This window comes from Frankia sp. AgB1.9 (assembly GCF_016786355.1).
Taxonomy (GTDB): Bacteria; Actinomycetota; Actinomycetes; order Frankiales; family Frankiaceae; genus Pseudofrankia.
The window spans coordinates 1-48,622 of the sequence record NZ_JADWYX010000027.1 but is presented as its reverse complement, the minus strand read 5'-3'; the positions used below and the strand labels follow the sequence as shown (position 1 = coordinate 48,622).

Below are 48,622 nucleotides of genomic sequence, written 5' to 3'. Positions count from 1 at the left end.
GCCCCCCCCCCCCGCCGCCCCCGGCCCGGCCCGCCCGCCGGGCGCCCCCCCCCCCCCCCCCCCCCCCCCCCCCCCCGGGGCCCGGGGCTCGCCGTGTTTGTGCCGCGCGGTCAGCCGGTCGGGACCGGGTCGTCCTCGATCAGGGCCGGCAGCAGCGCGGGCAGCTCGGTGAGCGAGGCCAGGATGGTCTCGGCGCCGGCGGCGCGCAGGTCGGCGGCGGAGTACCGGCCGGTGGTGACGGCGACGAGCTGCGCGCCCGAGACCTGGGCCGCGGTGACGTCGTTGACGGTGTCGCCGATGAGCAGGACGTCCTGGGGGGCGATGATCTCGCCGAGGTGGTGGCGGGCCCGCTCCAGGGCGACGTCGACCAGGGCCGACCGGTCGGCGTGGTCGTCCCCGAAGGCGCCGAGGGAGAGGTCCAGGTAGGGGTCCAGACCGAACGCCTCAGTCTTGATCGCCGCGACGGCCCGGGTGTTGCCGGTCAGCACGCTCTGCCACAGCCTGGGCCGGTCCGCGAGGGCGACCAGCGCCGCCACGGCGCCGGGCAGGACCACGCCCCTGGCGGTGAGCTCCGCGCGGGCCGCCGCGAACCCCTCGGCCAGCGCCGCCAGCAGGCCGTCGACCAGCTCGTCCGTCGCCGGCAGGCCGTGCAGCTCCAGGGTGTCCCGGACGGTCTCCAGCTCCGTGCGCCCACCGAACAGCATCGCCACGTCGCGCATCGGCAGGCCGGTGACGCCCGGGAACACGCGCTCGTAGACCACCCGCCCCATGCCCCGGGTGTCGATCAGCGTCAGGTCGAGGTCCCACAGCACCAGCCGCACAGCCACAGCCGAAATCCTGTCATACCCGGTGGCCGCGAGATTCGCCGAGAATACGACCGCCGGGTATGACGGATCTCTCGCCGCTATACCTCGGCCGGCGGAAGGGTCAGCGTCCGCCCGGTGACGGCCTTGTAGTCGGCCTCCAGCTGCGCGAGGTTCACGCCCTCCAGGAACGTCCTCGAGCCCAGGTGCTCCGGCCAGATCACCACCCAGGCCTCCTCGACGAGTGGGGTGCCCTGGACCTTCCCGTTCCAGAACGACGGCGCGAACTCGGTCTCGGTGCCCCAGGTGATGAACCGGACGTCGGGCGTGTAGCCGCCGGCCAGGATCGCGTGCCCGCCGTCGATCTTCGACCCGCGGACGTCGGTCCAGGGCTTGTGCGCGGCGAACTCGTCCTGGTTGGCGTCGAGCACGGTGATGCCCAGCCAGATCCCGCCGAAGATGGCGAGCGCGGCCTGCACCTCGGCGGCGTTGGTGTGGTCGACGGTCGCGAAGGCCACCGCCTTGACCCCGTCGGGGCCACCGGTGTCATGCAGGTACTCAAGGCCGGTCTGGATTTCCATGCCCTGGTCCTGGCCGCTGCCCGGGCCGTTGTCGTCGGCCGTGCCCGCGGGGTCGAAACCCGGGTTCTGGGTCTGGTAGAATTCCCAGACCTCGCGCTGGGACGGGTAGCTCTCCGTCGAGAGGTTCGCGGTGACCAGGCGGCGCAGGTTCGCCCAGGTGACGGCGTTGCAGTCACCGGCGACGTCGTTGCCGAGCACCTGCCAGCCGCTGAGCTTCGCCAGGTAGTCCTCGGTCTTCGGGTGCGTGGGGACCGGCTTGCGGCCCAGCGCCGACGGGGCGACGAAGGTGCTCAGTCGCAGCGCCGGAGCCTGCTTCGGCGCGCGTCGACCGTACTTGAATGGCATGGCGGTGCCCTTTCTGTGAACGGCGGTTCGGGCCAAGGGCCGCGGCGATTGCCGTCGCGGTCAAGAGCCGTCGGGGCAGTCTCTTACCCCATATACGCGGCAAGCTACAGAAAGAATCCTGTGAATACGATGTCAACACCCGCCGCCACGCAGTGCTTTCAGGCCCAGCCTGCATTTCTATTTATCTGTAGAAGTTCATGGTGCGCGAGTACCTCAGGCCCGGATGTTTACGGCCGCGCGGGGGAGGAGGCGTGGTCGGTCGGAAGCCTGACCCACACCACGGTGTCGCCGGGCCGTGAGTCGATGCCGATCGTTCCGCCGTGCCGTTCCTCGATGATGCGCCGGACGATGTCCAGGCCGAGCCCGGTGCCCTTGCCGACGTCCTTCGTGGTGAAGAACGCCTCGAACGCCCGGGCCCGCACCTCTGGCGGCATTCCGGGGCCGGTGTCGCCGACCTCGACCACGACGGCGGCACCGTCGAGCCTGGTGGTGAGGCGCAGCGTGCCGGCACCGTCCATGGCGTCGAGCGCGTTGTCGATGAGGTTCGTCCAGGCCTGGTTGAGCTCGCCGGCGTAGGCGCTGATCCGGGGGACGTCCTGGCCGAACCGGCGTTCCACCCGCAGGCCGCCGCGCATCTTGTGGCCCAGCATGACCAGGGTGCTCTCCAGGCCCTCGACCAGGTCGGTGTCCTGCATCGACGCGCGGTCCAGCTGGGAGTAGGACCGGACCGCGCCGACGAGCTCCGAGACCCGGCGCGTCGAGCTGCTCACCACACCCAGCAGATCGGTGGCGGCGAAGGTGCTCGCGACCCAGACGATGGCCGGGGCCAGGGCCGCGCCGGTCACCACGTCCGCCACCCGTTCGCACCAGGCGACGTCGATCCCGGCCTTGGCCAGCACCGGAGCTATCGACCAGCCCTGGCCCACCCCGTGGTCGGTGAGCCAGGACCCCAGGTCCTCCTGCAGGTCCGAGAGGTCCAGCGGGTCCAGCGGTGTCGCGGGGGCGGCCACCTCGACGCGCAGCTGGTCCAGGGCCCGGAACTGGTCGGCCGCCAGCTCCCCGTCGGCCAGCTGGCGCAGCGACGACAGGAGCGTGTCGCAGGTGTCCTTGAGCGCGGCCACGGCCCGGGCGGCCGCGGCGGCCGGGTTGTTGATCTCATGGGCGAGGCCGGCGGCGAGTGTGCCCAGGGTGACCAGGGCGTCGCGCTGGCGCACGGCGGACTCGATGCTGCGAGCGGTCCCGAACAGGCCCTCGATGATGTGCATGCCGAACGGGAACCACGACTCGGTCAGCTCGCGCAGATCCGTCGCCGCGACGCGGAAGAGCCGCCCCGCGGTGCGCGCCCGCCCGGTCGCCAGGTAGACGCCCCGGGCGTCCCACGCCCGGAAGCCGCCGGCCCACCGGCCCGGGCTCGCCATCTGGCCGACGACCGACTCGTCCTGCGCCGTCCGGCGCACCAGCTCGATCGCGCCGTCGAGCAGCACCCACCAGAAGTCGGCGGGATCGCCGTGGCGGAACAGCTCCTGGCCGGCCTCGAACCTCAGCTCGACGCCCACGGCGAGGAGCTGTTCGAGCTGCTGGTCGGTGAGCCCGTCGAAGAGGCCCACCTCGTGAAGGTCGGTCGCCCGCATCCCGGTCAGCCCAGGAACCGGTGGACCAGCGCGATCGACATCGCGCCGTCGCCCACGGCCGACGCGACCCGCTTCATGGACTCCAGCCGGACGTCACCGGCCGCGAACACGCCGGGAAGGCTGGTCTCCAGGGCCATCGGCTGACGTGGCAGCGCCCACCGGCCGGCGTAGGCCGGGGTCGTCAGGTCCTGCCCGGTCACGATGAACCCCGCGGGATCCCGGGCGACCGCCTCGCCCAGCCACTCGGTGCGCGGCGCCGCGCCGATGAAGATGAAGAGCCAGCTCGCCGGAACCTCCCGGCGGGCGCCCGAGTCGCGGTCGGCGACGGTCAGCGACTCCAGGTGGGAGTCGCCGCCGCAGCCGACGACCTCGCTGCGCAGCGCCACCTCGATGTTGGCCGTCGCGACGATCCGCTCGACCAGGTAGTTCGACATGGAGTCCTCCAGGGCACCGCCCCGGACCAGGAGCGTGACCCGCTTGGCGTAGCGGGCCAGGTTGAGCGCCGCCTGCCCGGCCGAGTTCGCGGCGCCCACGACGAAGACCTCGTCCCCCTCGCACTGCGTGGCGTCGGCGGCGTTGGCGCCGTAGTAGACGCCGCGGCCGATCAGCCCGTCGAGGCCCGGCGCCGCCAGCCGCCGGTAGGAGACGCCCGTCGCCACGACCACCGACCGCGCCTCGACCTCGCCGGAGCCGGCCAGCCGCACGCCCAGCACCGGCCCGCGCGGCTCGATGCCGACCACCTCGCGGGCGAGCACCATCTCCGCGCCGAACCGGGAGACCTGCGCGACCGCGCGGTGGGTGAGGTCGGAGCCGGTCAGCCCCTTGGGGAAACCGAGGTAGTTCTCGATCGCCGCGCTCTGGCTGGCCTGACCGCCGGGTGCCTCCCGCTCGACGATGACCGTGCTGAGCCCCTCGGAGGCGGCGTACACCGCGGCGGCCAGGCCGGCCGGGCCGCCGCCGACGATGCAGACGTCGTAAAGCGGCTGCTCGGCCTGGGTGCGGATCCGCAGGGCGTCGGCGAGGTCCAGTGGGGAGGGCGACCGCAGGTTCGGGCCGTCCGGGACCAGCACCAGGGGCAGGTCGTCCGTGGTCGCGCCGGCCAGCTCGACCAGGCGGCGCGCCTCGGCGTCCCGGTCGATCTCGAACCACAGGTACGGCACGTGGTTGCGGGCCAGGAACGTCTTGACCTCGTGGCTGCGGACCGACCAGCGGTGGCCGACGACGCGCAGGCCGCCGGCGCGGTCCGGGTTGGCGTGCCGCCAGTCCGTGAGCAGCCCGTCGATGGCCGGGAACAGTCGCTCCTGCGGCGGATCCCAGGGCTTGAGCAGGTAGTAGTCGAGCCCGATGTCGTTGATCGCCGCGATGGCGACGTTCGTGTCCGCGTAGGCGGTCAGCAGCAGCTTCTTGGCGCCGGGCGCGTGGGTCTCGGCCTGGCGCAGCAGCTCGATGCCGGTCATCGCGGGCATCCGCTGGTCGGCGACGATCAGGGCCACCGGCTGGTCGCGCAAGGTCAGCCGGGCCAGCGTCGCCAGAGCCTGCTCGCCGGACAGGGCCGCGACGACGCGGTACTCGGACCCGTACTGGCTGTGGAGATCGCGGCTGATCGCCGCCGAGACGTCCGGGTCGTCGTCGACCGTCACGATCGTTGGCCTGCGCATAGGGGCATGCTATTAGCTCCCGAGCGCACTATTTTCATGATCAATCGGCCTGGATCGGCGACTTTCGCGCTCTGTCGGGCGGGCGGCTCGCGCCGTCGAGCGCTGGCGTCGTGTGCCGGGACTCCGGGGGTGTTGTCCTTCCGTCCACAACCGGTTCGCCGATGGGCAAATGCCGGACAGGACATGGACAGTTTCGCGCGCAAATGTCCGAAAGTGGGCATCTGGCACGTTTGGGTGCGCCCGGGCGCGCGACATCGACTAGTTTCACCGGCACACCGGGCCTGTCGGCCGGTGACGGGGGGAGACGGCGATCCCGGGCTCGGGTCGTCGCGGCTTGGACCGGGCTGCCCCACCGTGTCCTCGCCGCCCATGAACCCGGGGCGGAAGGGCGCGGCGTGCGGCGTGCGCGACGACGAGCTGTTAGGCCTCGGCGAGCTGGGACTGCGGCTGTTCCGGGCGGTGGCACGCGAGCCCGGCAGCGACCTGACGACCCTGGCCGGCCTCACCGGCGCTCCGGTGGAACAGGTCGAGGCGGAGGCGCGGCGCCAGATCGCCGCCGGCCTGCTGACCGACGCCGGCGGCAGGTGGGAGGCCCGCGACCCCGCCGCGGTCCTGGCCAACCGCCAGGCCAGGGAGCTTCGGACCCAGCACCAGGCGCACCGGGCCGAAAGCGCCGCCCTCGCCCGCGCCGGTCTGCTCGCGGACTACCTGACCGGCCGGCACCACCGGCGTAGCCGGGCCTACGAGGTGCTCAGCCCGCGGCAGATGTGGGCCCGGCTGGCGGAGGTCACCGAGTCCGCCCAGACCGATCTGCGGTTCCTGCTCGACGGCGCGCCGGCCCCGGCGAACGACCGCGCCGAGGTCGCCGGGGCCCTGGTGCGGGCCGCGGGCCGCGGGGTGCGCGTCACCGGAGTCTGGACCCCGTCGCCCGAGGTGCCGCCGGACCTGGTCCAGCTGCCGCCGCCGAGCCATATCCAGGTCTACCCGCACGTCCCGCTGCGCGCGGTCGTGGTCGACCACGCGACGGCCCTCGTGCCGATCGACGCTCCCCGGCTCGACCGAGGGGGCTACGCGTTCACGTCGCCCGGCCTCGTCGCCCTGGTCACCAGCCTTGTCGACCTCGTCCACGCCAACGCCGCCCGCGACCCCGCCGGCAGCGTCGGCGCCGAGGGCGCCCCGGACGCCAGCCCCACCGCCGCCGAGCTGAACCCGTCGCCGGCGCTGCGCCGCCAGGCGATCTGCGACCTGCTCGCCACCGGCGCCCGCGATCCCGAGATCGCCGTCCGCCTCGGTGTCCCCGTCCGCACGATCCGCCGCGACATCTCCGTGCTGATGGCCCAGACCGGGACCCGCAGCCGGTTCGCCCTCGGCGTCGCGCTCGCCGACGACCATCTGATGACCCTCGCAGCCCGCGGCGGCGAAGCCACTCCGCCTCCGGCCGAGCCCCCGCCGACCACCGGGCTCTGACCGGTCGCGCCGCGGGCCACCCCCCTGACGGTGGCCCGCGGCGCGGCCCGCGCCGATGGCGGACGACAGGTGTTCGGAGCCGGCGGCCGGGCGGATGGGTGCGAACGCGGACCGGTTTGTCCGGGCTGCCAGGACGGCGCCAGGACCTGCGCCAGGACCCGGTCAGGCCGGCGAGGAGCGGCGCCGCCCCAGGCGGCGCAGGCGCTGCGCGGCATGACCAACTTTGAGGTCGACGTCGACCTCAACATTGCGATACATTGCCTCGCGTCAGGCACCGTGCGTTCCACCGATCTCGGGGCTGGCGCACCTGCGGGCGCCGGTCCCCAAGCCGTAGCGTCCCGCGCCGCAAGATTGGAGTCCTGACGCCCATTACTTAACACCGTGGGCCGGCGGCCCTCTCTCTCGGGCGGCCCACGGCGGCCGGCGGGCACCTCCACAGGACCCGGCCATGTTGCCAGGGCATTTCTCCCAGGATCTTGTCAAAGGCGATCGCCCGGGCATGCCAGGTTTGTCCCGCATTCGCCGTTGAAGTTCTCGGAACATCAATCAGGAGTGGCCAGGAAATGCGTTCGAGGTCAAGAAACGTTCTCGTCGCCGTGGCTGCCGCGAGCGCTCTCGCGGCAACCGCGGCCTGCGGTTCCAGCTCCGGCGGAACCGCCGGCGCGGCCACGGCCGGCCCCAGCAAGTCGATTGTCATCGGCCTGCTGACGGACCAGACCGGCCCGGCGGCGTCCGCGGCCCGGACAAGCGTGGACGGAATGAAGGCCGGCGTTCAGTACGCGGCCCGCAACGGCTACAAGATCCGCTATGTCGTCGCGGACACGGCCACGAACCCGACGACCGCGCTGGCCGCCGCGCAGAAGATGGTCACCCGCGACCACGTCTCGGCCGTCATCGCGCTGTCGGCGCTGACCTTCACGACGTCCGCCTATTTCACCCAGCACAACGTCCCGGTTCTGGGTAACGGCCAGGACGGCCCCGAGTGGATCACGGCCCCCAACATGTTCTCCGTGGTGGGCGCGTTGAACACCACGAAGGTCGCCACGACCGCGGGCACGTTCTTCAAGGCTCAGGGCGTGACCACCCTCGGCGCCCTCGGCTACGCAATCTCGCCGACGTCCGCTGAGACGGCGAAGGCGGCGGGGGAGTCGGCGAAGAAGGCCGGTATCAAGGTCGGCTACCTGAACGCCGCCGTTCCCTTCGGCACGACCGACATCGGTCCTGTCGCGCTGGCGATGAAGAGCGCCGGCGTCGACGGGCTGGCCCTCCAGATCGACCCCAACACGAGCTTCGCGCTCATCACGGCGCTTCGTGACCAGGGCGTGAACATCAAGGCCGCGCTGCTGCCGACCGGGTACGGCGGCGACCTGCTCGGGGCCGGCCCCGGCGCGATCAACGACGCGCAGGGCGCGTACTTCGGCATGCAGTTCGAACCGATCGAGATGCAGACCGCGGCGACCAAGCAGTTCTCGGCCGACCTCAAGGCCGGGGGCGTCAACGGTGCGCCGACGTACGCCATGTACAGCAGCTACATCTCCGTGGGCCTGCTGGTCGAGGCCCTGAAGGCGAGCGGCGGCCAGACCGCGTCGGCTCCCCTGATCAAGGCGCTGTCCGGCATCCACGCCTTCACCGCGCTCGGCCTGTTCGGCAGCCACAAGATCGACATCAACGACCGGACGAGCAGCGTCGGCGGTGCCGACAACTGCCTGTGGGTCACGAAGCTTGAGGGCAAGGTGTTCACGCCCGTCAAGAACGCCTCGCCGGTCTGTGGTTCGGTGATCGACGGCGTCACGGTCTCGGCCTCGTCCTGAGACGACGGCCTCGGCGGTGGCGCCGGCCGCAGGTCGGCCGCGCCACCGTTCGAGGTCCGCGCCGCCGTCCGAGATCAGAGACGACCGCTCAGCCTCCGGGCTGGGCGGTCGTTCTCGTCTAACGGGCGCTGGAGCCTGGGCCGTCGGTCGAGACCCGCTTCAGGGAGATCTGCGGGACGAGGTCGAGCTCCGGCAGGTCCGCGCCGGTGACCGCGACTGGGTCGAGATCGTCGGCCAGCGGCGGGAAGGCGGCCTTGCGCTTCTCCAGGAAGCTGGACAGGCCCTCGCGGAAGTCCTGACCGGTGACGGCGACCGCCATGGCCCGGTAGGAGCGGTCCAGCGCCGCCTCCAGGTCACCCTGCTGGTCGGTGTGCAGCTGGTGGCGCAGCAGCGCGAGCGAGGTCGGCGAGCAGTTCTCGGCGATGTCGGCGGCGTAGGCGCGGGTCGCCGCGGCCAGCTCGCCCGGCTCGACGACGCGGTTGACCAGGCCAAGGGTCAGCGCCTCGTCCGCGTCGAAGACCCGCGAGGACAGCAGCAGGTCGGCCGCTCGCCCGGCCCCGATCAGCCGGGGCAGCAGCCAGGTGACGCCGAACTCGCCCGCCAGCCCGCGTCGCGCGAAGGCCGTGGTGAAACGAACCCCGCGCGCGGCGATCCGCACGTCGCACAGCAGCGCCTGCACCAGGCCCATGCCGGCGCACGCGCCGTTCACCGCCGCGACCATCGGCTTGCGCAGCGCCCACGCCCGGACCGGCGAGCGGCGCCCGGTCAGGTCCAGGCCGTCGCTTGAGATCCCTTCGAGGCGGCCGCTGTCGACCCCCGGGCAGAAGGTGGTGCCCGCCCCGGTCACGATGACCACCCGGACCCGGGGGTCGCGGTCGACGAGCTCCAGCACCTCGAAGTAACGCTGCTCAAGCTCGGGGTTCCAGCCGTTGCGCCGCTGCGGGCGGTTCAGGATCACCACGCCGACGCCGTCGGTCCCGATGTGGAGCGCCACCGGACCGTCGGTCACCTCCGCGACGTCGCCGTCAGCTGGCGCGTAGCCGAGACTGCTCGCCGGGGCCTGGTCGTCTGCCGTCACTGCGTGTCCTTTTCGCGAATTCCCAGGGCGTTGAGCCAGATCCGGGTGAGCGCCTCGATAGCGGTGTCGGTGTCCGCGTTGACCGGGTCGGGCGAGTTGAACAGCAGTTCGGCGAAGTAGGCGACCATGCCGCCGAGGGCCTGGGCCGCGTAGTACGGCTCGATGGCCGGGTCGGCGACGCCGCTCGCCTGCAGGGCCCGGATCCGCCGTTCGATGGCGTGCGCGAAGGCGTCCTGGCGCTGGAAGCGGGTCCGCCAGACCTCGACGTCGATGGTGGCGACCTGGTGGATGACGCGCATGATCCCGGCGTTGGCGGCGTAGGTCCGCAGGTAGTGCTCGTTGGCCGCCCGGATGCGCCCGACCGGGTCGTGGTCGTCGTCGGTCGCGTGCTCGACGGTGAGCAGATCGAGCTCGATCGAGTCGACAAGCGTGCGGAAGATCTCTTCCTTCGAGACGAAGTACGTGTAGAAGGAGCCGTGCGAGACGCCGGCCTCGTCGCAGATGTCCGCGACGCGGGCCTGCAGGAAGCCGTCGCGTTCGAACACCACCCGGGCCGCGTCGACCAGCTGGTCCCGGGTCTGCCGGCCCCGGCTCGTGCGCCCGGTGCCCCGGCGCTTGTTGCGGGCCGCGCCCTGCCAGCCCCGGCTCGCGTTGGGGATCGAGGCCAGCGGCTCGGCGCGCTCGGCTCCCTCAGCCACGTCGATCCTCAGCCACTCCGAAACCCCCTGTCGGCGTCCTGCACCGCGACGACGCCGCGGTCGGCCACCTGCCGGCCAAAGGATCGCATCTTACGCATAGTAATGCCCTGCCCGCACAGAGCGTTCTTCCGCGCGACCCATCGTCCCTGAGCATTGGAGTCGACGTCAATGTCGGCTTTGACGCGGTCCGACGCCCGCCCGCGGCGACGGGTGGGGCTGTATGGAGGAGCGCCCGGTCGGGGGAGTCTACGAGCGCGTCGTCACAGGTGGGCGGGGTGGCCCGTCAGCCGCAGCGCGTGCAGGCACATCCGGGTGAGCTGCGTGACGGCCATGTCGAGGTCACCGGCGACGGTGCGGTCCACCAGCCAGCGCTCGGCGAACAGCTCCAGCATGCCGACGAGAGCGAAGACCATGATCTCCGGGCTGACCCTGCCGTCGACCAGCCCGCGCCGCTGCAGCCGACGGACCTGCTCCACATGCCGGGCCACCGCGGGACGGCGCGGATCGCGGGAGCGGGCCCGCAGCCGTTCGTTCTGGTGCCCGGTCTCGCCGAGCAGGGTCAGTATCCGTGCCTCGTCCTGAAAGACCTCCAGGTACCGGCGAATGCCGGCCGCGAGCAGGTCTGGCAGGTCGTCGAGCGAGTCGGAGTCGAACGTGACGCCGTCGAACGGAGTGCCCAGCCGTTCGGACGCGGCCTCGGCGAGCTCCAGCAAGACGGCCTCCTTGGAATCGAAGTAACGATAGAAACCGCCATGCGCGAGGCCGCCGAGATGCGAGATGTCGGTGATCCGCGATTTCCTGAATCCGTCACGCTCGAACACCACCCGGGCCGCCGCCAGGAGCCGGTCCCGGGTCGCCTGCCGTTCCGCGGACAGCGTGGGCACGCCGCGGCGGGCTAATTCCAGGTCGACGAGCATTGCCGTCCGCCTTTGCTGTCCTCGGTATTCCACTGCGTGCGTCCCGGCGGGCGGCTCCCAGGGTCGGCGGTCCGCCTCATGCTCGGCTCATGCTCGGCTCGGGGTGCTCGCGTCGCCGGCTGCCGCGAGGTGTTCCTGGCGCAGCGCGGTCTTGGCGAGCTTTCCGGTCGGCATGCGGGGCAGCTCGTGGCGGAAGGTCACCACCCGGGGAACCTTGAAGCGGGCGAGCTGCTCGCCCGCGAAGGCGAGAAGCCGTTCGGCCAGCTCGGGTGTCGGTTCGACGCCGGCCGCGGGCTGGACGACGGCGTGGACGTACTCGCCCATCTCGTCGTGCGGGAGGCCGAACACGGCGACGTCGGCGACCGCCGGGTGCAGGATGAGCACCGCCTCGATCTCGGCGGGATAGATGTTCACCCCGCCGGAGATGATGGTGAAGCTCTTGCGGTCGGTCAGATAGAGGTAGCCGTCCGCGTCGAGGTAGCCCATGTCCCCGGAGGTCGTCCACGTCGGATGGGCGGGATGCCGGCCCTCGCGGGTCTTCTGCGGGTCGTTGTGGTACTCGAACAGCGCCGTCTCGCGGTCGAAGTAGAGCAGTCCCGGCTCGCCCGTGGGCACCTCCGAGCCGTCCTCGGCACAGACATGCGGCGTGCCGACGGTGGGCCGGCCGACGGATCCCGGGTGCTCCAGCCAGTCGGCGGCACGGATGAAGGTCATCCCTGAGCCCTCGGTGCTGGAGTAGTACTCGTCGACGATCGGGCCGAGCCAGCTGATCATCTGCCGCTTCACCGCCGGCGGGCAGGGCGCGGCCGCGTGCACCAGCGAGCGCAGGCTGGACAGGTCGTAGCGGGCCCGAACGCCGGCGGGGAGCTTGAGCAGGCGGACCATCATGGTCGGCACGACCTGGACGTGGGTCACCCGCTCGCGTTCGATCACCGCCATCAGCTGTTCGGCGTCGAAGCGTTCCATGATGACCAGCGTCGCGCCGAGCTCGTGCGCGGCGGCCGACCACTGCAGGCCCGCCGCGTGGTAGAGCGGCGCCGGCGTGAGGTAGACCGAGTCCTCGCCGATCCCGAGCAGTGCCCTGCCCATCCGGGAGGCGCTGATCCGGCCGGGCTCGTCGACCTGCAGCCCGGACAGCGCCCGGCGGATGCCCTTCGGCCGTCCGGTCGTGCCGGAGGAGTAGAGCATCACCTCGCCGGCCGGCTGGTCCGCCAACGGCGCGTCCGACTGCCCCGCGACCGCGTCCTGGTAGGACTCGAAGCCGGCCGCGCTGCCGTCGAGCAGGAACGCCGCCGCGCAGGTCGGGCTGAGGCCGACGACCTCGCGGGCCAGGTCGGTGAACCGCGTGGTGGTCACCAGGACGCGGGCCGCCGAGTCGTTCAGCAGGTAGGCGGCCTCCGGGGCCGTCAGGTGCCAGTTGACGGCGGTCAGGTACAGCCCGGACCGGATGACCGCCCAGTAGACCTCGAGGTAGCGCACGTGGTTCTCGGCCAGGATCGCGACGGTGTCCCCGGGACGCAGCCCGCGGGCCCGCAGCACCCGCGCGAACTGGCGGGACCGCGCCTCCAGCGTTCGGTAGTCGATCCGCTCGCCGGCCGGGCTGAGGACCACCGCCGGCTTGTCGGGGCTCTTCTCGGCGTACAGACCCGGATACACGTGAGGCTCTCCGCGAGGTGGTCAGGATTTGCCGCTGGCCGCCGTGTCAGCGAGGGCGGGCGTGGGCGCAAGCCGAGCGTCGGTCGGCTCAGGGCCCGGCTCGCGGCCGAGGTGACCAGGGCGGGGGAGTGACGTCCCGGCGAGCACGTCACCGATCTCCGCCTGGATGTCCCTGGCCGCGAGCCGGAACCGCAGCGTGTCACGGCGCATTGCGCGAAGCAACAGCCGCACTATGCGAACGCTGGCGGTCGGCGGCGCCAGGTCCTCGGCGGGCGGCCCTGGGTCGCGGCCGTCAGGCCGCCGGCCGCCGCGGCGACCCGCTCGCCGAGCAGCAGGACCTCGGCGCCGGTCCGGGGCGGCGCGTGGTGCTGTTCGGAGGCGCAGATGGCCGCGAGCACCACCACCACGTCGCCGCCGCCGTCGAACACCGGGGCGCACACGGTGGAGACGCGGTAGCTGCCCGCTGGCTCGATCACGGCCGGAAGCGCGTCGGCGAGGCCGAAGAGCCGGTGCACGTCGCCCAGGATCCGGCGCAGCGCCGCGGCGTGCTCGACCCCGCGCTGGTCCTCGCCGAGCTCGCTGGCGAGCAGGTCGATCCGTTCGCGCAGCTGGCTGTCCACCTCGGCCGACCAGCCACGCGCGCGTACCCCGTCCAGGCTCGGGGTGATCTGCGCGAGCGCGTCGGCCGGGCGCTCGGGACCCAGCTGGTCGAGCCACCGCTCGACGTCGCCGGGATCGTCCGACCAGGCCACACAGGTCGAGCCGATCGGCGGCTTGCGCGGGAACCGGTCGCCCAGCCGCAGGTAGCGATGCGCGTCGCCGCCGCCGCCCACCGGCGGCTGCGGCGGCTGCCCGATCTCGCCGACCAGCAGCTCGTCGGGCTCGCCGGGCATCGCCCCGGCGACGAACGCGAGGCAGGTCAGCCCGGTGGCCGCGGCCAGGTCGCGCACCACCGGTCGGGCGGCGTCGACGACGGGGTGGCCGTGGGCGGCGACGCGCCCGGCGGCGACGAGCGCCGGGCCCAGGCGGTAGGTGTGGCGCTCGGGATGACGCAGCAGCCAGCCCCGCCGCGTCAACGTCACCATCATCGGATGGATGGTCGCCTTGCTCAGCCCGAGCGCGCGGGCGACCTCGGCCAGCGTGACCCCGTCGGTCGGCTGCCTGGACAGCAGGTCGACCAGGTCGAGGAGCCGGTCTGTCTGCGGTGACGGTCTACTCATGATGTGACGACGGTAGCGTCTACGGCTACCGACGTTCGCGCAGTGCGAATCAGGCGCCGCGCAAACATTGCCAGGCCCGGCGGCCGAGGCTAGTCTTCCAGACATCGAGGTTGATGTCGACATCGATGCAGGGGCTCGAGGGGGCTATGCCTCGAGAGGGCCGTGGCTCGGAAGGTCGGAGCCCGCGGGAGGTCGGAGCCCGCGGGCGAAGCCGGCTCGGAGAGGATGACGATGCGGTCAGCGGTGATCTGCGAGCCGGTGCGTACGGCGGTGGGTGGGTACGGCGGCGCGCTGAAGGCGCTGGCCGCCCATGAGCTGGGGGCCACCGTCGTGCGCGGCCTGCTGGAGCGGACCGGCCTGGCGAGCTCGGACGTCGACGACGTGCTGTTCGGCTCCTGTTACCCGACCATGGAGGCGCCGGCGCTGGGCCGGGTGGTCGCGCTCGACGCGGGGCTCGACATCGACGTTCCCGGTCTCCAGCTCGACCGCCGCTGCGGCTCCGGGGTCCAGACCGTCACGATGGCCGCGATGCTCGTCCAGACCGGGGTCGCCGACGTGGTGATCGCCGGCGGGGCCGAGAGCATGAGCAACGCCGCGTTCTACTCCACCGAGATGCGCTGGGGCATCCGCGGCGGGGCCGTCGAGCTGCGCGACGCGCTCGCCCGCGGGCGGCTGACGGCCGGCGGCCGCAGGTTCCCCGTACCGGGCGGGATGATCGAGACGGCGGAGAACCTGCGCCGCGAGTACGAGATCTCCCGGTCGGAGCAGGACGAGTTCGCGCTGCGCTCGCACCGGCGGGCCGTCGACGCCCAGCGCTCCGGCCGGTTCGCCGACGAGATCATCCCGGTCGCGGTCCCCGCCCGTGGCGGGGAGGTGGTCGTCGACGCCGACGAGCATCCGCGCGCGGACACGACCATCGAGAAGCTGGCCGGGCTGCGGCCCATCCTGGGCCGCTCCGACCCGGCCGCGACGGTGACGGCCGGGAACGCCAGCGGGCAGAACGACGGCGCCGCGGCCTGCGTCGTGACCCATCCGGACGAGGCGGAGCGGCTCGGCCTGCGGCCACTGGCCCGGCTGGTCAGCTGGGCGGTCGCCGGCGTCGAGCCGGCCCGGATGGGGATCGGGCCGGTCCCCGCGACGGCGAAGGCGCTCGAGCGCGCCGGGCTGACGATGGCCGACCTCGACCTGATCGAGCTGAACGAGGCGTTCGCCGCCCAGGTCCTCGCCTGCGGCCGGGCGTGGGGCTTCGGCGAGAAGGACTGGGACCGGGTGAACGTCAACGGGTCCGGCATCTCGTTGGGCCACCCGGTCGGGGGGGCCGGGGGGGGGGGGGGGCCGGCCCGGGGGGGGGGGGGGGGGGGGGGCGGCGCGCCCCGGGGGGGGGGGGTGGGGCTTTACGGCGGGGCCCGGGGGCAACGCAACGGGGGCGGCCAGCTGGTGGGCCCCCCGGGGCGCGCCCCCGGGGGGCCCCATACTCGCGACCATGGTGCGGGAAATGCACCGGCGCGACGCGCGATACGCCCTGGAGACGCTGTGCATCGGCGGCGGCCAGGGAATCGCCGCGATACTCGAACGCCTCGACTGAGCACCCAGTCCACCCGGGCTTGATCACTGTTACTATCGACGTCGACGTCGAGTTTGATTACCAAACCCGCGTCCGGCGGACGCGATCAGCGCGCAGATGCGGAGAACCCGGTCATGGACAGCGAGACAGCGGCCACCGTCTTCACCGATCCCCGGGCGTACGCGGACAACGAGCGTTTCTACGCGGCCGCCGCGGTGCTGCGCCGCGAGTCTCCGGTGTACCTGGTCGAGCATCCGAAATACAACCCGTTCTGGGCCATCACCAAGCACGACGACGTCATGACGATCTCGCGGGACGCCGCGCTCTGGATCAACGCCCCGCGCACGGCGCTCGGTCCGAAGCCGAAGGACGAGTCCCGCCAGGACATCCCGATCCGGTCCCTGGTCCAGATGGACGCGCCGGACCACCCGGTCTACCGGCACATCAGCGCTGACTGGTTCAAGCCGCTCGGTGTCCGCCGGCTGCGGGCGAGGATCGAGGAGCTCGCCAAGCGGTTCGTCGACCAGCTGGCCGACCTCGGCGGCGAGTGCGACTTCTTCGTCGACGTCGTCTCGCACTACCCGCTGTACGTGATCATGTCGCTGCTCGGGCTGCCCGAGGAGGACTTCCCCCGGATGCTCAAGCTCACCCAGGAGCTCTTCGGCGCCGACGACGAGGACCTGGCCCGCAAGGGCGACAAGCAGGCGCACATGGCCGCGCTGATCGACTTCTTCCAGTACTTCCAGACGGTCATCGCGGATCGCCGGGCCAACCCGACGGACGACCTGGGCTCCGTGATCGCCAACGCAAGGATCAACGGCGAGCTGATCGGCGAGATGGAAGCCGCCGGCTACTACGTGCTGATCGCGACGGCCGGCCACGACACCACGAGCTCGGCGCTGGCCGGCGGCATGCACGCCCTGCTGGAGTACCCGGACCAGTGGCGGCGGCTGTCCGGCGACCTCTCCCTCGTCCCGACCGCGTTCGACGAGATGATCCGGTGGGTGTCGCCGGTGAAGCAGTTCATGCGCACGGCCACCGAGGACACCGTCGTGCGGGGACAGCCGATCGCGGCGGGGGAGTCCGTGCTGCTGTCGTACCCGTCGGCGAACCGCGACGAGGACGTCTTCGAGAACGCGGACGCCTTCGACGTCGGCCGCAGCCCGAACAGGCACGTCGCGTTCGGGTTCGGCGCGCACTACTGCCTCGGCACCCACCTCGCCCGCCTGGAGGGCCAGGCGCTCTACGCGGAGCTGGTCCCTCGGCTGCGGTCGATCGAGCTGGCCGGGACCCCCGAGTACATGGAGACCCTGTTCGTCGGCGGCCCGAAGCGCCTGCCGATCCGCTACAAGATGGCCTGACCGGCAAAGCCTGGCTGGCAAGAAGGAGTGCTGATGCTCCCCGCTCCCGCGGACCATGTGGCCATCAGCGACCTGGTGGCCCGTTACTGCCTCATGCTCGACCTGGACGACGTCGAAGGCTGGGTCGGGCTGTTCACCCCGGACGCCAGCTATCTGGTCTACGGGCGGTCCTTCGACGGGCACGACGCGCTGCGCGCGATGATGCGGGCCGCGCCCGGCGGGATGCACCTCGGCGGCCCGCCCAGCATCGAGATGCTGGGCCCGGACCAGGCCCGGACCACCCGGAACCTGCTGTTCGTCGACCAGGCCGGCGGCGCCCCGCGCCACGCGATCTACCACGACGACCTGGTGCGGACGCCGGACGGCTGGCGCATCGGCCGCTGCCGGTGCCAGTTCGTCACGCCGGACGGTCTCGCCGACCGCCCGGCCCGCCCCAAGGACCAGGCGCCGCGCACTACCTAGGCTCCGTGGTCCAGGGGCGGCGTGGCCGGTCAGCTCGCCGTCGTCGGCGCCCGGCCCGGTCGCGACGCGGCGGCCGCCATCGCCCGTTCCATCCCGCCGATCATGTCGGGGTAGCGCATCGTGCGTCCCCCGCCGTCCACGCCGTACAGCGCGCCGGTGATGAAGGAAGCCTGGTCGGACGCCAGGAAGTAGATCACGTTGGCGATCTCCTCCGGCTCGGCGAACCGGCCGAGCGGGGCGTTCTCGACGAACTCCTCGACCACGCCGGGCATCTGCCACAGATAGGTGGTCATGGAGGTGCGGACCAGGCCCGGAGCCACGGCGTTGACCCGGATGCCGTGGCGGCCCAGCTCCAGCGCCGCGACCTCGGTCAGCGCCACGGCGCCAGCCTTCGCCGCGCAGTAGGCGCCGAGACCGCGGCCGGGCTGCACGGCGTTGAGGCTCGCGACCGTGACGATCGACCCGCCGCGCCCCGCGTCCCGCAGCGCCCGGCCACCGTGCTTGATCGTCAGGAAGGCGCCGTTCAGGCAGAGGTCGACGACGCGGCGCCAGGCCCGGAAGTCGTGGTCGGCGATCTCGCCCAACGTCCCCACGCCGGCGTTGGCCACCACCACGTCGAGGCCGCCGAACCGCTCGGTGGCCAGGGCCACCAGCGCGGCCACGTCGTCCTCGACGGTCACGTCGCACCGGGCGCCCGCGAAGACCTCGGGGCCCAGCTCGGCGCCGAGGGCCGCGAGGCCCGCCTCGTCGATGTCCCCGCCGACCACCTTCCCGCCCTCGGCGACGAACCGGCGGACGACCGCTCCGCCGATCCCGCCCGCGGCGCCCGTGACCAGGGCGACCCGTCCCGCGCGCGCCCCGCTCATCGGGCGAGCCCCGGCACGCGGCGGTGGGCGGTGGGCGCCGGAACAGGCGATCGCAAGGACATCGCGGGATCCTCTCGGGAAGTGCACGAACTCATGGGAGTGGGGGTTCCTGGGGTGGTCAGGTCTGGCGCAGGCGGGGGGCCAGGTCGCCGTCCTTCGCCGGGGCCTCCATGACCAGCCGGGACCGGACGACCTTCCCGGAGGCGGTCCGTGGCAGCGGGCCGTCCCAGCGCACCAGCTGCTCGGGAAGCTTGCGCTTGGCCAGTCCCCCCGCGAGCAGATACCGGATGACGTCGTCGAGCGTGATCGTGACGCCCTCGTCGGCCAGCACGGCCACCGCGAGCCGTTCGCCGGTCTCCGGGTCGGGCATCCCGAACGAGGCGTACTCCACGACGCCGGGCAGCGCCGCGAGTGCCGCGTCGATCTCGGTCAGCGAGACCTTGAGGCCGTTGCGGTTGACCAGCTCCTTCAACCGGCCGACGACGGTCAGCCGGCCCTGATGCGCCTCGATCTGGTCCCCGGTCCGATACCAGCCGTCCTCGAACGCCGACTGGTCGTCCGCCGGGTCGAGGTAGCCGAGGAACATGCTGGGCCCGCGCAGCAGCCCTTCCGTCGGATGCTCGGCCGAGCCGATCCGGACCTCGCCGCCCGGCATGAGCGCGCCGTCGTCGGACAGCCGTCGCTCGCGGTCGTCGGTCGCCAGGCTGCCCGAGAAGTTGGGCGCCTCGGAGGAGCCGTACACCCGGGCGATCTCGATCCCGAACGAGTCGGTCGCGAGCTCCAGCAACGGGCGCGGCAGCATCGCGCCGCCGAGCGCGAGGGTCCGAAGGGTGACGCCACCGCGGGTCTCGGCGCTGCCTGAACCGGCACCGTCTGAACCGGCACCGTCTGGGCCGGCGGCGGCGCGCAGCAGGCGTTCGGCGATGACCGGCGCGCCGCCCAGCAGGGTCGCGCCCGCCGCCGCCATCCGCTGGAGGGTGCCCGCCGGCTCGAACCTGTCCTCCAGGGCCAGCGTCGCGTGCTGGTCCGCGGCCAGGTGGACCTGCATGAGCCCCGTGATGCTGGTCAGCGGGCTGATGAGGAACGCCACCGTGCTCTCGTCGGCGGACGTTATCCGCGCCATGTTGCTGGCGCCCGCGGTCAGGGTGTTGAGGGAGTGCGCGACGCCCTTCGGCCGGCCGGTGGTTCCCGAGCTGAAGAGGATGACCGCGGTGCGGTCCCGGTCCGGCTCGTCCCACGTCGGCGGGGCGGCCGGGCCCGGCTCGCCCCCGAAGAGCTCCAGCGGCAGCGTCTCGGCGCCGGCGAGCACGTCACCGAGGCGCCCCGCCTCGTCGGCCGCGACGATGACCCTCGGCCGGCCGGGCAGCGCGTCGAGCGCGACCTGGACGTCGGCCGGGCCGCACCGCCGGTCGAGCACCGCGACCGTCGTGCCCAGGCGCAGCAGGGCGTGGTAGGCGATCACTCCGTGCCGGGTGTTCCCGCTGACCAGGACGACCCCGTCGCCCGGCCCGACGCCGTGGCCGCGCAGGGACGCGAGGCCCTGGGCGACGGCCGCCGCCAGCCCCGCCCACGCGAGCCGGCCGTCGCCGTCGATCAGCGCCACGGTGTCCGGCCGTCGACCCGCCGCCGCCTCGATCCCGTCCGCGAGCGTCCGGTCGTCCCACGAGCCGTCGGCCCGATGGCGCGCCACGCGGTCCGCCCCCGCGCGCGGAAGCGCCTCGACTGCCGCCGCCGAAACCCGTCTGGTCGTGGCATCCATCCGTCAGTCGGTTCCATCCCACTCAGCGGCCCGCCGGGCCGCGGCCGCACGTGCTTCCGCCGGACAAGCTAGCCGCGCCGCCCGCCGGGGTCCACCTTAAGTCGACATTGACATCGATATTGTCATCGAACTAGTGTGCCGCGCGTGTCGGAGATTGCGCTGGGACTGAGCCTTGCCGGAATTCACGGGGACGCGGCTTCGCTCGTCGCCGTTGCGCGCCGGGCCGAGCAGGCGGGGTATGACTCGGTGTGGACGGGCGAGGCCTGGGGGAGCGACGCGTTCACCCCGCTGGCCGCCGTCGCGGCGGTGACCAGCCGGCTGCGGCTCGGTACCGCGATCGCGCAGATGCCGGCCCGCACGCCCGCCATGACGGCGATGACCGCGCTGACGCTGCAGCAGCTGTCCGAGGGGCGGTTTGTCCTCGGTATCGGCGCCTCCGGCCCGCAGGTGGTCGAGGGCTGGCATGGCGTGCCCTACCACCCGCCTGTCCCGATGACCCGGGAGTACCTGGCTGTGCTGCGCAAGGCCCTGGCCGGGAAGGAGCGGCTCGAGTTCTCCGGGTCGATCTACCAGGTTCCCTACACCGGCCCCGGCTCCACCGGCCAGGGCCGCCCGCTGCGCACGACCCTGCCGGCGGCGCCGGACACCCCGATCCTGGTGGCCGCGCTCGGGCCGAAGAACGTGGCGATGACCGTGGCCGAGGCCGACGGCCTGCTCCCGTACCTGTGGAGCCCGACCCGGTGGAGCAACGCCTGGGGCGACGCGCTCGCGAAGGCGCCGGACGGGTTCCAGGTGGCTCCGACCGTCCTGGCCTGCGTCGGCGACGACCTCGACGCCTGCCGCGACCAGGTCCGCCCCCGCATCGCGTTGCACATCGGCGGGATGGGCTCGAAGTCGAAGAACTTCTACGCCGCGCTGGTCGCCCGCTACGGGTACGTCGACGAGGCGAACCACATCCAGGACCTCTACCTGGGCGGCGACCGGGCCGGTGCCTGCGCCGCCGTGCCGGACGAGCTCGTGGACGACCTGGCCCTGGTCGGCCCGCTGGCGCGGATCGCCGACCAGCTCGCCGCCTGGCGCGACGGCCCGGTGACCACGATGATCATCGAGCCGACCGATCTCGCGATGGTGGAGCCGATCGCGAGCCTCTGGTGACGGGCGCCCGCCGGCGCCCCGACAACGTTGACAGCAGGTCCGACGGGACACGTTCCTCGTAGCTGGGAGTAGCCGATGTCGTCCGAGCAGCGCACCACCAAGATGGAGTTCTACACGTCGGCGGGCGCGCCCACCCTGGAGCAGGACGGGATGATGACGCCGCCGACGATCGACAAGGCGGTCTACACCCAGCTCGACATCCGGCCGGTCGACGCCGGGCAGCGCGTCACCGTGCTCTTCAAGGGCGAGGGCCCGGACGGGTTCAGCCTCGTCCACTCCTGGTTCGGCGCCGGTTTCCGGCTGCCCCGCCACACCCATTCGGCCGACTGCCTCTACTACGTCGTGTCCGGGGAGATCCTCATGGGCACCCGCACCATGGGCAAGGGCGACGGGTTCTTCGTCGCGGCCGACGCGCCGTACGCCTACACCGCCGGTCCGGACGGAGCCGAGGTGCTGGAGTTCCGCACCTCGACGAGCTTCGACATGAAGATCACCGACCAGACCGCCGAGCGCTGGAAGCCGATCGTCGAGGCCGCCGTCGCGAACCGCGAGCTGTGGGCGGCGACCCGGCCCAGCTGACCCGGCCCAGCCGACCCGGCCTCGCGTGACCCGGCCAGCGCGGCCGGGGCCAGCGTGGCCGGGTCGCCGCGACAGCCCGGTCACACTGGTCCCGGTCACACTGGTCCCGGTCAGGCCCGTGGCAGGCCCAGCAGCTGGCGGCCGATGAGGCCGCGCATGATCTCCGAGGCGCCACCCGAGATGGTCAGGGCCCGGCCCCACAGGAAGTTGTGGTGCCACCTGGCCGCGACCGCGACGCCGTCCTCGTCGATCGAGACCGAGGACGAGATCAGCTCCATCGCGAGGTCGCACAGCGCGACGTTGGTCTCGGTGTAGGCGAGCTTGGCGACCGGGCCGTCGCTCGGGCGCTCGTCGTCGACCAGGACCCGGTCGACGGTGTCCCGGACGATGAGCCTGACCTCCTCGACCCGGGCGAGCGCGCCGGCGAGCCTCGCCTGGACGTCCTCGTGCGCCAGCGCGACCGTGCCGTCGGGCAGCCGGGCGGCCCCCGCCAGCGCGACCAGGTCGGCGAACATGCGCTCCAGCTGCACGGCGTTGGCGCCGACGAAGGCGCGTTCGGAGGCGAGGCCCGAGGTGACGACCTTCCAGCCGCCGTTCACCGCGCCGAGGACGTGCTCGGGGCCGAGGCGCACGCCGTCGAGGAACACCTCGCAGAACTCGGCGTAGCCGGTCATCTCGCGGATCGGGCGGACCTCGATGCCGGGAAGGTCCATCGGGATGACGAACGCGGTGAGCCCCGCGTGCCGGTCGACGGAGGGGTCGGTGCGGGCCAGCAGCATCCCCATGTCGGCCCACTGGGCGTCGGTGCTCCAGATCTTCTGACCGGTGACGACGAACCCGTCGCCGTCAGGCTCGGCCCGGGTGCGCAGCGAGGCCAGGTCGCTGCCCGTGTCGGGCTCGCTGAACAGCTGGCACCAGATGTGCTCCGCGCCGCGGATGCGGGGGAGCAGCTCGCGCCGCTGGGCGTCGGAGCCGAACTCGATGATCGCGTGGCTGGCGAGCATGACCTGGTCCAGCGGGCGGTACGCGTTCCCGCGGATGAGCTCCTCCATCAGCACGAGGTCGCGGACGGGGACGTGGCCCGCCCGGCCGCCCCACTCCGGCGGCCAGCCCGCGCCCAGGTATCCCGCCTCGTAGAGCGCCCGCAGCCAGGCCCGGATCGCCTTCTCCTCGGCCTCGTCCCGCGGAACCCGGACGCCCTCGCCCACCATGGGTACGCCGTGCTCGGCGATGAAGGCCCGGACCTGGTCCCGGTACGCCTCGACGTCCAGGTCCGCCTCGACGGCCTGATCTGCCTCAACGGCCCCGACGGCCTGATCTGCCCCGACGTCAGTGCGCATGGGTCGTCCATCCCTCAAGCTCGGCGAGCGACCGCTGGGCCGCCCGGGGGTTCGCCGCCAGGCGGGCGTCCTGGTGGACCCGGCGCTCGTAGAGATGCAGCCCGTACTCCCAGGTGAAGCCGATCGCGCCGGTGAGCTGGAGCAGGTCGTGCAGGATGAGCGGGGCCGCGGAGCTCACGCTCAGCGCGGCCGTCGCGACCGCGCGCCGCAGCGGGACGGGGTCGGCGTCGAACAGGTCGGCCGCCGCGCGGACCACGAGGGTCATGCCCTGCGCCCGCACGGCGTGGTCGGCCAGCCGGTGCTGGACCGCCTGGAAGCCGCCGATCGGCCGGCCGAACGCCTGGCGCTGGCCGGCGTAGGCGACGGCGCGGTCGAGCATCCGGCGCACGCAGCCGACGGCGTCGGCGGCGAGGAGCAGCTCGTACAGCTCCACCGCCTGGCCCGCCGGGGCGAGCCGGCGTCCGGCCCCCGGGCTCACCGTGACGTCGCCGCAGGTCCGGGACACGTCGAAGCCGTGCGGAGCCGGGTCGGCGGTCCAGTCGTCCGGGTCGGCGAAGAGCACCAGGCCGCCGCCGGGCTGATCGAGCAGCAACAGGGCGTCCGCCCCGGGCACGCCGTCGACCAGCCGGGCGAGCCGCCCGTCCGCCCCCAGGCGCCCGAACGCGCAGACCCGCTCGCCGGCCAGGATGCCGGCGAGCAGCTCGTCCGCGGCGGCGTCGCCGGCGGCCTGGGCCAGGGCGTGCGCGCTCGCGGTGAGCCCGGCGTACGGACCCCCGTAAAGGGCCGCGCCGAGCTCCATCGCCGCCATGACGGCGGCGTCGGTCCGCAGGCCGAACCCGCCGAGCGGTTCCGGTACGCACAGCGCGGTCAGACCAAGTTCCGCCAGTGCCGGCCACACCGGGCGCCAGTCGGCGGCTACCGTGGGCTGGAGGTCCTGGCCCTCGGTGCCGAGCGTCCCTCGCAGGGCCTCGCGCAGCTGGAGAAGCTCGTCGTTGGCTGTCGTGGTAGTCAGGACGGCCTCACATCAAAGAAACTCGACATTGGTGTCGACTTCGATACTCTGGCGTTGTCCGGTCCGGCGTCAAGCCGCGGGCCCGGTGATCGATGGCGGACGAGAGGCTGATCAAAGATGAACCAGACGGCTCCGTGGATCTTCGACTTCGACAATCACTACTACGAAGCCGTCGATGCCTTCACGCGCCACCAGGACCGCAGGCTGGGTAACCGAGGCGTCCGGTGGGCCGACGTCGACGGCCGGCGGCGCATCCTGGTCGGCGGGAAGATCAACAACTACATCGCGAACCCCACGTTCAACCCCGTCGCCAAGCCCGGCTCGCTCTACGACTGGTACCGGGGCAACCCGCGCCAGCAGACCATCAAGGACGCGTTCGGCGAGCTTGAGCCGCTGCCGCCGGAGTACCAGGACCGCAAGGCCCGGCTGGCCGTCATGAACGAGCAGGGGCTCGCGGGCACGCTGCTGTTCCCGACGCTGGGTGTCGGCGTCGAGGACGCGCTCAAGACCGACCCGGACGCCTGCGCCAAGGTCTTCGAGTCGTTCAACCGGTGGCTCGACGAGGACTGGGGCTTCCGTTACGAGGGGCGGATCTTCGCCGTCCCGTGCGTCCCGATGCTCGACCCGGTCGCCGCCGCCGCGGAGCTGCGGCGCGTGATCGAGGCCGGGGCCGTCGCGGTGAACATCCGCAACGCGCCGATCCCGGTGCCCGGTGGCTTCCGCTCGCCGTTCGAGCCGGCGTACGACCCGTTCTGGGCGCTCGCCGCCGAGGCCGGGATCCCGGTCGCGACGCATGCCGGCCTCGACGGCTACGACGCCCTGGTGCAGATGTGGGAGCCGGGCGGCGAGGAGAACTCGATCTTCCGTTCGCCGCTGCGCGGCATCGTCACCAAGGGCCGCGCGGTCACCGACTTCTACGCCGCCGCCGTCTGCCACAAGATCTTCGACCGGTTCCCGACGCTGCGCTTCGCCAGCGTCGAGAACGGCGCGTCGTGGATTCCGGACCTGCTGCACCGGCTCGACGACGCCGCGAACCGCAACCCCGGCTACTTCACCGACCACCCGCGCGAGGTCTTCGGCGAGCACGTGTGGGTCACCCCGTTCTGGGAGGACCACATCGACCGACTGGTCGCCGACGTCCGGGTCGACCGCCTGCTGCTCGGCTCGGACTGGCCGCACGCCGAGGGCACCCGCGCACCGGTGGACTTCGTGACCGAGTCGCTCGGCGGCCTGCCGGAGGCCGACGTCCTGCGGATCGCGCGGGAGAACGCCCTCGAGGTCCTGGGCATCTCGCTCGGCTGAGCCGACAGGGCGCCGCCCGGAGCGACCGCGGCGCCCTGTCGCGGCCTTCTCATGATCGCAGTCTGGGCCCTGGGGTGGTCGTAGAAACGCTCCCGTCACGACCGTCCCAGGGCCCAGTCAGCGATCAAGGCCATGCGAGCACCGGCCCATGAGCGAGCCGGGTCAGCGGGGGAGGCCCAGCCCTCGCTCGGCGATCGTGTTGCGCTGGATCTCGTCGGTCCCGCCGCCGAGGCGCAGGCCGGGGGCGAACAGCAGCCGTTCGATCCAGGGCGCGGACGTGGCGTCGTCGACGACGGTCGTGGCCATCCCGAGGATCGTGGTCGCCGCGTCGGCGCTGAGGCGGGCGTGCTCGGAGTAGAGCAGCTTCGTCGTCGGCCCGGCGGCCGGCACCGGGTGCCCGGCCGCGATCCGCGCGCGCAGCAGGTCCAGGGTCCGCTCCCGGATGGCCGCCTGGGCCAGCAGGTCGCGCACGATCGGGTCGTCGGCGTGGCCGAGGCGCTTCGCCAGGCCGACGAGCTCGTTCGCCGAGCGGGCGCTGGTGCCGCCGCCGATCGCGGCGCGCTCGCTGGCGAGCATGGTCCGCAGCACGGCCCACCCGTCGCCCGGCTCGCCGATCAGGCCGCCCTCGGGCACGAAGGCGTCGTCGAGGAAGACCTCGTTGAAGTGGTAGGCGCCGGAGATCTGGCGCAGCGGGCGGATCTCGACCCCGGGCTGGGTCATCTTGATCGCGAAGCAGGACAGGCCGGCGCGGCCGTCCTCCTTGCGCCCGGTCCGGGCGATGAGCAGGGCGTACTCGCTGCAGCCCGCGTTCGACGTCCACACCTTCTGGCCGGTGACCGACCAACCGCCCTCGATGGGGGTCGCCCTCGTCTGGACGCTGGCCAGGTCGGAGCCGGCGCCCGGCTCGGACAGCAGCTGGCACCAGCTGTGCTCGCCCCGCACGATCGGCGGCAGGAAGGTGGCCCGCTGCTCGGCGGTGCCGTGGCCGAACAGCACGGCGGGCACCATCTCGAGGCCGACCGCGAACATCTTGGTCGAGACGCCCCACTTCGCCTGCTCCTCGGCGACGACGTCGTCCTGCCAGGCCGGCGCGCCGTGGCCGCCGCACTCGGCCGGCCAGGACCGTCCCGCCAGGCCCGCGTCGAACAGCCGGCGCTGCCAGTCACGCGTCACGGCGATCGCGTGCTGCTCGTGGGCGTGGAACTGCTCTGGTGTCCGCGCGCTGACGATGTGAACCGCCGAGAAGTCCGCCGAGGACCCCTTGCGGGGCGCGTTGGCCGCGAACCACGCGTGGACCCGGGCCTGGAACTCCGCTCGCCCTTCGACGGGCGCTGCCGGCTCGGCTGGGGTCGCCATCAAGTGCTCCTCCGTTCGCTGGTGCGGGTCCGCCGGCCGGTCAGTCGTGTTCGGCGAGCAGGTGTTCGGCGAGCCGCTGGCGGTGGTGTGCCGGGTTGCCGAACAGCTGGCGTGAGCTGTGCGCGCGCTTGAGGTAAAGGTGGGCCGGGTGCTCCCAGGTGAAGCCGATGCCGCCGTGGATCTGGATGTTCTCGGTGGCCGCCGTGACGTAGGCGTCGCCCGCGCTCGCCTTCGCGAGGCTGGCCGCCAGCGGCAGCTCGGGCGGGCTCGCGGCGGCCGCCCACCCGCCGTAGTAGGCGGCCGAGCGGGCCGACTCGACGGCGAGGTGCAGGTCGGCGAGCTTGTGCTTGATCGCCTGGAAGGAGCCGATCGGCTTGCCGAACTGGACCCGGGTCCTGGCGTAGTCGACGGCCATGTCGAGCACGCGCCCCGCCCCGCCGACCTGCTCGAGGGCGATGGCGACGGCGGCGAGGTCGAGCACGTGGCGCAGCGCGGGCCACGCCGCGCCCTCCTCGCCCAGCAGCCGGGCGGGGGCGGCCTCGAAGACGAGGTCGGCCTGCCGGCGGGTCTGGTCGAGGGTGGCGCGCGGCTCCCGGCGCACGCCCGGGGCGTCGCCGGCCACCGCGAACACGCTGAAGCCGGCGCCGGTCCGGGCGGCGACGAGCAGCAGGGACGCCGTCTGGCCGTCCAGCACGGACGGCTTCGTGCCGGAGACCGTCCAGCCGCGGGCGTGCGGCGCCGCGGTGGCCGCGATGGCGCCCGGGAGGTCGGACGACTCCGTCAGCGCGAGTGCGGCGATGGTCGTGCCGTCCGCGATCCCGGGAAGGTAGTCCGCGCAGGCCAGGCTGTCGTCCAGCGCGAGCAGCGTCGAGGCGGCGAGGACCACCGTCGAGAGGACGGGCGCGCACAGCAGCGCGCGGCCGGCCTCCTCGAGGACGATCCCGAGCTCGGCGAAGCCGTACCCGGCGCCGCCGTACTCCTCGGGCAGGGCCAGGCCGGCGACCCCGATCTCGGCGGCGAGCTGGTGCCAGGCGGCGGGGTCGTAGCCGGCCGGAGTCTCCATGAGACGTCTGACCTCGGTCTCGGGCGAGGTCTTGTCCAGGAAGTCGCGTACGGTCCGCCGCAGCTCTAGCTGTTCCTGGGTGAAGGCGAGGTCCACGTGGCTCACGGCCTGCCGGTCAGGCCCAGGACGCGCGCGGCGTTCTCCCGCAGGAACTTCGGCCACACGTCGTCCTTCAACGGGACCTGGCGCATCTCCGTCATGATCCGGTCAAGCGACAGGCCCATCGGGAAGTAGCCGCCGTACAGGATCTTGTCGGCGCCGCGGGTGTTGGCGTAGTCGAGGACGGCCGTCGGGTAGTAGCGCGGGGAGAACCCGCTGGTCGAGTAGTAGAGGTTGGGCCACTTGAGCATCAGCTTCACGGCCAGCTCGGTCCACGGCTCGGCGCCGTGGCGCATCACGAACACCAGCTCGGGGAAGTCGTACATCACCTGGTCGATCAGCTCGACCCGCTGGACCATGGACGGCACCCGGGGTCCGGCGATGCCGACCGTCACGAAGACCGGGATCCCCAGCTCGACGCACTTGGCGTAGATCGGATACATCTGCGGCGCGTCGATGGCCACCTGCGGCGACACCCCGTGGGGGAACAGGGACACGGCTCGGACGCCGAACTGCTCGTGCGCGCGGACGAGGGCGCGAATACCCTCCATCCCCTGGTTAGGGTCGCAGCTCCACGAGGCGACGAACCGGTCGGGGTGCTCGGTGAGCGCCCGTTCGGCCGCCTGCGGGTGCGCGCTCATGCTGATCAGCGCGGTCTCGATGCCGTGCCGGTCCAGCTCGCCGAGCACGAGCCCGACCGGGTCCTCGTCGTCCGGGAGGTGGCTGGCCGGTACGTCGTGGAACATGTACGACGCGGGCATCACGAAGTCGTCCCGTGACTCCCGGTCGCGCAGCGAGGAGCGGATCTGCCGGTACAGCGCGGCGGGGTCCTGGGGGAGCCCGACCATCGTGTCGATCACGCCGAGGTCGGCCGGCCAGGGCTGACCGGTCGTGGCGGGGGGCGAGAACGTGGAGGCCACCTCAATACCTTCCGTGCCGGGGTGCCGCAGCGGGAGTGCCGCACCGGGAAAGCCGCTGGAAGCGCCGCGACGCCAGCCGACCCAGAACGGGCCGCGGGGTCCTGACCAGGGGCGGCGGCGATCGCCGTGGCCGGATTGACCCAACCATAGCCCGTCACTACTGTCTATGTCGACGTCGATATCGACATGCGCACCTGACCCCGCGAGGCGGGTGGCCGACCGTGGCGCGTGCGGGAGGGTGAGCGGATGACGACGCAGCAGACCGGCGGCGGCGAGCTCCTCACGGAGCTGGGCTTCTACACACTCGCGGGGCACAGCGCGACCCCGCGCGACCTGGTCGGCGAGGTGCGCCAGGCCGAGCGGCTCGGCATCGGCGCCGCGTTCATCTCGGAGCGGTTCAGCACCAAGGACGCCGCGACGCTGTCCGGCGCGGCGGGAGCCGTCAGCGAGACGATCGGCATCGCGACCGGCGCGACGAACCACAACACCCGCCATCCGATCGTCACCGCGACCATGGCGACGACGATGCACCGGCTGACCGGTGGACGGTTCGCCCTCGGGCTCGGGCGCGGCTTCGACCGCCTCTTCCGCGGCCTGGGCCTGGACCCGGTCACGGGCGCGCAGCTGGAGGACTTCGTCGGGCTGATGCGCCGGCTCTGGCACGGCGAGACCGTGCTCGGGCATGCCGGGCCGGCGGGCAGCTACCCCTACCTGCACCAGGACGCCACGTTCGACGAGGACGTGCCGGTACTGCTCGCGGCCCTCGGCCCGCGCTCGCTGGAGCTGGCCGGGCGCTGCATGGACGGCGTCGTGCTGCACACCTTCTACTCCGACGAGGCGGTCAGGGACGCGCTGGCCTCCATCGCGAAGGGGGCCGTGGACGCGGGCCGCGACCCGGCCAGCATCCGGGTGTGGTCCGTGCTCGCGACCGTGTCGGACGAGATCCCCGCGGATCTCCGCCTGCTCAAGACGGTCGGCCGGCTCGCCGCCTACCTGCAGGGCTACGGCGACCTGATGGTCCGCGTCAACGGCTGGGATCCGGAGGTGCTCGCGCGCTTCCGCGCCGATCCGTTCGTCAAGGGCTTCCGGGGCAGCCTCGACGGGCACGCGACGACGGACCAGCTGGAGCACGTGGCGACGCTGATCCCGCCGGACTGGCTCGCGACGAGCGCGACCGGCAGCCCGCGGCAGTGCGCCGAGGCCATCGTGGGGCAGTTCGACCTGGGGGTGACCGGGGTGATCATGCACGGCGCGACGCCGGCGGAGCTGACCTCGGTGCTCGACGCCTACCGGCAGATCCGCCCGGCCGCGGTGCGCGGGCTGCCGGCGAACCCCGGACGGCTGGCGTGACGGGCCCGGCCGGCGACGGGGGAGCCGGGCCGGCCACCCGTACCGACAATCCGGGCTGGATCGCCGACGACCCTGCCGAGATCACGCCGGAGTGGATGACCGACGTCCTGCGGGCGAGCGGCAACGACGCGGAGGTCATCGGGCTGCGGTTCGCGCCGGTCGGCACCGGCCAGACCGCCGTCAGCTACCGCTTCCACCTCGACTTAGCACCCGACGTGGCGCCCGGAGCGGCCGAGCGGGGGCCGGCCACCGTCGTGGTGAAGATGGCCGCCGGCGCCCCTGCGGTCCGCAGGCGGCTGCGGCTCGCCTACAGCAACGAGGTCGGTTTCTACCGGACCTTCGCCGGGCGTACCCCTGGCCGGGTGCCCCGGTGCTGGAACGCCGCGCTCAGCGAGGACGGCCTCCGGTTCACCCTCGTTCTCGAGGACGCGTACCCGGCCCGGCCCGGCAACCAGGTCGACGGCGCCACGCCCGCGCAGGCGCTGGTCGCAGTCCGCAACCTCGCCGGCCTGCACGCGCCGTTCTGGAACGACGCGGCGCTGGCCGGCGACGCGCCCTGGCTGGTGCGCCTCGACGACGCGGGCCTCGCCTACCTCGGCAAGGTCGTCACCGCGGCGGCCGCGGAGTTCACCAAGCGCTACGAGGACGAGCTGGGCGCCGAGGACGTCGACACCCTGAGGCGGGCGGCCGGGCTGGTGGCCGGCTGGGGGCGGCATACCGCGGCCCCCGTCTCGCTCGTCCACGGCGACTACCGGCTCGACAACCTGCTGTTCTCCGGTGACCGGGAGGTGCGGGCGGTCGACTGGCAGACGATCGAGGCCGGCTTCCCCGGCCGGGACCTGGCGTACTTCGTCTCCACCGCCCTCCCGCCCGCCGACCGGCGCGCCCAGGAGGCGGCGCTCGTGGCCGCCTACCACCAGGAGCTCGTCGAGCACGGCGTCACCGACTACCCGGCGGACGTCTGCTTCGAGGACTACCGGCGCGGAATGCTGCAGGGCCCGCTGATCACGATGATCGGCTGCGTCTACGCGAGCGCGCCGCGCACGGAGAGCTCGGACCGGATGTTCCTGTCGATGGCCACCAACGCGGCGGCCGCGATCCGCGACCTGGGCGTCCTCGACCTGCTGGCCTAGCCGCGGCCGGCCGGTGCGCGGAGATCGACTAGTTCCTACCTGAGATGACCTGTGGGAGTGACATGACCGACGGCCAGGCCGCGGACAGCGCGGTTCTGATCGAGGCCCGCGGCGCCGTGCGGGTCGTGACGCTGAACCGGCCCGATTCGTTCAACGCCGCCGACGAGGCGCTGCACGAGGCGCTGGCCCTGCTGTGGCCGCGGCTGGACGCCGACGCCGACTGCCGCGCGATCGTCCTCACCGGCGCGGGCAAGGCCTTCTCGGCGGGCGGTGACCTCGGCCTGCTCGACCGGATGACCAGGGACGTCGCGCTGCGCGAGGCGATCATGGCGGAGGCCGCGGACATCGTGCGCGGGATGACGTCGGTCCGGGTTCCCATCATCGCGGCGGTCAACGGCCCGGCGGTCGGCCTCGGCTGCAGCCTGGCCGCGATGAGCGACCTCGTCGTCGTCGACGAGCGGGCCTACTTCGCCGATCCGCACGTCGCGCTGGGCCTCGTCGCCGCCGACGGCGGGGCGCTCACCTGGCCGCTGCTGACCGGCCTCCTGCGGGCCAAGGAGTACATCCTGCTGGGGGACAGGCTGCCGGCGCAGGAGGCGCTGCGCCTCGGCCTCGCCAACCGGGTCGTCCCGGCCGGCACCGCGCTGGACGTGGCCCTGGAGCTGGCGGACCGGGTCGCCGCGCTGCCGCCGCAGGCGGTCCGGGAGAGCAAGGCGCTGCTCAACAGCGCGCTGACCCAGGCGGTCGGGTCGCTGCTGTCCGGCGCGATGGCCCAGGAGACGGCGTCCTTCGAGGAGCCGGCGTTCCAGGACAACCTGGCGGCGATGCTGCGCCGCACGGCCGGCCGGGCCAGCGGATGACGGCGAACGAGGTAGGGCTCGCGGACCAGTTCGCCATCCACATGACGCTGGCCCGCTACTGCCACCGCTGCGACGACGCGGACTTCGAGGGCCTCGTGGCGCTGTTCACCGCGGACGCCGTCTTCACCTACGGGAACCGGTCGGCCCACGGCTCCGCCGAGCTGCTCGCGTTCTTCCGCGACACGCAGAGCCGGCCCCAGCAGCGCGGGAAGCACCTCACGGTGAACGAGGTGTACGAGCCCGACGGCGACCGCGACGACCGGGTCCTCGCGGCGTCGGACTTCGTCTTCCTGCGCTTCGCCTCAGGCCGGCTCGTCCCGGCGATCGCCGGGCGCTACCACGACCAGTTCGTCAGAGTCGACGGCGAGTGGCGGATCGCCCGGCGGGAGGTGCTCACGCTGGAGGCGTTCGGGTGACGGCCGCGGGCAGCGCCGCGGCCAGCCGGCGCCACTGCGCCAGGGGAAGCGCCTGCTGGTCGGCGGCGAGAACCTGCAGGCAGACGTGGTCCGCGCCGGCGGCCTGGTGCTCGGCCACCCGCCTCATGATCGCTTCCTCATCACCCCACGCGATCATCGCGTCGAACACGCGGTCACTCACCGACGCCACCTCGTCGGCCGGGAAACCGAGCCGGACCAGGCTGTTGGCGTAGTTGGGCAGCGAGAGGTAGCCCCGCAGCCAGGCCCCGCCGACCGCGTGCGCCTCGTCCTTGTCCGCGCAGAGGATCACGGCCTGCTCCGGCAGCACCAGGGGGCCGTCCCCGACGGCCTCGCGGGCGATCCGGGTGTGTTCGGGAGTGACCAGGTAGGGGTGGACGCCCCTGGCCCGCTTCGCCGCGAGGTCGAGCATCTTGGGGCCGAGCGCCGCGAGGACCCGCCGCTCGGCGGGGACGGTCGGCTCGGCGGCGTCGAGGCCGTCGAGGAACTCGGCCATCGCGGTGAGCGGCCGCCGGTAGCGGCCGGCGTCGACGGCGATCGCGTGGCTCACCCCGATGCCCAGCAGGAAACGGTCGCCGTAGTTGGCGGACAGCGCGGCGTACCCGGCGGCCACCTCGGCCGGAACGTAGTTCCAGATGTTCAGCACGCCGGTCGCCACGACCACCCGGCGCGTCGCGGCGAGCAGACGCTCGACGGCCTCGAACGACGGGCCGCCCATGTCGGGGATCCACAGCGCGCCGAAGCCGAGCTCCTCCAGCTCGGCCGCCGCCTCGGCCATCTCGGCCGGGTCGCCGTAGCGCAGCTGCTGGCTCCACACGCCCACACCAGAAAGATTCACGTCAGTCCCTGTCCGCGCCCGTGGCGCTCTTCGCGCGCGCGGTCCATCCGCTGCGCCGGTAGATCGCGACCGCCCCGCCGTCGACGACCAGGTCCGTCCCGGTGATGAACGACGCCCGCTGGCCGAGCAGGAACGACACGGCGTCGGCGACGTCATCGGGGGTGCCGACGCGCTTCGCCGGTGCGCTGTCGACCTGCGCCTGCATCGCCGCGCCCCACGGCCCGGCGAGCTCCTGGCGGCCCATCGGCGTCGAGACGACGCCCGGGCTGACCGAGTTCACCCGGGCGTCGCGCCGGCCCCAGAGCTTCGCGGCCGCGCGGACCCGGATCAGGTTCCCCACCTTGGCCAGGCAGTAGGCCTGGGCCTGGTCCGTCACCAGGTCCGGGGACAGGAACGGCAGCCGCGCGAGCTCGGCGGCGGGCGTCAGCGCGAGCGCCGTCTCCTGGTCGGGCGTCAGCGTGGGCGCGAAATGGCCGGCCGTGCTGGCGATGACGACCCCGGCGCCGCCGGGCGCGACAACGCCGGCGAAGTCGTCGAGAAACAGCGCGACGCCGAGCAGGTCGACCCGCAGGATGTCGGCCGGCTTCGCCTGGACCGGCGAGAGCCCTGCGGTGTGCGCCAGGTGCGTGACCGGCCCGAGGTCGCCCGCGGTGGCCGCGAGCGACGCCATCGACTCCGGCTCGGCCACGTCCACCGCCTGGATGGCGACCTCGTGCCCCTCAGCCGCTAACGCGTCCCGCGCGGCTTTCAGCGTGCGTTCGTCCCGGTCGGCGAGCAGCAGCCTGCGCCCCGAGCCCAGCCGGCGCGCGATGGCCGTGCCCATCCCGCCCACCCCGATGATGACCGCCACGTCCCTGCTGACCATGTCGCCTCCGTCGTCCGACTGAGCCTCTGTGCTGTGCGAGCGGGTCGTCCCGCCGCCGGTTGCTGGCCGCGGCCTCAGAAGACGATCGCCCCGCGCAGGATCCGGCCGGCCTCCAGATCGGCGTAGCCGTCGTTGACCTGGTCGAGGGTGTACGTCCGGGTTACCAGTTCGTCGATCTTCAGGAGGCCGGCCTGGTAGAGGCCGAGCAGCTTCGGGATCGCGACGCGGGGGCTCTGCGAGCCGTACAGGCTGCCACGGATCTGCTTGTTGGTCATGGCCAGCGTGAACAGGTTGAGGTCGACCGTCGCCTGGCGGAACGGCGCGACCGCGGTGACGACACAGGTGCCGTCCTTCCCGGTCAGGCCGAGCGCCGGCTCCAGCAGCTCCGAGCGCATCACCGAGAACGCGCAGATGACCGACTCGCACATCGCGCCGTGGGTCAGCCGCCGGATCTCGCCTTCGGCCTCGTCGATGGACGCGAACGCGTGGGTGGCGCCGAGGCGCAGCGCCTGCTCACGCTTGAACTCCACCGGGTCGACCGCGAAGACCTGCCGCGCGCCGGCGATCCGCGCGCCCTGCACGGCGCTGACCCCGATGCCGCCGAGGCCCAGGACGACGACGCTGTCGCCCGGCTTCACCTCGGCGCGGTTGACCGCCGAGCCGAACCCGGTCGCGACACCGCAGGACACGAGCGCGGCGACGGTCCAGGGCACCGACGGGTCGATTTTGACGACCGACGTCTCGGCGAGCAGCTGGCGCTCGGCGAAGGCGCCGAGCTGGGTGTACCGGGCCACCGGCGTGTCACCGATCCGGTGGGCGACCCGCCCGTCGGTCATCATGCCGAGGTCGAACAGCTTGCGGCCGTCGTCGCACAGGAACGCGCGGCCGCTGCGGCACAGCGCGCAGTTCCCGCAGGACGGCACGAACGACATCGCCACGTGGTCGCCAGGGCGGACCGAGGTGACGCCCGGCCCGACCTCGACGACCTCGCCGGCGCCCTCGTGGCCGCAGATCATGGGGTAGTGCGGCATCGGCATGTCACCGGTGCGGGCGTGCTCGTCGGAATGGCACAGGCCGCAGGCCCGCACGTCGATCAGGACCTCGCCCGCGCGGGGGGCGTCGATCTCGACCGTCTCGATCTTGAAGTCCTGGCCGGGGCCGTAGAGCAGGGCCGCCCGGGAACTCACCATCTGGGACCGACCTTTCGTCTTCCCGCGATCAGGGCGGGATGAACGCTAGGCCGATGTCGAGGTTGACGTCAAGTTCAACGAACTCAAGTTGAGCCGTCTCAGGCTGGGCGGACGAGCGCGCGCACCACATGCGTCTCGACGAAGGCGCGCTGCCGGCCCGGCGACCAGGTGGACCACGGCGGTGCCAGGAGCAGCGACCCGGCCGCGATCAGCCAGCGGGTCGTCTCCCGCAGGTCCAGGTCCGGGTACAGCTGGCCGTCGGCGAGCCAGCCGGTCAGCAGCGGGCCGAGGTGGCGGTGCACGGCGTCGACGATCGGCTCGGCGGTGAGCCCCGGCGACTCGCTGAACGGCCGGCTCCCGTCCGAGAAGATCGCCTCGCTGATGGCATCGCCGTTGACCAGGCGCACGGACTTCAGGAACACGTCCGAGATGGACTGGGCGGCGTCCTCGGGCCGCGGCAGCGTGCTCAGCACGCCCGACATGGCGGAATCGACCCTGCTGAGCAGCACCGCGAGGATCAGGTCGTCGCGGGTCTTGAAGTACCGGTAGACCGTCGAACGGGAGACGCCGGCCTCGGTGGCCACCTCCTCGACCCGGATGCGGCGGTCGCCACGGCGCAGCACGCACCGGACCGTCGCCGCGACGAGGCGGCGCCGCGCCTCCGTGTCGTCCAGCAGTGCGCTCTCGCTGCCCCACCAGCCGGCGGTGCGCTGCCCTCCGTCCTGCTCGCCCGCGGTCACAGCCATGGGGCAATGGTAAGGGCGGTCGATCGTCCAGTTCGGGCCGCGAGCCCGAGGTGTGATGAGACGCTGGCAACCAATCGACTCGACATGCGACATTGAGTAGGTTCTGTCTCGGACGGCGCCGCGGGCTGGCCGGCTGGCCAACGAGAGGAGCACCCGGATGTCGGTGACCAACGAGGTCTTCATCGGGGGAAAGTGGGTTCCGGCGACCTCCGAGAGCTACCTCGACGTCCGGTCGCCCAGCACCGAGGAGGTGGTGGGACGGGTACCGGACGCGGGAGCCGCCGACGTCGACGCCGCTGTCTCGGCGGCGCGCCTGGCGTTCGACGAGGGCCCCTGGCCGCGGCTGCCCCCGGCCGAGCGGGCCCGGGTCCTGGAGCTTTTCCTCGGTGAGCTGACCGCGCGGGCGGACGAGCTGGGCCGGACGATCACGCTGGAGAACGGCACACCCGTCTCGGTCGTGCGCCCGGCGCAGGTCGACAACGGCCTGGACGTCGTGCGCTACTACGCCGAGTCCGCCGCGGCGCTCGAGCTGGAGTCACCGCGGGCCGGGCGCTACTCCCCGCTGATAGTCCGCCACGAGCCGGTCGGGACCGTCGCCGCGATCGTGCCGTGGAACGTCCCCTTCTTCCTGGGGATGATGAAGGTGGCGCCCGCGCTGGCCGCCGGCTGCACGATCGTGCTCAAGTCCGCGCCGGAGACCCCGCTGCACGCCAACGTCGTCGCCGAGGCCGCCCTCGCCGCTGGCCTGCCGCCTGGTGTGCTGAACGTGCTCGCCGCGGGGCCGGCGTCGAGCGAGCTGCTCGTCACCCACCCGGGAATCGACAAGATCGCCTTCACCGGGAGCACCGCCGTCGGCAAGCGCATCGCCGGCCTGGCCGGCGCCCAGCTCAAGCGGGTGACCCTGGAGCTGGGCGGCAAGTCGGCGGCGATCGTCCTGGACGACATCGACCTGCCCACGGCGATGGCCCGGCTCACCATGGTGAGCCTCTTCCTCAGCGGCCAGTTCTGTGTCGCGCAGTCGCGCATCCTCGTCTCCCGCGAGCGCTACGACGAGGCGGTCGAGCTGTTCGCCGCCTCGGTGAGCGCGCTGCCGGTCGGCGACCCCGCGGACCGCGGGACCTTCCTCGGCCCGCTGATCTCGCGCAGGCAGCGCGACCGGGTGCTCGGCTACATCGAGATCGGGCGCGGCGAGGGCGCCACGGTCGTCACCGGCGGCGGCAAGCCCGCCGGCCTCGACCGCGGCTGGTACGTCGAGCCCACCGTGTTCCGCGACGTCGACGCCGGCATGCGGATCGCGCAGGAGGAGATCTTCGGCCCGGTCGTCGCCTTCATCCCGTACGACGACGAGGACGACGCCGTCGCCATCGCGAACGGCACGGACTTCGGCCTGCACGGCACCGTCTGGACCGGGGATGTCGAGCGCGGGCTGGAGATCGGGCGGCGCATCCGTACCGGGTCCTTCGGCGTCAACGGCCTCTCGCTGGACCCGGCCGCGCCCTTCGGTGGGATGAAGCAGTCGGGCCTCGGACGGGAGCTGGGACCGGAGGGCCTGCACGCCTACCTCGACGCGAAGACCATGACGGTCCCGGCCGGAACGTCCCTGCCCGGTTCGCCGTGACGGCCGCCGCCTCGCGGGCGGGCACCGGGCGCGCCCGCCGCGGGGGCCGCCGCCAGGGGCGACGGCCACCGCACAGGTCAGCGCCCCGGTCAGCGCCTGGCGGCCGGCTCCGCCCGGCCGAGCACCGCGTCGCGGCCGCCGAACCGGCGCTCGACCATCGACGAGTAGTCCGGGCCCCGGCGCAGGCCGAGCCCGCCGTCGACGTTGATGACCTGGCCGGTGACCCGGCTGGCCCGCGACGAGAGCAGGAAGCTGACGAGCTGGGCGATGTCGTCGACGTCGGAGGCACCGCCGAGCGGGGTGTTCTCGTCATAGCTCTGGTAGACCGGCGTGCCGGGGGCGATGAAGCTGACGATCTCCGTCGACGTCAGCCCCGGCCGGACCGCGTTGAACCGGAGGCCCGCCGCGCCGTACTCGTCGGCCGCGTTGCGCACGAGCTCCTCGACACCGGCCTTGGCGACGGGGTAGGCCCCGAAGTAGGGATGCGTCACGTCGCCGGCGATCGACGAGATGGCGACGAACGAGCCGGAACCGGACCGGGCGAACAGCGGCACCGCCGACTTCACCAGCAGCAGCGTGCCGATGATGTTCAGGGTCAGCACGCGGAGGTACTCCGCGACCTCCTGGGTGTGCATCGGCGCGAGCGCGCCACCGCCGCCGGCGTTCGCGACCACCCCGTCGAGCTGGCCGCGCCAGTCGGCGGCGAAGGCCACGACCCGCTGCACGTCCGGCTCACTGGTGACGTCGGCGACCTGGAACTGCACGGCCGCGCGACCGGCCTCCGCGTTGATCGCGTCAGCCGTGGTGCGCAGCGAGGATTCCGTACGGCCGCAGATGGTCACCCACGCGCCATTGCTCGCGAGCCTTCGCGCAATGCCAGCGCCGATGCCCGTACCGCCGCCCGTGACAAGTACCGACAGGCCGTCGACTTCGCTCGTCATCTTCGCCATCTTCCTTCGGTCACGGCCACGGAAACGTGATTGTGGCGCCGCGATTGTTGACGTCCTGCCGCGTTCGACAGTACGCGTCCGACGGTACTCGCCGGCCGGGGGTCTCGCCACTGTTGGAACCAGCCCACCGGCCGCGTTGGATAGCGGCCGACCGCGTCGAGTGGGGAGATAGATGCTATCGATCGGGAAGCCACCGGTGACAGTTCCCGGGAATCATGAGCAGCGACGGAAAGTCGCCGCCGACGCGACTGTCAGGCGTCGGCGGTGTTCGGCGTGACGGCGCTGGAATGGCCGGGTGAGAAAGACATCCTGCAAGCCTTCCGGCTCATTGACGGCCGGCTTGACGGCGATTCTGGGCCAGCCGTCCTACGGGCGCTGCGCGAGCGCCTCGCCGGCGAGCTGTTCGGCGACGCAGACCGGGTCGAGCCGACGCTCGCACCGTCCTTCGCACTGGTGACGCACGCGCGCGGTGCCACGACCACGACCGACCGCGAAACCCTCCTCAAGGGCTTCCGCCGCCAGGCCGCCGCACAAGGCGGGGTGATGATGTGGATCCATTTCGAGGATCTCGTCGTGGAGGACGGCTCGATCGCGGGCCAGGGAACGCTCAACATCATGACGAACGGGTCGGTCGCCGCCCGGCAGGGCCGGCCGGAGGTGGCGCCCGAGGACCTGTGCCTCACCACCGTGCCGGTCGCGTTCTTCATCCGGTTCGCCGACGGTGTCATGACGTCCGAGGTGCTCTACATGAACGTCGAGGCGTCCGAGTCGTCGGTGCGTCGGAATGGCGTGATGCCGGATCCGGCTCGGTACCTCGCGCTCGTCGACCACCGCGATCCCACCAGCTGACCAGGGAGCCGAGACCATGAGGATCACAGAGTCATGAAGATCACGGAGTCGTCGGCGATCGTGACGGGCGGTGCCGGCGGGCTCGGCGCCGCGACGGTCCGCCAGCTGGTCGGCCTCGGGGTCGGCGTCGCGGTGTTCGACCGGGACGAGGAGCGCACGACCGCGCTCGCGGCCGAGCTCGGGCCGACGGTCGCCGCGATACCCGGGGACGTCACCGACGACCGCGACGTCCAGAGCGCGATCGACGCGGCCCAGGCCCTCGGAACCCTGTCGGTCGTGGTCAACGTCGCGGGCGGTGGCACCCGGCCGGCCCGCACCGTCGGGCGCGGCGGCGAGCCGCACGACATGGCGACGTTCGTCGCGACCATGGCGAAGAACGCGTTCGGCACCTTCAACGTGACCCGGCTGGCCGCCGCCGCGATGGCGGCGAACACTCCCGACGAGGACGGTCAGCGCGGGGTGGTGGTGAACACGGGGTCGCTCGCCGGGCTGGAGGGACAGGCCGGGCAGGTCGCGTACGCCGCGGCGAAGGCGGCCATCCTGGGCATGACGCTGCCGCTCGCCCGTGACCTCGCGCCGCTGGGAATCCGGGTGTGCGCGATCGCGCCGGGCACGATGGGCACCGAGCTGATGCTCAGCGCGTCCCAGCAGCTGAAGGACAAGCTGCTTTCCACCGTCGTCTTCCCGCACCGCATGGGCCACCCGGCGGAGTTCGCCCTGCTGGTCGAGATGATCGTAAGGAACTCCTATCTCAACGGGGAGAACATCCGCATCGACGGCGGGCAGCGATTCCCGGCGAAATAGCGCACAACTGGAGGCGACACACCGTGAGTGGAATCTCTGCCCAGCCGGATGAGCTGTACCGCGGGGCATTTCTCCCCGACCTTCTGATCGCGGCGCTGCGGCGCGACCCCGCGAAGCCCGCCATCTACCTCGGTGACGGAGTCCTGACGGCCGCGGACCTCAGCGCGCAGATCAGTCGCTATGCCCAGGTATACGCGGCGAAGGGTGTCTCGCCGGGCAGTGGCGTCGCGACGCTGTCCAAGAACCGGCCCGAGGTCCTGTACTCGATGGGTGCCTACATGGTGACGGGCAGCCGCAACACCGCGCTGCACCCGCTCGGGTCACTCGACGACCACGCCTACGTTCTCGCGGACGCCCAGATCGAGACGCTCGTTTTCGACGAGTCGTTCGCGGAGCGCGCCGCCCGCCTCCAGGAGCGGGTACCGACGTTGAAACGGCTGCTGTCGTTCGGCCCCTGCGACGTGGGTGAGGACCTCGTCGCGTTGGCGGCGGGTTTCGAGCCGAAACCGCTGGTCGGCCCCGACGTCCAGGCCGAGGACGTCGCGGCGGTCGCGTATACCGGTGGCACCACCGGGGAGCCGAAGGGCGTCATGACCGCGTACCGCGGCAGCGCCGCGATGACGCAGATCCTGCTGACGGAATGGCAGTGGCCCACCGATCTGCGGCATCTCGTCTGTACGCCGCTGAGCCATGCCGGCGCGTCGTTCATCGTTCCCGTCCTGCACCAGGGCGGCTCCGTCGTGGTCCTGCCCCGTTTCGAGGCCGGCGCGGTGCTGGAGGCCATCGAGAAACACCGCGTCACCTCGGTCTTCCTGGTGCCGTCGATGATCTACGCGATTCTCGACCACCCCAGGTTCGCCGAGACCGACCTGTCGAGCCTGGAGACCGTCTTCTACGGCGCCTCGGCCATGTCGCCGAGCCGGCTGCGCGAGGCGATCACGCGGATCGGCCCGGTCTTCTTCCAGTTCTACGGCCAGACCGAGGCGCCGCAGTCCGTCTTCGTGCTGCGCAAGGAGGAGCACGACCCGGACGACCTGGCCAGGCTGGCCTCGTGCGGGCGGCCGGTGCCGTGGGTCAAGGTCGCGTTGCTGGACGACGAGGGCCAGCGGGTCCCGCGCGGCGAGCCGGGCGAGATCTGCGTGCGCGGCCCGCTGGTGATGAAGGGCTACTGGAACAAGCGGCAAGAGACCGCCGAGGCCTTCAGGGGCGGGTGGCTGCACACCGGCGACATCGCGCGCGAGGACGCGAGCGGCTTCTACACGATCGTCGACCGCAAGAAGGACATGATCGTCAGCGGCGGCTTCAACGTCTTCCCCCGCGAGATCGAGGACGTGCTCTCGACCCATCCGGCCATCGCCGCCGCGGCCGTCATCGGGGTGCCGGACGAGAAATGGGGCGAGGCGGTCAAGGCGGTCGTGGTCCTGCGGCCGGGCACGACGGTCGAAGCAGCGGAGCTGATGGCGCTGGTCAAGGACCGCAAGGGCGCCCACCACGCGCCGAAGACCGTCGACGTGGTGGACTCGCTGCCGCTCACCGCGGTCGGCAAGCCCGACAAGAAGGCCCTGCGGGCGCTGCACTGGGCCAGCGCGGACCGCCAGGTCGGCTGACCCGGCGGCCGGCTCCGGTCAGCTGGCGGAGGACGCCGCCGCGAGCCGGTCGCGCACCTCACGGTAGCGCTCACGGCTGGCGCGGACAGGCCCCGGATCGAGGTCGGACGCGACGCCCAGGTCCTGCAGCGCCGCCCGCGTGTAGTGCGGGATGGCGAGACCCATCTCGGCGAACCGCAGGTCGTCACTGGCGCCGGAGTCGAACATCATCGTCCCGACCAGCAGGATCACGCAGGTCTTGAAGGTCTGGAACGACCGGTACCAGTCCCGGTGCCGCACCGGGATTCCCGTCAGCCGCTCGTAGTACGAAATGGCGTCCTCGAACGCCAGGGCGGCGGGACGGCTGGTGAAGTGGACCGGGACGTTCCAGAACAGCTCCAGGTAGCCGATGTCGGCGAGGGGATCGCCGATCCCGGCCAGCTCCCAGTCGAAGACGCCCGTGACCTCGCCGTCCTCGAAGGCGAAGTTCCCGGGTTTCACGTCGCCGTGGACGAGGGTGATCCGCTCGGACGGCACCGGCCGGCGTTCGACCAGCGCCTCGTGTAGCCGCTCCAGCGCCGGCAGCCGGTCCTTCTGGACGCGGCACAGCTCGGACGACCAGTGCGCCAGCTGGTCGTCCAGATAGGTTCGTCCCTCGCCCGCGCCGGCCAGGCCGCGCTCTCGCGGGTCCACGGAATGGATGGCGGCGAGCTGCTCGATGATTCCCTGCGTCATCCGGTGGATGGTCGCCGGGCTCGCCTCCAGCTCGGCGGGGATGTGCTGCTCGTAGACCTGGCCGGGCACCTTGGCCATCACGTAGAACGGCCGGCCGAGCACGTCACCGGACTCGTCGAGCCACAGCACCGCCGGACCGCGCACGGCGGTCGGTTCCAGCGCGCGCAGGATCGTGAACTGCCTGGCCATGTCGTACGGCTCCAGCAGCCCGGGGGAGGGCGGGCACAGCCGGAGCACGACGTCCCTGCGCCGCGCCGTGCCGTCCTCGGTCCAGGCCAGGGCCAGCGCGGTGATCTCGGCCGAATGCCCGAACGTGATGCGGTCCGCGTTCTCGATGCGCAGGTCCGACGCGGCCGGCATCCGTTCCGCCAACCAGCCGGTCAGCCGGTTCAGGTCGTCGGTACCTCTCACTGGCCGGGCCCCGCAGCGGCCGGCGCGAACCGGATCCGGATGGTGTCGTAGGCCCGGGTGAACGTCGCGGGCAGGATTTTGGGCTCGTCCGGGTCGACCAGATCCCAGTCGGGGATGCGGCGCAGCAGCTCCTCGAACATGACCCGAAGCTCGAGCCGGGCCAGATGGGCGCCGAGGCAGACGTGCGTGCCGAAGCCGAAGGCGACATGCCGGGGCGCCGTCCTGGCCACGTCCAGCGTCTCCGGGTCGGTGAACACCCGCGGGTCGCGGTTCGCCGCCGGATAGAGCAGCAGGAGCTGGTCGCCCTTCTTGATCTGCTGGCCCTGCAGCTCGTGATCCTCGGTGGCCGTGCGGCGCATGTTGAGGACCGGCGAGACCCAGCGGATGAACTCCTCGACCGCCTTGGAGGTGAGGAGCTCGGGCTGTTCCTGGAGCACCCGCCGCTGCTCGGGATACAGCGCGAGATCGCGAATCATCGTCCCGATGACCGTGCGGGTCGTCTCCGCGCCGCCGTCGAGGACGAGCAGGGTCTCGTCGAGGACGCGCTTGGTGCTCCATCCGGGCCTGGTGGCCCACAGCGAGATGAGGTCGTCGCGCGGCTCCGCCCGCCGGGCCTTGATCAGCGCGACGGTCGTCTCCATGAAGTCGGTGATGACCGGCCCGATCCCCGGGTGGGTGACGTGCGGCGGCCCGTCCGGCGAGGTCAGGCCGGACAGGAGCATGATCTGCTCGGACCAGTGCCGGACGCGCTGCCAGATCTCGCGCGGATAGCCCAGCAGGTCGCCGATCATGATCGCTGGCACCCGCGAGGCGATCGCCTCGATCGCCTCGCACTCGCCGAGGGCGACGACGTCATCCAGGACCTCGGTGACCACCGCGCGCACGTGCTCCTCGTGCCGGCGCACCGCTCGTGGCGTGAACTGGGGCACGACGAGGTTCCGCTGGGCCTGGTGGTCCGGGTCGTCCATGTTGATCATGGACTCGTCATGGGTCTGGTCGATGTGCGGCCGTGACCCGTAGAACGACGAGTAGAGCGCCCCGTTCTTCTCCACGGCGACGACGTCGTGAAAACGCGAGATCACCCAGAGCTTCTGCCGGGCGTCCCAGAAGACCGGAGCCTCGTCACGCAGCCAGCGGTACGCCTCCCACGGGTCGACGTAGAACTCCGGGTCGAGGACGTTGACCTGCGCCGCCGTCGTGGTGCTCATCAGAAGGCCACCTGGTGGTCGGAGTCGGCGGTGAGGCCGAGTTCGGGCCACTCCCCGCTGATGATGCTCTCCATGATTCCGTAGCCCACGGCGTCGCCCTCCCTGACTCGTACGGGGGTATCGCGCAGCTGCCCGAGCTGCGGCAGGTACTCGTCCGACCAGCAGTCCGCGATGTACTCGCCGTCCACGTACAGCGCGCCCTTCCAGGTCCCGTGGATCTGGCCCTTCCAGGGCCCGTACAGGCCGGTCTTGAGGAAGAAGCCGGACTCGCCCAGCGCCTCGAACTCGATGACCCGCTTCTCGCCCGACTCCATGACGAGCTGCAGCTCGCCACCCTTCACGAACCGGGTCCGCGCGTCGTACTCGACCCGCGCGTCCGTCGTCCGGACCGGTAGCTGCCGGCCGTCCCCCTCGTTCAGGTAGGTCGAGGCGTAGCCCCAGTTCGCGCCGGTGACGAAGACGGCCGACTCGTAGAAGGAACCGTCCGGCCGGCCCAGGAACATGGGCGACCACTTCATGTGGCCCTTGATCGCGCCCTTGGGCCGGGCGCGGCCCTTCGCGAGATCGGGAGGCGGCGCCCCGACGCTCTGCCGGACACCCCAGGAATGGTCCCGGTAGCCGAACCACTCCCGCGGGCTGACCTCGTGCTTCTCACCCGCGACGGTGACGGTGCCGGACACCCAGCCGCCCTGGTGGTAGCGCACGACGTTGACGTCGACGCGGCCGGTGTGCCGGTTGCGCACGAGGTTGCGGTCCTCGAAGAACGGCCTCGTCACCCCGGACAGCACGAGGTCGAACGAGATGGGCTGGACGTCGTTCTCCTCCAGCCGGAACCGCACCTGGTTCAGCGGCTCGACGATCTCGTAGTGGATCGGGCCGACGCCCATCAGCTCCGGGGCGCCGCGCAGCTCGCGGCTTCCCCGCACCGTCCACTGCTCGCGGCCTCGGGAGACGCCGGCGAAGCCGTCGATGACGCCGCGGTTGTGGTATTTCCCGAGGCCGAAGTCGACCTGCAGGGAGCCGTCGGTGCTCGCGAGCGAGCCCCAGACCTTCTCGGTCCAGGCCAGATCGGATTCGGCGACGGTGGCGAACGTGTCCACGATCTGGTGGGTCATGGTCTCGTCCGCGCCGCGCAGTGCGCCGATGTCCTTGGGTGCCATCTGTCCTACCCCTCACGCACCGATGCAGGGCGACGATCCTGTCGTACGGCGGAACACTACTTCATGTTTGTCTCATCTCCCAGGCATGCCTGAGCGCGCCCGCCGGGACGGGCGGGGGCGCGCCCGGCGCCTACTCGACGGTGCGGGCGAGAATGCCGAGGGTGGCCCGCAGCGCCGCCTCGGGGATGACCGGGAAGATCCCCTTGCCGCGGTAGGTCTCCGGGATCTCGGACCAGTCGTAGTACGAGACGACCCGGGTGCCGCCGTCGCTGGGCTCCAGGCGGTAGCCGTACAGGTGCCGCAGCGGCTCGCCCAGCAGCGCGCCGCCGATCGTCCACTCGATGAGGGCGTCCTGCTCGAACTTCGTGATGATCACCGTCACGTCGTACTTGCCGAGCGGATAGTCGTTGAGCGCCTCGCGGTCCATGTGCACGACGAACTCGTCGCCGACCGCGCTCACCGGCTCCCCGTCGGCCGACTGCAGCATGCCGGAGCTGTCGATCTTCACGTGCCCCGCGGGGTCGCTTACCACCGCGAACACCGCCGACGGCGACGCCGCGACCTGCCGGGAGACCTCGAACCGCTCTGTTTCCGTCATGAGGGCCACCCTGCCACGGCGGCATATAGCACGCCACAAGCGGACATCGCCGCAGCTGGCGACCGCCGAGAGGGCGGCTGGCGGGCGGTTCAGGTGCCGTCGGTCCCCGAGGTTCGCTGATCGGACCGCCGGGCGAACGTGCCGATCGCGTGTCCCAGCCCGATGTCCGGGCCGCCGATCAGCTCCCACGCCCGGGCCACCCCGATGAGGAAGCACACGACGACCAGCACTGCGATCGTCCCGGCATTCCCTGGCTGATCCGGATGGGCGATGATCTGCGCTCCCGTGACCAGCTGGACCACGAAGACGGTCGCCAGCCCGACCAGGAACGTGACGTCACGGGCGTCGCGCCACCGCGGCCTGCGGCCCCGGACCAGCGTGAGCAGCGACGCCAGGATGAAGGTGAGGCCGACGCAGCCCACCGCGAGCGACGTCGGCCCGATCTTGTGCCCCGGGATCAGGGCGAACAGCGACACCGCGAGCGCGTTGGTGAACGCCGTCAGCGCGGCGGAGGCCCGGACCCGGTGAACCTGCGTGTCGTCCCGTTCGGCCAGCCGCTCCTGGGACACCGAGATGGCCACGAACAGCAGACCGACCAGGGCCCCGCGACGCCCGCGCTGGCCACGAAGAAGTCGTGCAGGTTGTCCGGTGTCATCCCGTCATCCTCCCGGAACCGCGCCCCGCCCCGCGACGCCAGGAAGGGTAGCCCGTTCCGGCGTCTCCATGATCGCCGTTTCGACCCTCCGGTGGTTGTGATCGGGCCTGTTTCGTAGCCACCAGGAGGCGAAAACGGCGATCAAGGCGACGGGCGGACGATGGTGGTCGCGGCGCTAGCTGATCTCGGCGAGCCGCTGCTCGAGGTCGCGGGCGGCGGGGACGGACGGGTGCAGGCGCAGCCGGGCCCGGACGTCCTCGGCGCGGCGCGCGTTGCGCCGTGACCGGGTGGCCGCGAGCAGCGGCACCGCCTGGCTGGCGAGCGCGCAGCCGGCGTCGACGTCGCCCAGGTCGATCTGCACGCCCGCGCGGCGCAGCAGGTAGGTCGTGCGGTCGCGGGGTTTCTCGGTCGACTGGGCCGCCTGCGCCTGGCTGAGCCAGCCGTCGGCCGACAACAGGTGCCCGAGGTCGATGTAACAGCAGCCGACCTGGGCCCGGAACTCGGCGTCGTCGAAGTAGCCGGCCCAGTCCGGCTCGGGCTCGCTCGTCTGGTCGAACGCCGTCTCGGCGACGCTGATCTCGTGCAGGCAGGCGACCTGGTCGCCGAGCGCCGCGTGGGCTCGGGCCTTGCGAAGGTGCATCATGGCGCTGACCCGCCCGCCGGCGCCGTCCGCCGTGTGTACCGCCGCCTCGGCCAGCGCGATCGCCTCGACCGGCCGCGACACGTCGAGGCACTGCAGGGACAGGTTCTTCAGCACGTTCGCGCCGAGCAGGCGGTCGCCGGCGACGTGCGCGGCGTGCAGCGCGGCCAGCCAGTACCGTTGCGCCGCCGTCTGGTACCCGGCGTCGAAGGAGACCCAGCCGGCGAACCGGGCGAGCTCGGCGGCGACCAGGTGCAGCTCGCGGCTGATCTGCTCGGTGTAGCGGCCGACCGAGAGCAGCTCCGCCACCACGCCGAGCTCGGCGTCTACGAGCCGGCGCACGCTCGCCCCGCCGAGCCGGTGGTCCATCACCCGCAGGCCGGGCAGGCTGTGCTCGATCCGCGCCACGATCTGCTCGTCGACCAGCCCGCCGTCCAGCGCGCCGGCGAGGTGGGCCGGCTCCAGGCCGAGCCACTGCTCGGCCAGCGCGGCGATCCCGGAGCTGCTGATGGTCAGGAAACCGCGGCGGTCGGCGACGGCGTCCTCGACGACGTCGGTCAGCGCGGCCAGGCTGCCGGCCTGGGTCCACGGGTAGTTGGTGCGGACGTTGTCCCCGGTGGGCAGCCAGGTGGGCCAGGGATGGGAGTCCAGCCGGTCGGTGGGCACCCCGAGCTCGGTCGCCAGCGCGAGCTGGGTCACCCGGTCAGGGACGACGCCACGGTGCTCCCATCGCCAGACCTTCTGTCTCTCGGCGGCCATGTTCGCCTCGCCGAGGTCGCGGGCTCTCTTCGCGACGACCCGGGCGAGCTTCTGGTAGGACCAGCCCCGCTGGGCGCGGACGAACGTCAGTGGATGTGCGCAGGCCTGGGCGTTACCCGACATCGTTGACGATCCTCTCGGGTTGGGGGTACGGGTGCCTCATGGGGCTCGCTAATTCCAGCGAGTTGGGAGTGCGATGGGTGCACTGAGCGCGCGCCAAATCGGCGCTTTCCAGTGCGGAACGGTCGTCATTGGCGGGCGGACTGCGGGAATGGAACCGGATGGAATGAAGCGACAGTTGCGCGTGGCCTGGAGCGATGTCCGGCAGGTCTATGGCATCGTGCATTCACAGGTCCGGGACCTGTGAATCACGCACGCGGTGTTGGAGCCGTGGGTTGGATTCACCAGGATTCCAGGACCCGGGAAAGGTTTCCCGTGGCTCGGTCCCGGGCGGCCGGCGGGGCCGGGGGGGGGGGCGGGGCTGTGGGGGGGGCGGCGGAGGGGCCCCCCCGGCCGGGGTGTGGCGGGGG

General features: G+C 72.3%; 44 protein-coding genes and 1 pseudogene. 17 read left to right on the top strand and 28 right to left on the bottom strand.

What is annotated here, in order from left to right:
- Positions 1-110: 110 nt before the first annotated feature.
- The 4 genes from I6A60_RS13030 to I6A60_RS13015 form a co-directional block, all read right to left on the bottom strand.
- Positions 111-827: an HAD hydrolase-like protein gene (locus I6A60_RS13030; RefSeq protein WP_203021558.1), complete on the bottom strand. Its 717-nt coding sequence runs from the start codon at positions 825-827 to the stop codon at positions 111-113.
- A gap of 77 nt (positions 828-904) precedes the next feature.
- Positions 905-1,729: a hypothetical protein gene (locus I6A60_RS13025; RefSeq protein ID WP_203021557.1), complete on the bottom strand. Its 825-nt coding sequence runs from the start codon at positions 1,727-1,729 to the stop codon at positions 905-907.
- Between the two features lie 227 nt (positions 1,730-1,956).
- The gene (locus I6A60_RS13020; RefSeq protein WP_203021556.1) at positions 1,957-3,360 is read right to left on the bottom strand and encodes a sensor histidine kinase; all 1,404 of its coding nucleotides are present in this window, start codon (positions 3,358-3,360) and stop codon (positions 1,957-1,959) included.
- A gap of 5 nt (positions 3,361-3,365) precedes the next feature.
- Complete coding sequence (locus tag I6A60_RS13015) at positions 3,366-5,018, bottom strand: FAD-dependent oxidoreductase (protein ID WP_203021555.1); 1,653 nt, start codon at positions 5,016-5,018, stop codon at positions 3,366-3,368.
- Positions 5,019-5,387: 369 nt separating this feature from the next.
- Here I6A60_RS13015 and I6A60_RS13010 point away from each other — a divergent pair, with 369 nt between their 5' ends.
- Complete coding sequence (locus I6A60_RS13010) at positions 5,388-6,485, top strand: hypothetical protein (RefSeq protein WP_203021554.1); 1,098 nt, start codon at positions 5,388-5,390, stop codon at positions 6,483-6,485.
- Positions 6,486-7,048: 563 nt separating this feature from the next.
- Positions 7,049-8,296, top strand: coding sequence for an ABC transporter substrate-binding protein (locus I6A60_RS13005; RefSeq protein ID WP_203021553.1), 1,248 nt, complete (start codon positions 7,049-7,051; stop codon positions 8,294-8,296).
- 118 nt (positions 8,297-8,414) lie between these two features.
- Here the strand turns inward: I6A60_RS13005 and I6A60_RS13000 are convergent, their stop codons facing one another.
- The 6 genes from I6A60_RS13000 to I6A60_RS12975 form a co-directional block, all read right to left on the bottom strand.
- Positions 8,415-9,374, bottom strand: a complete 960-nt coding sequence (locus tag I6A60_RS13000; RefSeq protein WP_203021552.1) for an enoyl-CoA hydratase-related protein — start codon at positions 9,372-9,374, stop codon at positions 8,415-8,417.
- Positions 9,371-10,072, bottom strand: coding sequence for a TetR/AcrR family transcriptional regulator (locus I6A60_RS12995; protein ID WP_203021551.1), 702 nt, complete (start codon positions 10,070-10,072; stop codon positions 9,371-9,373). Before I6A60_RS12995 ends, I6A60_RS13000 begins: the two co-directional genes overlap by 4 nt.
- A 260-nt stretch (positions 10,073-10,332) precedes the next feature.
- The gene (locus I6A60_RS12990) at positions 10,333-10,989 is read right to left on the bottom strand and encodes a TetR/AcrR family transcriptional regulator (RefSeq protein ID WP_203021550.1); all 657 of its coding nucleotides are present in this window, start codon (positions 10,987-10,989) and stop codon (positions 10,333-10,335) included.
- Between the two features lie 87 nt (positions 10,990-11,076).
- Complete coding sequence (locus I6A60_RS12985) at positions 11,077-12,645, bottom strand: acyl-CoA synthetase (RefSeq protein WP_203021549.1); 1,569 nt, start codon at positions 12,643-12,645, stop codon at positions 11,077-11,079.
- A gap of 21 nt (positions 12,646-12,666) precedes the next feature.
- Positions 12,667-12,876 (bottom strand): hypothetical protein, encoded by a 210-nt coding sequence (locus I6A60_RS12980; protein WP_203021548.1) that lies wholly within the window; start codon positions 12,874-12,876, stop codon positions 12,667-12,669.
- Complete coding sequence (locus I6A60_RS12975) at positions 12,876-13,865, bottom strand: helix-turn-helix domain-containing protein (protein ID WP_203042635.1); 990 nt, start codon at positions 13,863-13,865, stop codon at positions 12,876-12,878. Before I6A60_RS12975 ends, I6A60_RS12980 begins: the two co-directional genes overlap by 1 nt.
- 231 nt (positions 13,866-14,096) lie before the next feature.
- Here I6A60_RS12975 and I6A60_RS12970 point away from each other — a divergent pair.
- The 4 genes and pseudogenes from I6A60_RS12970 to I6A60_RS12955 all read left to right on the top strand — a co-directional run.
- Positions 14,097-15,179, top strand: a pseudogene (locus tag I6A60_RS12970) (acetyl-CoA C-acetyltransferase); the annotation flags it as partial.
- A gap of 169 nt (positions 15,180-15,348) precedes the next feature.
- The gene (locus I6A60_RS12965; RefSeq protein ID WP_307873665.1) at positions 15,349-15,450 is read left to right on the top strand and encodes a hypothetical protein; all 102 of its coding nucleotides are present in this window, start codon (positions 15,349-15,351) and stop codon (positions 15,448-15,450) included.
- Between the two features lie 113 nt (positions 15,451-15,563).
- Entirely contained in the window at positions 15,564-16,790 is a 1,227-nt protein-coding gene (locus I6A60_RS12960) for a cytochrome P450 (RefSeq protein ID WP_203023742.1), read from the top strand.
- A gap of 33 nt (positions 16,791-16,823) precedes the next feature.
- On the top strand, positions 16,824-17,252 hold the full coding sequence (locus I6A60_RS12955; protein WP_203023741.1) for a nuclear transport factor 2 family protein: 429 nt from the start codon (positions 16,824-16,826) through the stop codon (positions 17,250-17,252).
- A gap of 29 nt (positions 17,253-17,281) precedes the next feature.
- Here I6A60_RS12955 and I6A60_RS12950 read toward each other — a convergent pair whose 3' ends face one another.
- Together I6A60_RS12950 and I6A60_RS12945 are read right to left on the bottom strand one after the other, a co-directional pair.
- On the bottom strand, positions 17,282-18,118 hold the full coding sequence (locus I6A60_RS12950; protein WP_203023740.1) for an SDR family NAD(P)-dependent oxidoreductase: 837 nt from the start codon (positions 18,116-18,118) through the stop codon (positions 17,282-17,284).
- Between the two features lie 118 nt (positions 18,119-18,236).
- Complete coding sequence (locus tag I6A60_RS12945) at positions 18,237-19,808, bottom strand: class I adenylate-forming enzyme family protein (protein WP_307873662.1); 1,572 nt, start codon at positions 19,806-19,808, stop codon at positions 18,237-18,239.
- A gap of 213 nt (positions 19,809-20,021) precedes the next feature.
- Here I6A60_RS12945 and I6A60_RS12940 point away from each other — a divergent pair, with 213 nt between their 5' ends.
- Both I6A60_RS12940 and I6A60_RS12935 read left to right on the top strand, forming a co-directional pair.
- Positions 20,022-21,032 (top strand): LLM class F420-dependent oxidoreductase, encoded by a 1,011-nt coding sequence (locus I6A60_RS12940; RefSeq protein WP_203023739.1) that lies wholly within the window; start codon positions 20,022-20,024, stop codon positions 21,030-21,032.
- A gap of 75 nt (positions 21,033-21,107) precedes the next feature.
- Complete coding sequence (locus I6A60_RS12935; RefSeq protein ID WP_203023738.1) at positions 21,108-21,611, top strand: cupin domain-containing protein; 504 nt, start codon at positions 21,108-21,110, stop codon at positions 21,609-21,611.
- Positions 21,612-21,721: 110 nt separating this feature from the next.
- Here I6A60_RS12935 and I6A60_RS12930 read toward each other — a convergent pair whose 3' ends face one another.
- Positions 21,722-22,951 (bottom strand): acyl-CoA dehydrogenase family protein, encoded by a 1,230-nt coding sequence (locus tag I6A60_RS12930; RefSeq protein ID WP_238435335.1) that lies wholly within the window; start codon positions 22,949-22,951, stop codon positions 21,722-21,724.
- Positions 22,941-23,963, bottom strand: coding sequence for an acyl-CoA dehydrogenase family protein (locus tag I6A60_RS12925; RefSeq protein WP_203042638.1), 1,023 nt, complete (start codon positions 23,961-23,963; stop codon positions 22,941-22,943). Before I6A60_RS12925 ends, I6A60_RS12930 begins: the two co-directional genes overlap by 11 nt.
- A gap of 117 nt (positions 23,964-24,080) precedes the next feature.
- On the opposite strand from I6A60_RS12925, the gene I6A60_RS12920 reads away from it, so the two are divergent.
- A complete protein-coding gene (locus I6A60_RS12920; protein WP_203021725.1) occupies positions 24,081-25,265 on the top strand; it encodes an amidohydrolase family protein in 1,185 nt (394 codons plus the stop codon).
- 162 nt (positions 25,266-25,427) lie between these two features.
- Here the strand turns inward: I6A60_RS12920 and I6A60_RS12915 are convergent, their stop codons facing one another.
- Genes I6A60_RS12915 through I6A60_RS12905 form a run of 3 tightly spaced genes read right to left on the bottom strand, consistent with a single transcriptional unit; the run spans position 25,428 to position 28,631 of the window.
- On the bottom strand, positions 25,428-26,621 hold the full coding sequence (locus I6A60_RS12915; protein ID WP_203021724.1) for an acyl-CoA dehydrogenase family protein: 1,194 nt from the start codon (positions 26,619-26,621) through the stop codon (positions 25,428-25,430).
- A 40-nt stretch (positions 26,622-26,661) separates the two neighbouring features.
- Entirely contained in the window at positions 26,662-27,780 is a 1,119-nt protein-coding gene (locus I6A60_RS12910; RefSeq protein ID WP_203021726.1) for an acyl-CoA dehydrogenase family protein, read from the bottom strand.
- Between the two features lie 5 nt (positions 27,781-27,785).
- Positions 27,786-28,631, bottom strand: a complete 846-nt coding sequence (locus I6A60_RS12905; protein ID WP_238435346.1) for an amidohydrolase family protein — start codon at positions 28,629-28,631, stop codon at positions 27,786-27,788.
- 318 nt (positions 28,632-28,949) lie between these two features.
- On the opposite strand from I6A60_RS12905, the gene I6A60_RS12900 reads away from it, so the two are divergent.
- The 4 genes from I6A60_RS12900 (at position 28,950) to I6A60_RS12885 (ending at position 32,462) form a co-directional block, all read left to right on the top strand.
- Positions 28,950-30,053, top strand: coding sequence for a TIGR03857 family LLM class F420-dependent oxidoreductase (locus tag I6A60_RS12900; protein WP_203021722.1), 1,104 nt, complete (start codon positions 28,950-28,952; stop codon positions 30,051-30,053).
- Positions 30,050-31,186: a phosphotransferase gene (locus I6A60_RS12895; RefSeq protein ID WP_203021721.1), complete on the top strand. Its 1,137-nt coding sequence runs from the start codon at positions 30,050-30,052 to the stop codon at positions 31,184-31,186. Before I6A60_RS12900 ends, I6A60_RS12895 begins: the two co-directional genes overlap by 4 nt.
- 62 nt (positions 31,187-31,248) lie before the next feature.
- On the top strand, positions 31,249-32,046 hold the full coding sequence (locus tag I6A60_RS12890) for an enoyl-CoA hydratase/isomerase family protein (protein ID WP_203021720.1): 798 nt from the start codon (positions 31,249-31,251) through the stop codon (positions 32,044-32,046).
- Positions 32,043-32,462, top strand: coding sequence for a nuclear transport factor 2 family protein (locus I6A60_RS12885; protein ID WP_203021719.1), 420 nt, complete (start codon positions 32,043-32,045; stop codon positions 32,460-32,462). The genes I6A60_RS12890 and I6A60_RS12885 overlap by 4 nt, the downstream gene beginning before the upstream one ends.
- On the opposite strand, the gene I6A60_RS12880 is transcribed toward I6A60_RS12885, so the two are convergent.
- From I6A60_RS12880 to I6A60_RS12865, 4 genes are all read right to left on the bottom strand, one after another.
- Positions 32,440-33,318, bottom strand: coding sequence for an LLM class F420-dependent oxidoreductase (locus I6A60_RS12880; protein WP_203021718.1), 879 nt, complete (start codon positions 33,316-33,318; stop codon positions 32,440-32,442). The genes I6A60_RS12885 and I6A60_RS12880 overlap by 23 nt on opposite strands.
- A gap of 1 nt (position 33,319) precedes the next feature.
- The gene (locus tag I6A60_RS12875) at positions 33,320-34,183 is read right to left on the bottom strand and encodes an SDR family oxidoreductase (protein ID WP_203021717.1); all 864 of its coding nucleotides are present in this window, start codon (positions 34,181-34,183) and stop codon (positions 33,320-33,322) included.
- Positions 34,184-34,257: 74 nt separating this feature from the next.
- Positions 34,258-35,373, bottom strand: coding sequence for an NDMA-dependent alcohol dehydrogenase (locus tag I6A60_RS12870; protein WP_203021716.1), 1,116 nt, complete (start codon positions 35,371-35,373; stop codon positions 34,258-34,260).
- Positions 35,374-35,471: 98 nt separating this feature from the next.
- A complete protein-coding gene (locus I6A60_RS12865) occupies positions 35,472-36,119 on the bottom strand; it encodes a TetR/AcrR family transcriptional regulator (RefSeq protein WP_203021715.1) in 648 nt (215 codons plus the stop codon).
- A 157-nt stretch (positions 36,120-36,276) separates the two neighbouring features.
- On the opposite strand from I6A60_RS12865, the gene I6A60_RS12860 reads away from it, so the two are divergent.
- Positions 36,277-37,737: an aldehyde dehydrogenase gene (locus I6A60_RS12860; protein ID WP_203021714.1), complete on the top strand. Its 1,461-nt coding sequence runs from the start codon at positions 36,277-36,279 to the stop codon at positions 37,735-37,737.
- Positions 37,738-37,826: 89 nt separating this feature from the next.
- On the opposite strand, the gene I6A60_RS12855 is transcribed toward I6A60_RS12860, so the two are convergent.
- Positions 37,827-38,678: an SDR family oxidoreductase gene (locus tag I6A60_RS12855; protein WP_203012088.1), complete on the bottom strand. Its 852-nt coding sequence runs from the start codon at positions 38,676-38,678 to the stop codon at positions 37,827-37,829.
- A 273-nt stretch (positions 38,679-38,951) separates the two neighbouring features.
- Between I6A60_RS12855 and I6A60_RS12850 the strand changes: the two genes are divergently transcribed.
- The 3 genes from I6A60_RS12850 to I6A60_RS12840 are packed head-to-tail and all read left to right on the top strand — an operon-like array spanning position 38,952 to position 41,947.
- Positions 38,952-39,536 (top strand): hypothetical protein, encoded by a 585-nt coding sequence (locus tag I6A60_RS12850; RefSeq protein ID WP_203012089.1) that lies wholly within the window; start codon positions 38,952-38,954, stop codon positions 39,534-39,536.
- Positions 39,537-39,569: 33 nt separating this feature from the next.
- The gene (locus I6A60_RS12845; RefSeq protein WP_203012090.1) at positions 39,570-40,340 is read left to right on the top strand and encodes an SDR family NAD(P)-dependent oxidoreductase; all 771 of its coding nucleotides are present in this window, start codon (positions 39,570-39,572) and stop codon (positions 40,338-40,340) included.
- Positions 40,341-40,363: 23 nt separating this feature from the next.
- Positions 40,364-41,947, top strand: a complete 1,584-nt coding sequence (locus I6A60_RS12840) for an AMP-binding protein (RefSeq protein ID WP_203012091.1) — start codon at positions 40,364-40,366, stop codon at positions 41,945-41,947.
- Between the two features lie 18 nt (positions 41,948-41,965).
- Here the strand turns inward: I6A60_RS12840 and I6A60_RS12835 are convergent, their stop codons facing one another.
- From I6A60_RS12835 to I6A60_RS12810, 6 genes are all read right to left on the bottom strand, one after another.
- Positions 41,966-43,072, bottom strand: a complete 1,107-nt coding sequence (locus tag I6A60_RS12835) for a phosphotransferase family protein (protein WP_203011716.1) — start codon at positions 43,070-43,072, stop codon at positions 41,966-41,968.
- Positions 43,069-44,280 carry a cytochrome P450 gene (locus I6A60_RS12830; protein ID WP_203011711.1) on the bottom strand — a complete coding sequence of 404 codons (1,212 nt, stop codon included), beginning with the start codon at positions 44,278-44,280 and terminating at the stop codon, positions 43,069-43,071. Before I6A60_RS12830 ends, I6A60_RS12835 begins: the two co-directional genes overlap by 4 nt.
- A complete protein-coding gene (locus tag I6A60_RS12825) occupies positions 44,280-45,440 on the bottom strand; it encodes a hypothetical protein (RefSeq protein ID WP_203011709.1) in 1,161 nt (386 codons plus the stop codon). The genes I6A60_RS12830 and I6A60_RS12825 overlap by 1 nt, the downstream gene beginning before the upstream one ends.
- A 130-nt stretch (positions 45,441-45,570) precedes the next feature.
- Positions 45,571-46,038, bottom strand: a complete 468-nt coding sequence (locus I6A60_RS12820) for an SRPBCC family protein (protein WP_203011707.1) — start codon at positions 46,036-46,038, stop codon at positions 45,571-45,573.
- 89 nt (positions 46,039-46,127) lie between these two features.
- The gene (locus I6A60_RS12815; RefSeq protein WP_203011702.1) at positions 46,128-46,619 is read right to left on the bottom strand and encodes a hypothetical protein; all 492 of its coding nucleotides are present in this window, start codon (positions 46,617-46,619) and stop codon (positions 46,128-46,130) included.
- Positions 46,620-46,868: 249 nt separating this feature from the next.
- A complete protein-coding gene (locus I6A60_RS12810) occupies positions 46,869-48,215 on the bottom strand; it encodes a transcriptional regulator (protein ID WP_203011701.1) in 1,347 nt (448 codons plus the stop codon).
- Between the last annotated feature and the right edge of the window lie 407 nt (positions 48,216-48,622).

Bases quoted from the DNA above. Each gene is read 5' to 3' on its own strand.
- I6A60_RS13025 (WP_203021557.1), bottom strand. From the start codon at position 1,729: ATGCCATTCAAGTACGGTCGACGCGCGCCGAAGCAGGCTCCGGCGCTG.
- I6A60_RS13020 (WP_203021556.1), bottom strand. From the start codon at position 3,360: ATGCGGGCGACCGACCTTCACGAGGTGGGCCTCTTCGACGGGCTCACC.
- I6A60_RS13015 (WP_203021555.1), bottom strand. From the start codon at position 5,018: ATGCGCAGGCCAACGATCGTGACGGTCGACGACGACCCGGACGTCTCG.
- I6A60_RS13010 (WP_203021554.1), top strand. From the start codon at position 5,388: ATGAACCCGGGGCGGAAGGGCGCGGCGTGCGGCGTGCGCGACGACGAG.
- I6A60_RS13005 (WP_203021553.1), top strand. From the start codon at position 7,049: ATGCGTTCGAGGTCAAGAAACGTTCTCGTCGCCGTGGCTGCCGCGAGC.
- I6A60_RS12990 (WP_203021550.1), bottom strand. From the start codon at position 10,989: ATGCTCGTCGACCTGGAATTAGCCCGCCGCGGCGTGCCCACGCTGTCC.
- I6A60_RS12975 (WP_203042635.1), bottom strand. From the start codon at position 13,865: ATGAGTAGACCGTCACCGCAGACAGACCGGCTCCTCGACCTGGTCGAC.
- I6A60_RS12965 (WP_307873665.1), top strand. From the start codon at position 15,349: ATGGTGCGGGAAATGCACCGGCGCGACGCGCGATACGCCCTGGAGACG.
- I6A60_RS12960 (WP_203023742.1), top strand. From the start codon at position 15,564: ATGGACAGCGAGACAGCGGCCACCGTCTTCACCGATCCCCGGGCGTAC.
- I6A60_RS12955 (WP_203023741.1), top strand. From the start codon at position 16,824: ATGCTCCCCGCTCCCGCGGACCATGTGGCCATCAGCGACCTGGTGGCC.
- I6A60_RS12950 (WP_203023740.1), bottom strand. From the start codon at position 18,118: ATGAGCGGGGCGCGCGCGGGACGGGTCGCCCTGGTCACGGGCGCCGCG.
- I6A60_RS12935 (WP_203023738.1), top strand. From the start codon at position 21,108: ATGTCGTCCGAGCAGCGCACCACCAAGATGGAGTTCTACACGTCGGCG.
- I6A60_RS12930 (WP_238435335.1), bottom strand. From the start codon at position 22,951: ATGCGCACTGACGTCGGGGCAGATCAGGCCGTCGGGGCCGTTGAGGCA.
- I6A60_RS12920 (WP_203021725.1), top strand. From the start codon at position 24,081: ATGAACCAGACGGCTCCGTGGATCTTCGACTTCGACAATCACTACTAC.
- I6A60_RS12915 (WP_203021724.1), bottom strand. From the start codon at position 26,621: ATGGCGACCCCAGCCGAGCCGGCAGCGCCCGTCGAAGGGCGAGCGGAG.
- I6A60_RS12905 (WP_238435346.1), bottom strand. From the start codon at position 28,631: ATGGTCGGGCTCCCCCAGGACCCCGCCGCGCTGTACCGGCAGATCCGC.
- I6A60_RS12900 (WP_203021722.1), top strand. From the start codon at position 28,950: ATGACGACGCAGCAGACCGGCGGCGGCGAGCTCCTCACGGAGCTGGGC.
- I6A60_RS12890 (WP_203021720.1), top strand. From the start codon at position 31,249: ATGACCGACGGCCAGGCCGCGGACAGCGCGGTTCTGATCGAGGCCCGC.
- I6A60_RS12885 (WP_203021719.1), top strand. From the start codon at position 32,043: ATGACGGCGAACGAGGTAGGGCTCGCGGACCAGTTCGCCATCCACATG.
- I6A60_RS12875 (WP_203021717.1), bottom strand. From the start codon at position 34,183: ATGGTCAGCAGGGACGTGGCGGTCATCATCGGGGTGGGCGGGATGGGC.
- I6A60_RS12870 (WP_203021716.1), bottom strand. From the start codon at position 35,373: ATGGTGAGTTCCCGGGCGGCCCTGCTCTACGGCCCCGGCCAGGACTTC.
- I6A60_RS12865 (WP_203021715.1), bottom strand. From the start codon at position 36,119: ATGGCTGTGACCGCGGGCGAGCAGGACGGAGGGCAGCGCACCGCCGGC.
- I6A60_RS12860 (WP_203021714.1), top strand. From the start codon at position 36,277: ATGTCGGTGACCAACGAGGTCTTCATCGGGGGAAAGTGGGTTCCGGCG.
- I6A60_RS12855 (WP_203012088.1), bottom strand. From the start codon at position 38,678: ATGACGAGCGAAGTCGACGGCCTGTCGGTACTTGTCACGGGCGGCGGT.
- I6A60_RS12845 (WP_203012090.1), top strand. From the start codon at position 39,570: ATGAAGATCACGGAGTCGTCGGCGATCGTGACGGGCGGTGCCGGCGGG.
- I6A60_RS12830 (WP_203011711.1), bottom strand. From the start codon at position 44,280: ATGAGCACCACGACGGCGGCGCAGGTCAACGTCCTCGACCCGGAGTTC.
- I6A60_RS12825 (WP_203011709.1), bottom strand. From the start codon at position 45,440: ATGGCACCCAAGGACATCGGCGCACTGCGCGGCGCGGACGAGACCATG.
- I6A60_RS12820 (WP_203011707.1), bottom strand. From the start codon at position 46,038: ATGACGGAAACAGAGCGGTTCGAGGTCTCCCGGCAGGTCGCGGCGTCG.
- I6A60_RS12810 (WP_203011701.1), bottom strand. From the start codon at position 48,215: ATGTCGGGTAACGCCCAGGCCTGCGCACATCCACTGACGTTCGTCCGC.